Source organism: Caldimonas tepidiphila (genome assembly GCF_003569765.1).
Taxonomy (GTDB): domain Bacteria; phylum Pseudomonadota; class Gammaproteobacteria; order Burkholderiales; family Burkholderiaceae_C; genus Caldimonas; species Caldimonas tepidiphila.
In genome coordinates, this window is record NZ_KZ983964.1 from 234 (window position 1) to 49068 (window position 48835).

Annotated in this window: 38 protein-coding genes and 1 pseudogene; 12 read left to right on the top strand and 27 right to left on the bottom strand. The window is 73.0% G+C overall.

Going from position 1 to position 48835, the window contains the following annotated elements; translation table 11 throughout:
• Positions 1-242 precede the first annotated feature (242 nt).
• Positions 243-953, bottom strand: a complete 711-nt coding sequence (locus tag D3A59_RS02745; protein WP_119153402.1) for a Crp/Fnr family transcriptional regulator — start codon at positions 951-953, stop codon at positions 243-245.
• A gap of 56 nt (positions 954-1009) precedes the next feature.
• Between D3A59_RS02745 and D3A59_RS02750 the strand changes: the two genes are divergently transcribed.
• Positions 1010-2629, top strand: a complete 1620-nt coding sequence (locus tag D3A59_RS02750) for an adenylate/guanylate cyclase domain-containing protein (RefSeq protein ID WP_119153403.1) — start codon at positions 1010-1012, stop codon at positions 2627-2629.
• A 13-nt stretch (positions 2630-2642) separates the two neighbouring features.
• Here the strand turns inward: D3A59_RS02750 and D3A59_RS26620 are convergent, their stop codons facing one another.
• Positions 2643-3299 (bottom strand): TetR family transcriptional regulator, encoded by a 657-nt coding sequence (locus tag D3A59_RS26620; protein WP_157991374.1) that lies wholly within the window; start codon positions 3297-3299, stop codon positions 2643-2645.
• Positions 3300-3439: 140 nt separating this feature from the next.
• On the opposite strand from D3A59_RS26620, the gene D3A59_RS02760 reads away from it, so the two are divergent.
• The 7 genes from D3A59_RS02760 to D3A59_RS02790 all read left to right on the top strand — a co-directional run bounded on the left by D3A59_RS02760 (position 3440) and on the right by D3A59_RS02790 (position 13624).
• The gene (locus tag D3A59_RS02760; protein ID WP_119153405.1) at positions 3440-4732 is read left to right on the top strand and encodes an efflux RND transporter periplasmic adaptor subunit; all 1293 of its coding nucleotides are present in this window, start codon (positions 3440-3442) and stop codon (positions 4730-4732) included.
• Positions 4733-4751: 19 nt separating this feature from the next.
• Positions 4752-7904, top strand: coding sequence for an efflux RND transporter permease subunit (locus D3A59_RS02765; protein ID WP_119153406.1), 3153 nt, complete (start codon positions 4752-4754; stop codon positions 7902-7904).
• Positions 7904-9334 (top strand): efflux transporter outer membrane subunit, encoded by a 1431-nt coding sequence (locus D3A59_RS02770; protein ID WP_119153407.1) that lies wholly within the window; start codon positions 7904-7906, stop codon positions 9332-9334. The genes D3A59_RS02765 and D3A59_RS02770 overlap by 1 nt, the downstream gene beginning before the upstream one ends.
• 95 nt (positions 9335-9429) lie before the next feature.
• Complete coding sequence (locus D3A59_RS02775; RefSeq protein ID WP_119153408.1) at positions 9430-10137, top strand: methyltransferase family protein; 708 nt, start codon at positions 9430-9432, stop codon at positions 10135-10137.
• Positions 10138-10678: 541 nt separating this feature from the next.
• Positions 10679-11806, top strand: coding sequence for an ABC transporter substrate-binding protein (locus tag D3A59_RS02780; protein ID WP_240635909.1), 1128 nt, complete (start codon positions 10679-10681; stop codon positions 11804-11806).
• Positions 11807-11958: 152 nt separating this feature from the next.
• Positions 11959-12330, top strand: a complete 372-nt coding sequence (locus D3A59_RS02785) for a hypothetical protein (protein WP_157991375.1) — start codon at positions 11959-11961, stop codon at positions 12328-12330.
• 121 nt (positions 12331-12451) lie between these two features.
• On the top strand, positions 12452-13624 hold the full coding sequence (locus D3A59_RS02790) for a GGDEF domain-containing protein (protein ID WP_119153411.1): 1173 nt from the start codon (positions 12452-12454) through the stop codon (positions 13622-13624).
• 34 nt (positions 13625-13658) lie between these two features.
• Here D3A59_RS02790 and D3A59_RS02795 read toward each other — a convergent pair whose 3' ends face one another.
• The 3 genes from D3A59_RS02795 to D3A59_RS02805 all read right to left on the bottom strand — a co-directional run bounded on the left by D3A59_RS02795 (position 13659) and on the right by D3A59_RS02805 (position 17652).
• The gene (locus D3A59_RS02795) at positions 13659-15875 is read right to left on the bottom strand and encodes a hypothetical protein (protein ID WP_119153412.1); all 2217 of its coding nucleotides are present in this window, start codon (positions 15873-15875) and stop codon (positions 13659-13661) included.
• Positions 15876-16000: 125 nt separating this feature from the next.
• Positions 16001-16837, bottom strand: coding sequence for an FRG domain-containing protein (locus tag D3A59_RS02800; RefSeq protein WP_240635912.1), 837 nt, complete (start codon positions 16835-16837; stop codon positions 16001-16003).
• A 104-nt stretch (positions 16838-16941) separates the two neighbouring features.
• Positions 16942-17652, bottom strand: coding sequence for a TetR/AcrR family transcriptional regulator (locus D3A59_RS02805; protein WP_119153414.1), 711 nt, complete (start codon positions 17650-17652; stop codon positions 16942-16944).
• A 130-nt stretch (positions 17653-17782) separates the two neighbouring features.
• Here D3A59_RS02805 and D3A59_RS02810 point away from each other — a divergent pair, with 130 nt between their 5' ends.
• From D3A59_RS02810 to D3A59_RS02820, 3 genes are all read left to right on the top strand, one after another.
• On the top strand, positions 17783-18772 hold the full coding sequence (locus D3A59_RS02810; RefSeq protein WP_157991376.1) for a Bug family tripartite tricarboxylate transporter substrate binding protein: 990 nt from the start codon (positions 17783-17785) through the stop codon (positions 18770-18772).
• A gap of 137 nt (positions 18773-18909) precedes the next feature.
• Positions 18910-19974, top strand: a complete 1065-nt coding sequence (locus D3A59_RS02815) for an amidohydrolase family protein (RefSeq protein WP_119153416.1) — start codon at positions 18910-18912, stop codon at positions 19972-19974.
• A 156-nt stretch (positions 19975-20130) separates the two neighbouring features.
• The gene (locus D3A59_RS02820; RefSeq protein ID WP_119153417.1) at positions 20131-21369 is read left to right on the top strand and encodes an MFS transporter; all 1239 of its coding nucleotides are present in this window, start codon (positions 20131-20133) and stop codon (positions 21367-21369) included.
• A gap of 32 nt (positions 21370-21401) precedes the next feature.
• Here the strand turns inward: D3A59_RS02820 and D3A59_RS02825 are convergent.
• A pseudogene (locus D3A59_RS02825) lies at positions 21402-22406 on the bottom strand (2-hydroxyacid dehydrogenase).
• 179 nt (positions 22407-22585) lie between these two features.
• On the opposite strand from D3A59_RS02825, the gene D3A59_RS02830 reads away from it, so the two are divergent.
• Complete coding sequence (locus tag D3A59_RS02830) at positions 22586-24211, top strand: 3-(methylthio)propionyl-CoA ligase (RefSeq protein ID WP_119153418.1); 1626 nt, start codon at positions 22586-22588, stop codon at positions 24209-24211.
• Positions 24212-24227: 16 nt separating this feature from the next.
• Here the strand turns inward: D3A59_RS02830 and D3A59_RS02835 are convergent, their stop codons facing one another.
• From D3A59_RS02835 to hpaI, 21 genes are all read right to left on the bottom strand, one after another.
• The gene (locus D3A59_RS02835; RefSeq protein ID WP_119153419.1) at positions 24228-24623 is read right to left on the bottom strand and encodes a ChaB family protein; all 396 of its coding nucleotides are present in this window, start codon (positions 24621-24623) and stop codon (positions 24228-24230) included.
• Between the two features lie 205 nt (positions 24624-24828).
• Positions 24829-26649 (bottom strand): phosphodiesterase, encoded by a 1821-nt coding sequence (locus D3A59_RS02840; protein ID WP_119153420.1) that lies wholly within the window; start codon positions 26647-26649, stop codon positions 24829-24831.
• Positions 26650-26827: 178 nt separating this feature from the next.
• Positions 26828-28747, bottom strand: coding sequence for a methyl-accepting chemotaxis protein (locus D3A59_RS02845; RefSeq protein ID WP_170162285.1), 1920 nt, complete (start codon positions 28745-28747; stop codon positions 26828-26830).
• Between the two features lie 440 nt (positions 28748-29187).
• Complete coding sequence (nanR, locus tag D3A59_RS02850) at positions 29188-29913, bottom strand: transcriptional regulator NanR (RefSeq protein ID WP_119153422.1); 726 nt, start codon at positions 29911-29913, stop codon at positions 29188-29190.
• 106 nt (positions 29914-30019) lie between these two features.
• Positions 30020-30805, bottom strand: a complete 786-nt coding sequence (otnI, locus tag D3A59_RS02855) for a 2-oxo-tetronate isomerase (RefSeq protein WP_119153423.1) — start codon at positions 30803-30805, stop codon at positions 30020-30022.
• A gap of 28 nt (positions 30806-30833) precedes the next feature.
• Complete coding sequence (gene otnC, locus D3A59_RS02860) at positions 30834-31520, bottom strand: 3-oxo-tetronate 4-phosphate decarboxylase (RefSeq protein ID WP_119153424.1); 687 nt, start codon at positions 31518-31520, stop codon at positions 30834-30836.
• Positions 31517-32836 carry a 3-oxo-tetronate kinase gene (gene otnK / locus D3A59_RS02865; protein ID WP_119153425.1) on the bottom strand — a complete coding sequence of 440 codons (1320 nt, stop codon included), beginning with the start codon at positions 32834-32836 and terminating at the stop codon, positions 31517-31519. The genes otnC and otnK overlap by 4 nt, the downstream gene beginning before the upstream one ends.
• A complete protein-coding gene (gene ltnD / locus D3A59_RS02870; protein WP_240635910.1) occupies positions 32833-33735 on the bottom strand; it encodes an L-threonate dehydrogenase in 903 nt (300 codons plus the stop codon). The genes otnK and ltnD overlap by 4 nt, the downstream gene beginning before the upstream one ends.
• Before the next feature lie 25 nt (positions 33736-33760).
• Positions 33761-35083, bottom strand: a complete 1323-nt coding sequence (locus D3A59_RS02875; RefSeq protein WP_119153426.1) for a TRAP transporter large permease — start codon at positions 35081-35083, stop codon at positions 33761-33763.
• A 31-nt stretch (positions 35084-35114) separates the two neighbouring features.
• Entirely contained in the window at positions 35115-35699 is a 585-nt protein-coding gene (locus D3A59_RS02880; protein WP_119153427.1) for a TRAP transporter small permease, read from the bottom strand.
• Between the two features lie 2 nt (positions 35700-35701).
• Entirely contained in the window at positions 35702-36679 is a 978-nt protein-coding gene (locus D3A59_RS02885) for a TRAP transporter substrate-binding protein (protein ID WP_119153428.1), read from the bottom strand.
• Between the two features lie 137 nt (positions 36680-36816).
• A complete protein-coding gene (locus D3A59_RS02890) occupies positions 36817-38643 on the bottom strand; it encodes an IlvD/Edd family dehydratase (protein WP_119153429.1) in 1827 nt (608 codons plus the stop codon).
• Between the two features lie 34 nt (positions 38644-38677).
• Positions 38678-39658 carry a D-erythronate dehydrogenase gene (gene denD, locus D3A59_RS02895; protein ID WP_119153430.1) on the bottom strand — a complete coding sequence of 327 codons (981 nt, stop codon included), beginning with the start codon at positions 39656-39658 and terminating at the stop codon, positions 38678-38680.
• Positions 39659-39704: 46 nt separating this feature from the next.
• Positions 39705-40595: an NAD(P)-dependent oxidoreductase gene (locus D3A59_RS02900; RefSeq protein WP_119153431.1), complete on the bottom strand. Its 891-nt coding sequence runs from the start codon at positions 40593-40595 to the stop codon at positions 39705-39707.
• Between the two features lie 48 nt (positions 40596-40643).
• Positions 40644-41459: a FadR/GntR family transcriptional regulator gene (locus D3A59_RS02905; protein WP_119153432.1), complete on the bottom strand. Its 816-nt coding sequence runs from the start codon at positions 41457-41459 to the stop codon at positions 40644-40646.
• Positions 41460-41514: 55 nt separating this feature from the next.
• Positions 41515-42927, bottom strand: coding sequence for a 3-oxo-isoapionate kinase OiaK (gene oiaK, locus D3A59_RS02910; RefSeq protein WP_119153433.1), 1413 nt, complete (start codon positions 42925-42927; stop codon positions 41515-41517).
• On the bottom strand, positions 42927-44168 hold the full coding sequence (locus D3A59_RS02915; protein WP_119153434.1) for a ribulose-bisphosphate carboxylase large subunit family protein: 1242 nt from the start codon (positions 44166-44168) through the stop codon (positions 42927-42929). Before D3A59_RS02915 ends, oiaK begins: the two co-directional genes overlap by 1 nt.
• Before the next feature lie 10 nt (positions 44169-44178).
• Positions 44179-44940, bottom strand: a complete 762-nt coding sequence (locus tag D3A59_RS02920; protein ID WP_119153435.1) for a glucose 1-dehydrogenase — start codon at positions 44938-44940, stop codon at positions 44179-44181.
• 48 nt (positions 44941-44988) lie between these two features.
• Positions 44989-46443, bottom strand: a complete 1455-nt coding sequence (locus D3A59_RS02925; protein ID WP_119153436.1) for an aldehyde dehydrogenase family protein — start codon at positions 46441-46443, stop codon at positions 44989-44991.
• 17 nt (positions 46444-46460) lie between these two features.
• Positions 46461-47291 carry a phosphogluconate dehydrogenase C-terminal domain-containing protein gene (locus tag D3A59_RS02930; protein ID WP_119153437.1) on the bottom strand — a complete coding sequence of 277 codons (831 nt, stop codon included), beginning with the start codon at positions 47289-47291 and terminating at the stop codon, positions 46461-46463.
• Positions 47292-47583: 292 nt separating this feature from the next.
• Positions 47584-48399 (bottom strand): 4-hydroxy-2-oxoheptanedioate aldolase, encoded by an 816-nt coding sequence (gene hpaI, locus D3A59_RS02935; protein ID WP_119153438.1) that lies wholly within the window; start codon positions 48397-48399, stop codon positions 47584-47586.
• Positions 48400-48835: the final 436 nt, after the last annotated feature.

Genomic DNA, 48835 nt, shown 5'->3' on the forward strand with positions numbered 1-48835 from the left:
CGCGGGCGGCGAATAGCGGGTCCTGGAGGAATGAGGAGCTCGGGGCGGCATGGCGGTCGGTCGAGTGAGGACGCGGGAACCCGTCACGGCGGCGACGGGGCGGACCGGCGCGAGGCGGCGCCGGGAACGTTTCGCAGTGTCCGGGGCGGGGAGGACGCCGTCAGTGCGTTTACGCACCGGCGCGGGCCGCCTCGCAAACGGCCTGGGCCGGCGCCTTCCTGCAAGGGCGGCTGCGGCCCGGTTCAGGCCTGGCTGCGCTGCGCCTCGACCGCGCGGGCGAGCCCGGCGACGTCGGTGACGAGCAGCGCGCGGCCGTCCCGGGCGAGCAGGCCCGAGCGCTGCAGGCGCGACAGCTCGCGCGAGACCTGCTCGCGGTAGGTGCTGATGCGGCTGGCGAGGTCGGCATGGCGCGGGGCCGGGTCGAGCCGCGCGCGGTTGTCCTGCACGCCGGCCTCGTGCGCGAGGCGCAGCAGCTCGGCCTGCAGGCGCGGCGCCACGCCGAGCGTGCTGAGCTCGATCACGCGCTCGGACAGGCTGCGCACCAGTCCCGCGAGCCGCTGCAGCACCTCGCGCGCGACGGCCGGCTCGCGCTCCAGCAGCTCGGCGAACACCTCGCGCGGCAGCACCGCGAGCTCGCTGTCGTCGAGCGCCTGCACGTCCGCCGAGCGCGGCAGGCCGTCGATCGCCGCGACCTCGCCGAACCAGTCGCCCGCGTTCACGTCGCGGAAGGTGACCTGGCGGCCGCCGGCGGAGTAGCTCGTCACGCGCACCCGGCCCGCGACGACGAGGTAGACGCCGCGGTCGCCGGACTGCCGGCTCACCACCTCCTCGCCCGCGGCGGCGCGCCGCCAGGCGCAGCGCTGCGCCAGCGCGTCGAGCCGCTCGTCGGTCAGGGCGGCGAGCAGCGCGATGCGGCGCAGTGCGGATGGCAGGGCTTCGGTCTTCGGCGTCATGGCAGGCGGGTCGGGAGGGCGCCTCGATTGTCCCCGCGCTCGGCGATGATTGCCGCATGCCGCTCACCCGACGCTCCCTCCGATGGACCACCGGCCTGGTGCTGCTGAGCTATGTCGGCACGCACCTGGCGAACCATGCGCTCGGGCTCGTGTCGCTGCCGGCGGCCGAGGCCGGACGCGAGGTCTTCCTCGCCGTCTGGCGCAGCCTGCCGGGCACGATCGCGTTCTACGGCGCGCTGCTGCTGCACCTGGGGCTGGCGATCGACGCGCTGCTCGGGCGCTTCACGCTGCGCATGCCCTTCACCGAGGCGGTGCGCCTGCTGCTCGGCTTCGCGGTGCCGCTGCTGCTCGCCAACCACTTCGTGTACACGCGCCTCGCGCACGAGTTGCATGCCTATCCCGATCCCTACGCCCGCATCGTCGCGGGGCTGTGGGCGCGCGACGGCGGCACGCGCCAGCTGCTGCTGATGGCGATCGCGTGGACCCACGGCTGCCTCGGGCTGCACCTGGCGCTGCGGCACCGCCCCGGCTACCGGCGCCGCTTCCACTGGGTGTTCTGCGCGATGCTGCTGCTGCCGCTGCTGGCCGCGCTCGGCTTCGTCTCGATGGCGCGCGAGCTGGAGGACCCGCGCACCGTGCATCCGGTGCTGCCGCCGCTGGCGGCCGGGCAGCGCCAGCGGCTCGACGCCACCACCGACGGCCTGCTGCTCGGCTTCGCGGCGCTCGGCGCGTCGGTGCTGCTCGTGCGCGGCGCGCACGGCTGGTGGCTGCGGGGCCGCGGCGCGCTGGTGCGCATCCGCTATCCGGATCGGGTGGTGACGGTGCCGCGCGGCTGGTCGGTGCTCGAGGCGAGCCGCGCGCACGGACTGCCGCACCTGTCGCTGTGCGGCGGCCGGGCGCGCTGCTCGACCTGCCGGGTGCAGGTGGACGCACCGCACCACGCTTGCAACCCGGTGTCGGACGAGGAGCGGCGCACGCTCGATCGCGTCGGCGCGGGGCCTGGCGTGCGCCTGGCCTGCCAGCTGCGCCCGGTGGCGGACATCGAGGTCACGCCGCTGTTGCCCGCGCGGGCCGCCGACGATCCGCTGCCGGCCCTGCAGACCGAGCAGGCGATCGCGATCCTGTTCATCGACCTGCGGCGCTGGACCGGCCTGGCCGAGCAGCATGCGCCGCACGACCTCGTGTACCTGCTCGACCGCTACTTCGACGCCGTGGGCGCGGCGGTGCGCGACAGCGGCGGCGTGGCCAACCAGTTCGTCGGCGACAGCGTGATGGCGATCTTCGGGCTGCGCAGCGGCCTGCCGGCGGCATGCCGCCAGGCGCTCGACGCGGCCGCGCGCATCGCGCGGCGGCTGGACGCGCTGGGCGAGCGCCTCGAGGGCGAGTTCGGCCACCGGCTCGACTTCGGCATCGGCATCCACTGCGGCAGCGCGGTGGTCGCCGAGGTGGGCTGGCGCGACACGCGCACGCTGTCGGCGGTCGGCGACGCGGTCAACACGGCGAGCCGGCTGCAGGAGCTGACCAAGCGCTTCGGCGTGCGCTTCGTCGTGTCGGCCGAGGCGGCGCGCCTCGCCGGGCTCGACACCGCAGGCGTGGCGGCCGAGCCGGTGCTGCTGCGCGGGCGCCGAACCCCGATCGAGGTGCTGCCGCTGCAGCGGCTCGGCGGTACGCCCTGAGCCGGGCGCAGCGCTACGGCCGCACGCGCCGGCCGTCCACGTGCACCTCGATCATCGCGTGCAGGTCCTCGAGCAGGTGCCGGTCGTGCAGCTGCAGCAGCGTCAGCCGCGCCAAGCCGCCGACGAAGCAGGCGGTCTCGAGCGCCGCGGCGCGCGGCGGCAGCCCCGCGCGCAACTCGCCGCGCTGCTGCGCCTCGCGGTGCACGCGCTCGAGCTTCTCGACCAGGCCCCGGTGCTTGGTGAGGTGCGCGGCGAGGTCCCCCGACATCGGGCCGACGTACTCGCACTTGAACACCATGATCTCCAGCACCTCGCGCAGCACCTCGCAGCCCGTCCAGGCCTCGACCAGCTGGGTCAGGAAGCGGTGCAGGCGGTCGAGCGGCGGCATCGACTGATCCTCGATCAGCAGGTCGTCAGAGCGCGCCATGTGCGGCAGCAGCGCGTCCTCGCGCATCGCCTTGAACAGCGCCCCCTTGTTCTCGAAGTGCCAGTAGATCGCGCCGCGCGTCACGCCGGCGGCATGCGCGATGTGCTCCAGGCTCGTGGCCGAAACGCCGCGCTCGTGGAAGGTGCGGCGGGCGGCCTCCAGGATCTGGCGGCGGGTCTGTTCGGCTTCTTCCTTGGTGCGGCGGGGCATGGCGGTGAAGGGCGTGTCATCGAAGCGACACACATACATTCGAGATTGTATGTATGATAGCCGGATTCTCCGGCGTGTCGACTTCGTGTTGTTACCGATGAAGTCGGGGGTCGCTTCCCCGTTCTCCGCCCGGCCCCGCTATTCCTCCCCTTCTTCTCCTGCAGGCGCTCCTCATGGTCCATGCACTCGATTCCGTTTCCGATCGGTCGCGCACCGCATCCCGCTTCCCCGGCACGCCGGGACTCCGCGCCGCGGGCGGGGCGATCGCCCTCGCCGCGCTGCTGGCGGTGGCGGCCTGCGGCCAGCAGCAGGATGCTGCCGCGCAGGGCGCCGCCGGGGGGCCGGGCGGTGCCGGCGGCCCGCCGCCGGCGATGCCGGTGGCCGTGCAGGAGGTGCGACAGCAGGCCGTGCCGGTGACGATCGAGGCAGTCGGCCAGGCCGAGGGCTCGAAGGAGGTCGAGGTGCGCGCGCGTGTCTCGGGCCTGATCGAGCGCCAGCTCTACCAGGAGGGCGAGCGGGTCAAGGCCGGCGCGCCGCTGTTCCAGATCGAGCGCGCCCCGTTCGAGATCGCGCTGGCGCAGGCGCGCGCGGCGCTCGCGCAGGAGACCGCGCGGGCCGAGCAGGCGCGGCGCGAGGCGCAGCGCCTGGCGCCGCTGGCCCAGGCGCAGGCGATCAGCCAGCGCGAGCACGACGAGGCGGTCGCAACGCAGCGCGCGCTCGAGGCCTCGCTGCAGGCGGCGCAGGCGCGGGTGCGGGAGGCGGAGCTGAACCTGTCCTACACGCTCGTGAACGCGCCGATCGCCGGCATCACCGGCCGTGCGCAGAAGTCGCAGGGCAGCCTCGTGAGCCCGGGCAGCGACTCGCTGCTGACCACCGTCTCCCAGACCGACCCGATCTGGGTGCGCTTCTCGTTCTCGACCGAGGAGCAGGAGCGGCTGCAGCGCATGGACGCCGCGCAGCGCCGCCAGGCCTCGGTGCGCCTGCTCGACGCGAACGGCCAGCCGATTCCAGACGCCGTGGGGCGGCTGAACTTCTCCGGCTCGACGGTCGACCCGCGCCTGGGCACGGTGGCGCTGCGCGCCGAGTTCCCGAACCCGCGACTTGAGATCCTGCCGGGCCAGTTCGTGCGCGCGCAGGTGGTGCTCGGCGCGCAGCCGGCGGTGCTCGTGCCGCAGGCGGCGGTGATGCAGGGCGAGCAGGGCCGCATGGTCTGGACCGTGCGCGACGGCAAGGCCACGCCGACGCCGGTGCAGGTCGGCGGCTGGGTCGGCCAGGACTGGGCGATCCGCGGCGGCCTGAAGGAGGGCGACCAGGTGATCGTCAACAACCTGATGAAGCTGCGCCCCGGCGCCCCGGTGGCGCCGCAGGCCGCGGGCGCTGCCGGCGCGCCGGCCGGCGCCGCCTCGGCTCCGGCCGCCGGGGCCTCCGCGCCCGCGCCGTCCACCACCGCCTCGGCCGCGCGCTGAGGCCAGGGAGTCCCCGCAGATGTTTTCCCGCTTCTTCATCGAGCGCCCGGTCTTCGCCGGGGTGCTGTCGATCATCATCGTGCTCGCGGGCCTGGTGGCGATGCGGATCCTGCCGATCGCGCAGTATCCCGAGATCGCGCCGCCCACCGTCACCGTCACCGCGGTCTATCCCGGGGCTTCCGCCGAGACGCTCGCGCGCACCGTGGCCGCGCCGATCGAGGAGCAGCTCTCGGGCGTCGAGGGCCTGCTCTACTTCAACTCGAGCGCCGCGTCCAACGGCCAGGTGACGATCACCGCCACCTTCGAGGTCGGCACCGACATCGACAAGGCCACCTTCAACATCAACAACCGGGTGCAGCTCGCCACGCCCCGCCTGCCCGACGAGGTGCGGCGCAACGGCGTGACGGTGGCCAAGCGCTCCAACAACATCCTGCTGGTGGTGGCGCTGAACTCGCCGCAGGGCACGCGCGACACGCTCTTCCTGTCGAACTACATCACGCAGAACGTGCTCGACGAGATGAAGCGCATCCCGGGCGTCGCCGACGCGACGATCTTCGGCGCGCGCGAGTACTCGATGCGGCTGTGGCTCAAGCCCGACCGCATGGCGCAGCTCGGCATCACGACGGGCGACATCGCTGCCGCGGTGGCGGGCCAGAACGCGCAGTTCGCCGCCGGCAAGATCGGCGCGGAGCCCGCGCCGGCGGGCCAGCAGCTCAACTACACGGTGACCGCGCGCGGACGCCTCGTGCAGCCGGAGGAGTTCGGCAACATCGTGCTGCGCGCCTCCGGCCCCGGCGGCACGCTGCGCCTGAAGGACGTGGCGCGCATCGAGCTCGGCGCGCAGAGCTACGACCAGACCAACAGCGTCAACGGCCAGCCCGCGATCGCGTTCGCGGTCTTCCTGCAGTCGGGCGCCAACGCGCTCGACGTGGCCGACGGCGTGAAGGCGCGCGTGGCCGAGCTCAAGCGCGACCAGTTCCCCTCCGACGTCGACTACCTGATCCCCTACGACACCACCACCTTCGTGTCGGCCTCGATCCACGAGGTGGTCAAGACCATCGTCGAGGCGGCGCTCATCGTCGTGCTGGTGGTGTTCGTGTTCCTGCAGACCTGGCGCGCGACGCTGATCCCGATGCTGGCGGTGCCGGTGTCGCTGCTCGGCACCTTCGCAGGTCTCTGGCTGTTCGGCTTCTCGATCAACACGCTCACCCTCTTCGCGATGGTGCTGGCGATCGGCATCGTCGTGGACGACGCGATCGTCGTGCTCGAGAACGTCGAGCGGCTGATGCGCGAGGAGCGCATGGCCCCCTTCCCGGCGGCGGTCGAGGCGATGCGCGAGGTCTCCGGTGCGGTCATCGGCATCGTGCTGGTGCTGTGCGCGGTGTTCATCCCGGTGGCCTTCATGGGCGGCATCGCCGGCCAGCTCTACCGCCAGTTCGCCATCACGGTCGCGATCTCGGTGGTGCTGTCGGGCGTGGTCGCGCTCACGCTCACGCCGGCGCTGTGCGCGCTGCTGCTGAAGGCGCACGACCACGGCCACGGGCCGCTCGCGCCGCTGTTCGACCGCTTCAACCGCGGCTTCGACTGGCTCACCGGCCGCTACCTGTGGGCGGTCAAGGGCGCGCTGCGCTGGCGTCTCGTCGCGCTGCTGGCCTTCGCCGGCATCCTCGCGCTCGCCGCGCTGCTGCTCGCGCGCGTTCCCGGCAGTTTCGTGCCGCAGGAGGACCAGGGCTTCGTGATCGCCGCGGTGCAGCTGCCCGATGGCGCGACGCTCGAGCGCACCAGCCGCACCACCGAGCAGCTGCGCCAGATGATGAAGGACAACCCGGCGATCCAGAACTTCTTCATCGTCAACGGCTTCGACCTGATCGGCGGCGGCGCCAAGAGCAGCTCGGCGACGATCTTCGTCGCGATGAAGCGCTGGGAGGAGCGGCAGCAGACCTCGGCGCAGCTCGCGCAGGAGATGAGCGGCAAGGGCTTCGCGCTCGCCGACGGCATCGCCTTCGCGTTCGTGCCGCCGTCGATCCAGGGCTTGGGCCAGGCCGGCGGCTTCGAGGTCTTCGTGCAGGGCCGCACCGATGCCGACCCGCAGCGCCTCGCGCAGGTGACCAACGAGTTCATGGGCGCCCTGCGCGAGCACCCGGTGCTCACCGGCATCAACACCTTCTACCGCGCGTCGGTGCCGCAGCTGCGCGTGGACGTGGACCGCGAGAAGGCGCTTGCGCTGGGCGTGCCGGTCAACGACGTGTTCGCGGCGCTGCAGGCGCAGATGGGCTCGCTCTACGTCAACGACTTCAACCTCGGCGGCCGCACCTACCGCGTGACGATGCAGGCCGACGCGCCCTACCGCGCGCGTCCCGAGGACCTGGGCGCGATCTACGTGCGCTCCGCAGGCAGCGGCCAGATGATCCCGCTCAAGGCGCTGATCCGCGTCGAGAGCATCGTCGGCCCCGAGCAGCTCGAGCGCTACAACGGCTCCATCGCCGCCAAGGTGATGGGCAGCGGCAAGCCCGGCTACAGCTCGGGCGACGCGATCGCGGCGGTCGAGGAGGTGGCCGCGCGCGTGCTGCCCGCCGGCTACGCGATCGAGTGGACCGGCCAGGCCTTCCAGGAGAAGCGCACCGGCAACGCCTCGGTGTTCGCCTTCGGCTTCGCGCTGGTGATGGTCTACCTGATCCTCGCGGCGCTGTACGAGCGCTGGGGCGTGCCGCTGGCGGTCGTGCTCGCGGTGCCCTTCGCGCTGACCGGCGCGCTGGTCGCGGTCGCCTTGCGCGGCATGGAGAACGACATCTACTTCCAGATCGGCCTGGTGGTGCTGATCGGCCTCGCGGCGAAGAACGCGATCCTGATCGCCGAGTTCGCGATGCAGGGCATGAGCGAGGGCAAGAGCGCGCTCGACGCGGCGGTGGAGGCGGCGCGCCTGCGCTTCCGCCCGATCGTGATGACCTCGCTCGCCTTCATCTTCGGCGTGATCCCGCTCGCGATCGCCTCCGGCGCGGGTGCGGCGGCGCGCCAGTCCATGGGCACCGGCGTCGTCGGCGGCATGCTCGTCGCCACCTTCGTCGCACCGATCTTCATCCCGCTGTTCTTCGCGCTGCTCACGCGCAAGCCGCGACCCAAGCACACCCACGGCCACGAGCTCAACGGCCCGGCCGCCGAGGAGGCCGTCTGATGCGTCCGAACTTCTTCCCGTCCCTGCGTGCGCCGGCGGCGCTCGCGGTCGCCGCGCTGCTGTCGGCCTGTGCCGCCGTCGGCCCCGACTACCGTCGCCCCGAGGCGCCGCTGCCTGCGGCCTTCCCCGGCGAGGCCGCAGCCGCCGTCGAGGCGCCGGCCGCCGCGGTGCCCGCCGACTGGTGGACGCTGCTGCGGGACCCGCAGCTCGACGCGCTCGTCGACGCGGCGCTCGCGCGCAACGCGGACCTGCTGCAGGCGGCCGCGCGCGTCGAGCAGGCCGACGCGCAGCTGCGCGAGGCCGGCAGCGCGCTGTTCCCGAGCGTCAACGGCAGCGCGAACGGCTCGCGTGCGCGGCGCTTCGTCAACGGCCAGGCCGTCACCGGCACGAACCTCGGCCTGAGCCTGTCGACCGCGTTCGAGCTCGACTTCTGGGGCCGGCTGCGCCGCGCCGACGAGGCGGCGCGCGCGCAGGCGCTGGCCTCGCGCCATGCGCGCGACACGGTGCGGCTGACGGTCGCGGCGCTGACCGCGCAGGCCTACCTGTCGCTGCGCTCGCTCGACGAGCAGATCGCGATCACGCGCGAGACGCTGCGCACCCGGGACGAGCAGCTGCGCGTGCTGCGCAGCCGCGTCGAGGCGGGCGTGAGCGGGCGGCTCGACCTGGACCAGTCGCAGGTGCTGCGCGCCGACGCCGCAGTGCAGCTGCGCGAGCTGCAGCGCCAGCGCGCGCTCGCCGCCTCGCAGCTCGGCCTGCTCGCGGGCGAGCCGGGCCTGCAGGTCGGCGAGGGCCGGCTCGGCCAGCCGGTGCCGGCCGCGCCGCCTGCGGGCCTGCCGTCCTCGCTGCTGCTGCGCCGCCCCGACGTGCAGCAGGCCGAGCAGCGGCTGGTGGCGGCCAACGCGCTGGTCGGCGTGGCGCGCGCGGCGATGTTCCCGTCGCTGTCGCTCACCGGCGCGCTCGGCGGCGAGAGCCCCGAGCTGTCCAACCTGCTCGACGCCGGCTCGCGCATCTGGTCGCTCGGCTTCGGGCTGACGGTGCCGCTGTTCAACGGCGGGCGGCTCGCTGCGCGCACCGACCAGGCCTGGGCGGTGCAGCGCGAGGCGGTCGCCGCCTACCAGGGCGCGGTGCAGTCCGCCTTCCAGGACACCGCCGACGCGCTCGCGACGCTGCGCGCCGCGCGCGAGTCCGAGGCGGACGTGCAGCAGCGCTGGCAGGCGAGCGCCAACGCGCTGAAGCTCGCGCAGATGCGCTACGACGCCGGCTACTCGGCCTATGTCGAGCTGCTCGACGCGCAGCGCACCGCCAACGCGGCGCGGCTCGAGGTGGTGCGCAACCGCGCCGCGCAGCTCGCCGGCACGGTGGCGCTGTGGCGCGCGCTCGGCGGCGGCTGGAGCGCCGACGCGGAGGACCGGGCGGCGGCAGCGCGCTGAGCGCGGGGCACCGGGCTGTCCCCGGCCCGGTATCGCGCTTGCTGGTCAGGCGGCACCCGTCGCGCGACGGGTGCCGAAAACCGGAGAAGCAGCCGATGCGCACCGCCCTGAAGATCGTCCTGGCCACCGCCGCCTTCGCCGCCGTGCACAGCGCCCTCGCGAGCCACGCCGCCAAGCGGGCGGCCGCGAACGTGCTCGGCGAGCGCCGCCAGCGCGCGCTCTACCGTCCCTTCTTCGTCGCGCAGGCGCTGCTGACCACGGCGGCGCTCGCGCGCTACGGCTCGCGCCTGCCCAAGCGCACGATCTACCGGCTGCACGGGCCCGCCGCATGGCTGTGCCGGGCGGGGCAGGCGGCGGCGCTGCTGCAGGTCTGGGCCGGCGCCCGCGAGGTGGGCGTGATGCGGCTCACCGGCCTCGACGGCCTCGCGGCGTGGCGGCGTGGCGGGGAGCCTCCGGAGCCGCCTGCGGCGCAGGGGCCCGAGCTGGACCCGGCGAGCGGGCGCCTCACCGACGGCGGTCCCTTCCGCCTCAGCCGCCATCCGCTGAACTTCGCCGGCGTGCCGCTGTTCTGGCTCACGCCGCACCTGACCACGCGCCGGCTCGCGTTCAACCTCGCCAGCACTGTCTACTTCCTCGCCGGCTCGGCGCACGAGGCGGCGCGGCTGCGCGCGGCCTACGGCACGCGCTACCGCGCCTACGAGGCCGGCGGCGTGCCCTTCTTCTTCCCGCGGCTGCGCGTCGCGCAGCCCGACCGGCCGCCGCTGCCGCCGGCGCGGAGCGCGGCAGGCCTCACGGCACCCTGACTGCGTTGCGCCCCTCCGCCTTGGCGCGGTAGAGCGCGGCGTCCGGCCGCCGCGCACCTCGCCGCCGTCCAGCGGACCGTGGACATGGGGCGGCGAGCAAGGCGACTTCGTGCTGCCTCTCGCGCAGGTGCTCTGCCAAGGGGTGGCGATTTGGTGCGAGAGCCGCGCCAGTGCCTCGCTGCATTTCTGACGCGCCGCTTTCATCCGGTTGGGGTGTTTACTCTATTCCCCGGAAATACCGCTTCGTTTCTATCCCCTGCGCCGATGTGCCGGTCCTGCCCGGCCTCGCGCGCCGCATTGCGGAATGCCTGGCGAATGCCTTCCGGAAGTGAAACCCCTTCTTGAAACGAGAGTGGAGGCTCCCCGAGGACCGGGAGGTTTGCGACGGGGAGGCCGCCAGAGGAGAGGCAGGAAAGCCGAAAACCCGGAGGCAGGCCCGAATAAGTGGAATCACGGATGCATTTGCGCCCGCAGGCTTGTTCGGCCGAATCGCTCCCGATAGCATCATTGTTTCCAGGTGTTTCAATAAAAAGGAGGGGTGATGGCAATGCGTATGTTTCGTCTGCTCGCCGCGGCGGCACTTTTCTGGGTGGCTTCCGCGTCCGGGGCCGGCGAGATCGTGATCGGGCAATCCGCCCCGCTCTCGGGCTCGCTTGCCAGCACCGGCAAGGAAATGGCCCTCGGCGCACGGATCTATTTCGACACGGTGAACGCGCAGGGCGGCATCGGCGGCCGCAAGATCCGCCACGTCGTGAAGGACGACGGCTACAAGACGGAAGAGACGGTGCGCCTGACGCAGGAGCTGATCGAGCAGGACAAGGCGGTGGGCCTGATCGGCTATGCCGGCACCGGCAACATCTCGGAGCTGCTCTCGCAGGGCGTGCTCGCCTCGCGCAACGTGCCGCTGGTGGCGCCCTACACCGGCGGCGAGCCCTTGCGCAGCCCCTACAACCCCTACATCTTCCACATCCGCGCCGGCTACGCCGACGAGATCGAGCGCATGGTCGAGCAGTTCACGAGCGTGGGCATGAACCGGATCGCGGTGTTCTACCAGAACGACGCCTTCGGGCTCGCCGGCGTCGCCGGCGCGGAGAAGGCGCTGGCCAAGCGCAAGCTCGCGCTGGTGGGCCGCGGCAGCTACGAGAAGGGCAGCGAGGACGTGACGGCCGCGGTCGAGGCGCTGGCCCGCACCTCGCCGCAGGCGGTGCTGATGGTGGCCGTGATGCGGCCCGCCGCCGCCTTCGTGCGCCAGTTCCGCAAGGTGAGCCCCGGCACCCAGATCTTCAGCATCTCGGTGATCAACGGCAAGGACCTGTACGCGCTCGCCGGCGGCGATGTCGCGCGCGGCGTCGGCATCACGCAGGTCGTACCCTCGCCGTTCAGCGGCGCGCAGAAGGTGGTGCAGGAGTACCGCGCGGCGCTCGCGCAGCACGCGCCCGACGCCGCGCCCTCGTACGCGAGCTTCGAGATGTTCCTCGGCGCCAAGGTGGTGGTCGAGGGGCTGCGCCGCGTGAAGGGCGAGTTCACGCCCGAGGCGCTGATGAAGGCGCTGGAGACTGTCGATGCCGACCTCGGCGGCTACGGCGTGCGCTTCGGCCCCGGCCACCGGCTCGGCTCCGGCTTCGTCGAGGTGACGCTGCTGCGCAGCGGCGGCGTGCTCGGCAAGTGAGCGCGCCCTCGATTCATGCGCAGGATTTAATGCTCTCCCGCGTTCGACGGCGCTGAGGGGGCGTCTCCCGCCGGACAATCGCGCCGCCGGGCGCCTGCCCGGCGCGGGCCGGCGTGCCGGGGCACGACCGGCCGGACCCGTGGAGAGATTCGATGAATGTCATGGACATGCCCGATGTCGAGGAGCTGAGGGCGATGGCGCGCGCGGCCTTCGAGACGCTGCGCAGCAACCCGCCGACGCTGACGCTGTCGCAGGCGGCGGGCACGCTGGTCTTCGTGCAGAACGAGCTGCGCCAGATCGGCAGCGAGCGCGTCTACCAGGAGGAGTGCCGCCGGCACGAGCTCCTCAAGCGCGGCTTCACGCCGCCCGACGATTTCGCGCAGGCGCTGCCGGCGGGCACGCAGCCCGAGGAGCTGAGCGACGCGCAGTGCGACGAGCTGCGCCGCTCGCCCGGCTCCTTCAACGACATGGTGCGCGCCATCTACCGCGCCGGCTGGAACGCGCGCGGGCAACTGGAGGAGTAGCGCCCACGGCGCCGCAAGTGTTACATTCCGTGACCAAGCGTGCGTCCGGCCGACAGGACTCGACCCGGGCTGTTCGAACGAGCCGTTCCCGCATCCCCTGCGGCCCCTTGCCTCCGAGGGCATGAATCTCGACATCCAGACCCTGTTCGTCATGATGCTGGCGAACGTGTTCACCGTTTCGCTGGCCCTGCCGGCCCTGATGGGCTGGCGGGTGAGCCGGGCCGCGCGCTTCGCGCAGGGCTCGGGCCTCGTGCAGGCGATCGGCTGGGCCTGCTTCCTGGTGGCCCGGGCGCTCAACGATCGCCTGTTCTCCACGCTGTGGATCGGCTGCCTGGGGCTGAGCTTCGTGCTGCTGTGGCGGGCGCTGGAGCTGTGGCTCGGGCCGCGGCCGGCGCGCGGCTGGCTGCTGCCGCTGGCGCTGCTGACGCCGCTCGGCTACGGCCTGGGCTTCGAGCACTACGCCTTCCGCGTCGGCTGGTCGAACTTCGGGCTGGCGCTGCTGATGATGCTCGTCTGCCTGGCGCTGGTGGCCCCGGCGCCCCAGGGGAGCTGGCGCTGGCGCGGGCTGATCCTCGCCAGCGTCGCGGCGCTCGCCGGCGTGACCGCGTGGCGCGGCGTGCTCGGCGCCTTCTTCACCGAGCTCTATCCCTATCTTCGCGCCCCCCACCCGGTGAACGTCGCCGCGGCGGTGCTCAACCATGTCGCGCTGACGATGACGACGATCGGCGCGCTGGCGGCATGGCGCGAGGAGGCCGAGCGCGAGCTGAAGTTCCAGGCCGAGACCGACGGCCTCACCGGGCTGATGAACCGCCCGGCCTTCCTGGCGCGTGCCGAGGACATGCTCGCGCTGGCGCGGCGTCACCGCGACAAGCTATCGCTGCTGCTGATCGACCTCGACCATTTCAAGCAGATCAACGACCGCGGCGGCCATGCCGCCGGCGACCGCGCGCTGCAGTTGTTCGCCCATGCGCTGCGCCTGAGCCTGCGCCGGGGCGACCTGGTCTGCCGCTACGGCGGCGAGGAGTTCTGCGTGCTGCTGGCGCGCTCCGAGCCGGGCGCCCGCGCGCTCTTCGATGCGCGCCTGAGGGCGGCGCTGCGGGAGCAGATCCGGAGGGAGGAGCCGCAGGCCCCCGACTTCAGCTTCAGCGCCGGGGGCGCGGTCTTCGACGCGCAGGACGACTCGCTCGACGCGCTGCTGCGGCGTGCCGACGCCGCGCTCTATCGCGCCAAGGAGGGGGGGCGGGGGCGCCTGGTCGAGGACGAAGGGGTGCCGCTGCTGGCCCGGGTGGCCTGAGCGGGGCGGGGGGCCGCGGCCGGCCGGCGGCGATTCACGGCCGCGGCGCAGCGGCCGCGCCGGGCGGCGCTGCCGCCGGGTCCGGGGAGGTCGGCCGCGGGAAGTCGAGCAGGCCGGCCTGCCAGGCGAGCCCCAGCGCCGCGATCACGAGACCGAGCGCGAGCGCCGCATAGAGCCCGCCGTGCCGCTCGGCGAAGGGGTCGCGCAGCCGCAGATCGGCCCCGCGCGGCAAGCGGGCCGTCTCCGACAGCGAGGCGCCGAGCGGGACGTTGATGCGCATGCGGCCGTTGATCGCCCAGCCGCTGGCGTCCAGCAGCGGCGCGAGGCTGCGCTGGCGCAGCTTCAGCCACGCGATCAGCATGCTCGGCCCCGAGATCGCGAGCACGATGCCGAGCACCGCCACCGGGATCCACCAGCCGAGCTCGACGAACTTGGCGAACACGCCCACCGCCACCGTGCTGAGGCTGCCGAGGGCGACCCCGAGCGCCGCGACGGTGCCCACGTCCACCCGCCGCGCCGCCCCGGCCGACGCCGCGGCCGCTGCAGGCGCCGCGGCAGCCCCGGCGGCCGGGGCTGCGGGTGCGGAGGCGGGCGCCACCCAGCGCGACGCCAGGCTGCTGAGCTTGCCCTGCGCCTCGGCGTCGCTCGCCGCCGCGCGCTTGGCCACCATCTCCTCCAGCATGCGCAGGAACTTCTTGTAGGGCGCGAGGAAGGCCTGCCGGATGCTGATCGGGTTCTCGATCACCTTGGTGATCGTCGCGTCCCAGTCGCGGCCCTTGCGGTCGTAGAAGACGCCGTTGCGCCCCACCATCAGGAAGTCCACGTCGCCGGCGGTGAAGGCCGCGGCGATAGACATCTTCTCGCCCTGGCGGCTGCAGTCGCAGTAGGCGAGGTAGGTGCGCGCGAGGCCCGCGAGCGCGGCATGGCGCCCGGCATCGTTCACCTGCACGGTGAGGTCGCAGCTGCGCGCGTCGAGGTAGAGCGTGCCGGCCTGGAAGATCGCGGTGCGGCGGTGGTAGAAGTCGGAGAAGGACACGAAGTTGTTCAGCAGCCGCACCAGGTCGCGCTGGAACAGCACCAGCCGCTCGAGCGCCTGGATCTGCGTCCACTGCGGCTCGACCTCGGCGTCCCGGCGGATCAGCGCGTCCACTGCCTCCCTGAGCGCGGGCTCCAGCAGCTCCTGCAGCCGTGCCGGCTCCAGCGCGGCCAGCAGCGTGCCGGGCTTCTCCGCCAGCCAGGCCTCGCAGGGCTGGAGCCGCTCGCGCAGCCGGCGCCAGTCCGCCTCGTGCAGTTCCGCGAGCGGCGCGCCGAGCAGCGGCTCGGCCGCATCGCGGCGCAGCGCCCCGATCGCGCCGACCCAGGCCGGGTTCAGGCCCTCGTGCAGCGGCAGCGCGCGTCCCGGCGCGACGGTCGCGAGCGGCAGCGCGGCGATGCTCTGCGAGTCCGCCCTCAGCGCCTCGGACGCCATCGCTTCGTAGTCCTCCTCGGACGGGTTCAGCGCGGCCGCGGCGCGCGCGTCGTAGGCGGCGACGCGGCAGCGAGCGAAGAAGTCCTCGACCTTGTCGCGCACGGCCGCCACCGCCTCCACCGCGGCACGCGTGCGCTCGGCCAGCGGCAGGATGCCCGGCACGCAATCCGTGCGGCGCTGCCATTCGGCAAGCGCGGCGGCCTGCGCGAAGAAGGCGTCGGCCCGCGCCTGGTCGATGCCCGGCCGGCCGCTGCGGTCCGTGATGCCGCCCTGGGTGTCGATGATCTCCTGCAGCACGCGGCGCAGCGCCTCGTCGTCGCTCGCCTCGACCGGCACGATGCCGTCGCCGTTGAAGGGGAGGGCGTCGAACTGGCGCATGCGTTCGCGCACGTCGTCGAGCCGGATCGTGTCGGCGTCGGCCTTGCCGAGCCAGGCCAGCGTGCGCCGCGCCTCCTCGACGAGCCGTTGGCCGTCCTCGGTCGCGTCGTTGATCGACTCGAGCGGCACCTCGTCGCCGCCGGCGAGCAGCGCGTCCGGGTCGCGGAAGTGCTCGCGCACCCAGCGCGAGGCCTCGATCAGCTCGGGCGGGCGGATGCGGCCGTCCTTGTCGCCGTCGAGCAGCTCGAGCGTGCGCGGGTCGAACTCGATGCCGTGCGTCGGGCAGGCGAGCGCCACCCAGAGCTTCTGGTCGAGCTGCTCGAGGTTGACGATGTCGGCGCCGCTGCGGATCACCACCTGTTCCACGCCGCCGGCGCGCACGAACTTCCACCGATGCTGCTCCATCCCCCCGCGTCCTCTGAATTCGTTACGCGCGCCATTGTGGTCAGCCGGGTTCGCGCAAGGGGCGCAGGGCCTCCAGTGCCCGCGTTCCACCCGGGCAAGGCGCCGGACCGCGGCGCGGTCGGGGCTCAGCCGGGGAAGGGCCCCTCGTCGTGCCGGTGCGGGACGGGGGCGCCCGGCTGGCGCTCGACGTACTCCTCGACGAGGCGCTCCCAGATCACCTCCAGCTCGTAGCCGAGCGAGCGCGCCATGCCCTCGAGGTCGGGGAAGAGCGTCGCGTAGGTGACGTTCATGCGGTAGAGCGCGCGCATCGCCGTCTCGCGCACGGACAGCGGCAGCACGAACTTGTACAGCAGCTCCTGCGGCGGGCCGTAGGCTTCCAGGAGCATGTCGATCGGGCGGTCGAGCATGCCCGGCACGACGAAGAGCCCCGACTGCGCCATCAGGCGGCTGTCCATCTCCGACGGCTCGCCGAACCACATCATCGGGCTGCGGTTGCCGATGAAGTAGCGCTCGAAGTTGCCCGGCACGCGCGGGTCGATCCGGTCGCGCGTCAGGCTCGGGTCGAAGCGCGGCGTGAGCGACCACAGCGCCGGCGTGTTGAGCGCGAACACCGCGACGTCGGTGTCGGCGTTCTCGAGCGCGAAGAAGGCCGCGACGAAGGGCGACTTCGTGAAGTCGAGCAGCCGCGTCGGCGCGCCGTGGTGCTGCATCAGCGCCAGGCAGCGCAGGTCGTTCTCGAGCGCGGTGCTGTTGCGCAGGTAGATGTGTGCCTTGCGGCGGAAGATGCGCATCGCGCGCTCCTCGCGCAGCGGCCACAGCCGCTGGTCAGGGCAGAAGAGCTGGAGCCGGCGCGTCAGCGAGCTGACGAGCGGCCAGTGCGCCGCCACCTGTCCGCGGAAGGCCCAGCCATCGAGCTCCTCGGTCCGCTCGACGAATTCCTTCCAGCTCGACAGCAGGATCACTTTCAAGGGCAGACCTCCTCGTTGTCTCCGCGGGGCGCGGCGCCTTGGAAGGCACGAGCAAGTGCCGGGCCTTCGCACCGGCACGCGCCTTCGCGGCCCGCCGATCAGCGGGCGCGGGGGGGCGGGCGGTTCAGCAACCCCCGCATGCACAGCTCGAGCAGCTCGTGCAGGCGCGCCAGGCCCTCGCCGGCCTGCGGCCGCTCGTCCTGCAGCCAGCGGCGCACCTCGATCAGGTAGATGCCGAGGAAGAGCGAGGCGGCGCGCTCGGGCGGCACGCCCGGATCCACCTCGCCCTGCCGCTGCGCGTCGCGCACCAGCGCGACGAGCTGCTCGTGGATCACCGCGCGGCGCGCATAGAAGCGGCGCGTCTCCTCGCCCTGCTCCCCGCCCTCGCGGCCGAGGAAGTCGAAGGTCTCGCGCACCGCGGGGCGCGACAGGCGCGGCTCGCTCGCCCAGTAGCGGTAGCGGAGCTCGAACAGCGCGCCCAGGCGCTCGAGCAGCGGCCCGGGGCTCTCGAGGACGGCCCGGCCCTCGGCGGTGATCGCGTCGAGCTCGTCGTTGACGATCGACAGCAGCAGGTCGCGCTTGTCCTTCGCATAGACGAACACCGTGCCGATCGAGACCTCGGCGCGCGTGGCGATCTCGCGGGTCGTAGCGGCCTCGTAGCCGTGCTCGACGAAGACCGCCTTCGCCGCGTCCATGATGCGCCGGCGCTTGTCGAGCTTGCTCTGCTCGCGCCGTCCGGGGCGCGCGGGAGGGGGACTGCGCTCGGGGGTCGGAAGTGCGGCGTCCTGGGACATGATCTTGGTGTGCATCGCGGGCGGAAATCATAGGCCCCGCGGACCGGGAACCCTTGTCTTGACATGTATTTTGAGCATGATTAATCTTGAGCGTGCTCAAAAATCAACGCGTCCCGCCCGATGGCCGGCACGCCAGGAGACAACCGTGTACGACTCCTTCGATTCCTCCCGGAACACGCGCCGCCTGCTGCTGAAGGCCGGCGCCCTGACCCTGCTCGGCGCTGCCGGCCTGGGTGCCCGCGCCGCGCAACCGGTGCGGATGGTCATTCCCTTCACCCCCGGCACGACGCCCGACCTGATCGCACGCCTGCTCGGCCCGAAGCTGCAGGCGAGCCTGGGGCAGCCCTTCGTCGCGGACAACAAGCCCGGCGCCTCCGGCATGCTCGGCATGGACGCGGTCGCGAAGGCGCCCGCCGACGGCAGCACGCTCCTGTTCGGCACCTCGACGGCGCTGACGCTGCCCTTCGTCTACCGGAAGGTGCCCTTCGACGTGCTGACCGCCTTCACGCCGATCACGATGATCGGCACCACCAACTTCGCGCTCGTCGTGCACCCCTCGGTGCCGGCGAAGAACGCGCGCGAGCTGGTGGCCTGGGTGAAGTCGCAGCCGGCGCCGGTCGACTACGCGTCGCCGGGCAAGGGCACCTTCCAGCACCTGACGATGGAGTGGATCGCCCACCTCGCCGGCATGGACCTGCGCCACGTGCCCTACCGCGGCTCGGCGCCGGCGGTGACCGACCTGCTCGGCGGCCACGTCAAGCTGCTGATCATGCCGCTGCACGTCGCCGCGCCGCTGGCCGCCGACAACAAGCTGCGCATCCTCGGCGCGACGCGCCGCACGCAGGACGCGGCCTATCCGACGGTGCCGCCGCTGCACCAGAGCGGCGTGCCGAACCTCGACGCCGACGCCTGGTACGCGGTGTGGGGTCCCAAGGGCATGTCGAGGGATCTCGTCGGCCGCTACAACACCGCGATCCGCGCCGTGCTGAACGAGCCCGACTCGAAGGCGACGCTGGAGAAGCAGGGCGTGTCGGTCCAGACCGGGACGCCCGAGGAGCTGGCGCGCATCGCGCAGGCCGAGCACGACAAGTGGGGCCGGCTGATCAAGGACATCAAGCTGCCGCAGGAGGAGTGAGCCGCCGGCGCGTCCCCGCACGCGCCGCGCCTGCTTCGCGCCGGTCCGCCTGAGGCGGCGGCCGCCCCTCCGATCCTTCCTTCCCGCGCGGGCGGGGCCGCCGTGCCCCGTCCCGGCGCATCACTTCCGAGACTCCGATGACCGAATCCCTTGCCCCCCAGAAGCCGAAGCCGGTGCCCTACAAGCGCATCGCCACCGAGGAAGCCTTCGCCCCCGCGGAGATGATGGCGATCTACCGCGAGATGATCGAGAAGAAGGTCGTCGACGACCCCGGCTTCAACACGATGTGGGGCTTCTACCTCGGCGGCACGAGCGAGCGCTCGCGCCACATCGAGGCCTGCATGTCCGACCTCGACGACCTGCGGCTGCGCCACATGGACGAGGCGGGCATCGACATGCAGATCCTCGCGCTGACCGCGCCCGGCGTGCAGATCATGGACCGCGACACCGGCACGAGCTTCGCGCGCTTCGCCAACGACCAGCTCGCGGCGGCGGTGAAGCGCCACCCGACGCGCTACGCGGGGCTGGCGGCGGTGGCGCCCCAGGACCCGGCTGCGGCGGCTGCCGAGATCCAGCGCGCCGTGACGCAGCTCGGCCTCAAGGGCGTGATCATCAACTCGCACACCCACGGCGAGTACCTGTCGGACACCAGGTTCTGGCCGATCTTCGAGGCCGCCGAGGCGCTCGACGTGCCGGTCTACCTGCACCCGAACAGCCCGCCGCGCGGCATGATCGGCCCGATGCTCGAGTGCGGCCTCGACGGCGCGATCTTCGGCTTCGGCGTCGAGACCGGCATGCATGCGCTGCGCATCATCACCTCGGGCGTGTTCGACCGCTTCCCGAAGCTGCAGCTCATCCTCGGCCACATGGGCGAGGCGCTGCCCTTCTGGCTGTACCGGCTCGAGTACATGCACAAGGCGACCGTCGCCTCGCAGCGCTACGAGGCGATCAAGCCGCTGCAGCGCCGCATCGGCGACTACATGCGCGAGAACATGCTGATCACCTGCAGCGGCATGGCCTGGGAGCCGGCGATCAAGTTCACGCAGTCGGTGGTCGGTGCCGACCGCGTGCTGTACGCGATGGACTACCCCTACCAGTACTCGCTCGACGAGGTCAACGCGCTCGACGCGATGCAGATGGACGACGCGACCAAGCACGCCTTCTTCGAGGGCAACGCGCGGCGCGTGTTCAAGCTCGGCTGAGCGCACGACGCCGCCTCCGCGCTGCCCGCCGCTGCGGGCGGCCCGCCCGGCGCCGGCGGGGAGGGCGCCTGCCGCCCCGCCTCCCGAACCCCGCTGCGCCCGCCCCGTGCCGCACCCCGCGGGCCGCGGCAGCACCCCCCACCCACCGGAGTCCCCTTGACGGCCGCCGCCTCCGCATCCGCCCCGCCCGCGCTCGCCCCCGTCCCGGCCCTGGCCATCCTCTGCCTGAGCCTCGCGGCCTTCGGCAGCGGCATCAACATGCGGCTCAACGACGCGCTGCTGCCGCAGCTGGCGACCGAGTTCTCGGTCGGGCTGGGGCAGGCGGCCGCGGTGACCAGCGTCTTCTCGATCGCCTACGGCATCGCGCAGCTCTTCGTTGGCTCGCTCGGCGAGCGCTTCGGCAAGTTCCGCCTCGTGGCCGGCGCCTGCCTCGGCTGCGCGCTCAGCGCGGCGCTGTGCGCGCTGGCGCCCGACTTCGGGCTGCTGCGCCTGCTGCGGGGGCTCGCCGGCATCATGGCCGCCGCCGTCATCCCGCTGTCGATGGCCTGGATCGGCGACGTGGTGGGCTACGAGCGGCGCCAGCCGGTGCTTGCGCGCTTCATGATCGGGCAGATCCTCGGCGTGTCCGCCGGCGTGTGGATGGGCGGCTTCGCCGCCGACCACCTCGACTGGCGCGCGCCCTACTTCGTGCTGGCCGCGCTGTTCGCCGCGGTCGGCGTGGCGCTGTTCCTGCTCCAGCGCCGGCTGCCGGCCCACGCGAGGGCGACGCGCGTCGAGCCCGGCTCGCCGCTGCAGCGCATCGCGTCGGACTTCCGGCAGGTGTTCGCCGGGCGCTGGGCGCGCGTGATCCTGGCCTGCGTCTTCCTCGAGGGGATGCTGCTGTACGGCCCCTTCGCCTTCATCGCCGCGCACCTGCACGTGACCTTCGCGCTGTCGCTGGCGATGGCGGGCACGCTGCTGATGCTGTTCGGCCTGGGCGGGCTCGGGTTCGCGCTCGCCTCGCGGCGGCTCGTCGCCGGGCTCGGCGAGGTGGGGCTGGCGCGCCAGGGCGGGGCGGTGGCGGCGGCCTCGCTGCTGCTGCTGGCCTACGCGCCGGCCTGGGGCTGGGTGGTGCCGGCCTGCCTCGGCGCCGGCGTCGGCTTCTACATGCTGCACAACACGCTGCAGGTCAACGCGACGCAGATGGTGCCCGAGCGGCGGGGGCCGGCCGTGTCGGCCTTCGCGGCCTGCTTCTTCCTCGGCCAGGCCGCGGGCGTGTCGCTGTCGGGCTGGCTGTCGGCGCGCATCGGCACCGCGCACGTGATCGCGCTCGGCGCGCTCGGCCTGCTGCTGGTCGCGTGGGCCTTCGGCACGTGGCGGGCGAGCAGGGACCGTTCCGCAGCGCCCGCGACCTGAGGGGAGAAGGGGCCGCAGCCCGGCTGCGTTCCTCAGGCGGGCGCTTGCGCCGTCACCGGATGCAGCGGCCGCCCGCCGTCCTCGAAGGCCGACAGGTTGCCGAGCGTCGTCGCGGCGATCGCCGCGAGCGCGTCCTCGGTGAAGAAGCCCTGGTGGCCGGTGACGATCACGTTCGGGAAGGTCAGCAGCCGCGCGAACACGTCGTCCTAGATCACCGTGTCCGACAGGTCGCGGAAGAACAGGCCGTCCTCCTCCTCGTAGACGTCGATGCCGAGGCCGCCGAGCGTGCCGGCCTTCAGCGCGCCGATCACGGCGCGCGTGTCGATCACCGCGCCGCGGCTGGTGTTGACGAGCAGCGCGCCGGGCTGCATCGCCGCGAGCGCCTGTGCGTCGATCAGGTGCCGCGTGCGCGGCGTGAGCGGGCAGTGCAGCGTCACGATGCGGCTGTCGCGCAGCAACTCGGGCAGCGCCACGTAGCGTGCTCCCGCGGCCGTGCAGGCCGGGTCGGGCTGCGGGTCGAAGGCGAGCACACGGCAGCCGAAGCCGGCGAGGATGCGGATCACCGCAGCGCCGATGCGGCCGGTGCCGACCACGCCGACGCTGCGGCCGTGCATGTCGAAGCCGAGCAGCCCCTCGAGCGCGAAGTTGCCCTCGCGCACGCGGGCGTGGGCGCGGTGGATCCTGCGGTTGAGCGCGAGCATCAGCGCGAGCGCGTGCTCGGCCACCGCGTGCGGCGAATACTCCGGCACCCGCGCCACCGCGATGCCGAGCGACTGCGCCGCCTCCAGGTCGACGTTGTTGAAGCCGGCGCAGCGCAGCGCCACGAGCCGCACGCCCAGGCGCGCGAGCCGCGCCAGCGCCTCGGCGTCGGCGCGGTCGTTGACGAAGATGCAGACCGCCTGCGCGCCCTCGGCTGCCGCCGCGGTGTCCGCGTCGAGCCGCGCCTCGAGGTAGGCGAGCGCGTGCCGGCCGCCGGCGTTGGCCGCGTCGAGGAAGCGGCGGTCGTAGGAACGGGTGCTGAAGACGGCGACGCGCATCGGAGGGCTCCTTCGCGGGCGATGCGGCGGACCCTAGCACAGCCCCGCCGCGGCCGGCCCATGAAGCGGCAGGGGACTATCCGGGCGCGCCGGTGCCCGGCACCGGGGACGACGCTGATGCGCGGGCACGGAATCCGGGCTAAAAAGCCGTCACAACAACCCTGATGAGGAGACACCCCATGCAAGGCCAGATGATGGACGTGCCGCTGCTCGTGTCGTCGCTGCTCGTCCATGCCGAGCGCCACCACGGCGAGCAGGAGATCGTTTCGCGGCGCGTCGAGGGCGACATCCACCGCTGCACCTACCGCGAGCTCGCCGCGCGAGCGCGCCGCGTCGCCAAGGCAATCGCCGCGCTCGGCGTGCAGCAGGGGCAGCGCGTCGGCACGCTGGCCTGGAACGGCTACCGCCACATGGAGCTCTACTACGGCGTCTCCGGCTCGGGCGCCGTGCTGCACACGCTCAACCCGCGGCTGCACCCGGACCAGATCGTCTACATCCTCGACCATGCCGAGGACCAGGTGCTGTTCTTCGACCTGACCTTCCTGCCGCTCGTCGAGGCGGTGGCGCCGCGCCTGGCCACCGTGAAGCACTTCGTCGCCATGGTCGACCGCGAGCGCATGCCCGCGGACAGCCGCATCCCGAACCTGCGCTGCTACGAGGAGCTCGTCGGCGCGCAGGACGACGACTACGCCTGGCCGGGGCTCGACGAGCGCGCCGCCTCGTCGCTGTGCTACACCTCCGGCACCACCGGGAACCCGAAGGGCGTGCTCTACAGCCACCGCTCGACGCTGCTGCACACGCTGGCCGCGGCGCTGCCCGACGCGCTCGACTGCTCGGCGGGCGACACGATCCTGCCGGTGGTGCCGATGTTCCACGTCAACGCCTGGGGGCTGCCCTACATCGCCTGCCTGGCCGGCTCCAAGCTCGTGTTCCCCGGTCCGGGGCTCGACGGCAAGTCGCTCTACGAGCTGTTCGAGGCCGAGGGCGTGACGCTGTCGGCCGGCGTGCCCACCGTCTGGCAGGGGCTGCTCGCCTACGTCGACGCCAACGACAAGCGCTTCTCGACGATGCGCCGCACCGTCATCGGCGGCTCGGCCTGCCCGCCGGCGATGCTGCGCGCCTTCCAGCAGCGCCACGGCGTGCAGGTGCTGCACGCCTGGGGCATGACCGAGATGAGCCCGCTCGGCACCGTCGCGGCGCCGAAGCGCAAGCACATGGAGCTCTCCGGCGAGGAGCGGCTGGCGATGCAGTCGACGCAGGGCCGGGTGGTGTTCGGCGTCGACATGCGCGTGGTGGACGGCAGCGGCCGCGAGCTGCCGCACGACGGCCAGTCCTCGGGCGAGCTGCAGGTGCGCGGGCCCTGGGTCGTGTCGCGCTACTTCAAGGAGGAGCGGGACCCGCGGGTCGACGGCTGGTTCCCGACCGGCGACGTGGCGAAGATCGATCCCGACGGCTACATGCAGATCACCGACCGCAGCAAGGACGTGATCAAGTCCGGCGGCGAGTGGATCGGCTCGATCGACCTCGAGAACATCGCGATGGCGCACCCGGCGGTCGCGATGGCCGCCTGCATCGCCGCGCGCCACCCGAAGTGGGACGAGCGCCCGCTGCTGGTGGTGATGAGGAAGCCCGGCGCGGAGCTCACGCGCGAGGAGCTGCTCGCCTTCTACAAGGGCAAGGTGGCCGACTGGTGGACGCCGGACGACGTGGTCTTCGTCGACAGCATCCCGATCGGCGCGACCGGCAAGATGCTGAAGAACCGGCTGCGCGAGCAGTTCAAGGACTACCGGCTGCCGACCGCCTGAGCGCGAGGGCGCGTCCTCAGCGCTGCTTCCTCGCGATCGCGCGCGCGAGCTCCTCCTTGTTCATCGTCGAGCGGCCGGCGATGTCGAGCGCCTTCGCGCGCTCGTAGAGCTCCTGGCGCGTGTGGCCGAGCGCGTCGACGCCGCCGGCGGTCTCGCGCCGGCCCTCGCGCGCCTCGCGCCCGGACCGCGCCGCCTGCGCGTCCGAGGGGCCCTTGTGCTCCTTCGGCTCCCAGTGGTCGCCGACCTTCTCGAAGCCGTGCTTCAGCGACGCATAGGCCGTGCGCGCGGCGCGCTCGCCGCTGCCGTAGGTCTTCTCCGCGCTCTTGAGCGTCTCAGCATAGGTGCGCTGCGCCTTCTCGGGCGAGCGTTCGAGCGTGCCCGGCAGGTCCACGCCGTACTTCTTCTTGGCCATGGGATCTCTCCTTTCCGGCGGGACGCTGCTGCCCGCTGAGCCCGCAGGTGCACCCTCCGGGCAAGAGGGAGCCGGCAAGCCGCGTTCCCTGCCGGCCCTCGGCGGCAGGTCCGGCCCGCTTCCCGCCGCGCCGGGGCGCCGTGCGGGCGGGGCGGGCCTTTCCTCCCGACGGCCAGGCGCCGCAGCGGTTCACGCAGCCCGCGCCTCAGGCGGTCTCCCTCGCGGCCGCGACCTGCGGGAGCGGTGGCACGGCGATGAGGTGCAGGCCGCTTCCCAGGGCCTTGCCGCTGCGCTTGGCCGCCGCCGCCGCGGTGGCCACCTCCTCGGCGTCGTGGAACATGCCGCCGCGCGCCTCGACCGCGCCGATCGACAGCGTCGTGCAGGGGAAGAAGCGCATCACGCCGTAGCGGTCCTCGGCATGGATGCCGCCGTCGGTGCGCGCCTGCGCGTCGTAGAGCTCGAGCGCCTTCTCGTTGAAGGACTGCAGCACCCGCTCGCAGCGCTCGCGCCAGTCGCGGCTCTGGAACAGGACCACGAAGTCGTCGCCGCCGACGTGGCCGAGGAAGTCGCGCTTGGGGTCGCAGTGCGTCAGGAAGGCGCGCGCCGCGAGCCGGATCATCTCGTCGCCACGCCAGTAGCCGTACTGGTCGTTGAAGGGCTTGAAGTGGTTCAGGTCGCCGTAGCAGGCGACGAAGTCGCTGCCGCTCGCGAGCAGCCGGTCGATGTGGTCGCTGATCGGGATGTTGCCGGGCAGGAAGGTCAGCGGGTTGGCGTGGCGCGCGGCCTCGATGCGCAGCTCGGTCACCACGCGCACCAGCTGCTCGCCGGTGCCCAGCCCCCGGTAGCGGCCCTGGTCGGTGATGACGAAGCCCTCGCGCAGGTAGCGCTGGTCCTCCGACGTCAGGATCGCCGTCAGCTCCTCCACCGAGGTGTAGAGCTCGATGCACAGCGGCGAGCGGTTCGACGACGCCACGCAGGGCTGGCGGCCGTAGAGCTCCTTGAAGTAGGGCTTGGTGTACTGGTCGAGCAGCTGCTGCCGGTTGAGCAGGCCGACCGGACGGCCGTTCTCGACCAGCGCCACCGCGGGCAGCCGCTCGTCCTGGTGGAAGAGCCGCAGCAGCTCGTCGTGGGTCGCCTGCGGCGGCACGTGCGGCGCGTTGACGATGAAGCGCTCGGCCGGGAAGCTGCGCCCGGCGATGCGGCGCAGCTCCGGGAACACCGCGATGTCGCGGCTCGTCAGCACCGCGGCGGCGTCCGGGTCCAGCGCCTGCGTGGGCCGCGGCCGGGGCATGCCGAGGAAATAGCCCTGCCCGAGCGCGATGCCCAGGTCGCGGATCACGCGCAGGTCCTCGGCCGTCTCGATGCCCTCGGCGACCATCTTGGTGCCGAAGATCTCGGCGATCTGCAGCAGCGCGCGCAGCGTCTGCAGCTTGTCGCCGTGCAGCGAGATCTCATGCGAGAAGTACTTGTCGATCTTCACGATCTGCGGCCGCAGCTCCGACCACAGCCGCAGGCTCGAGCGCCCGTCGCCGAAGTCGTCGAGCGCGAGCGCGATGCCGGAGGCCCGCAGGTGCGAGGCAGCGTGGACCAGGCGTTGCACGTCGCCCACATGCTCGTGCTCGGTCAGCTCCAGCACGATCGAGGACGGGGCGATGTCGAGCCGGTGCAGCACCGACAGCCAGGTCCGGCAGCTGTCGGAGAAGAAGCCCTGCACCAGCGCCCGCGCGCTCAGGTTGATGAAGATCTTTCCCGGGTGGCGCAGCCGGGCCCATTCGCGGATCGCGGCATGCAGGCAGGCGAACTCCAGCTCGGTCTCCAGCCCCGCCTCGCGCGCCGCGGCGAACAGCGCGTCCGGGCGCTCCAGCGCCGAGCCGGCGGGCCCGCGGATCAGCGCCTCGTGGGCGTGGATCTTCCCGGTCGCCAGTTCGACCAGCGGCTGGAAGCAGGGCTTCAACGCGCGGCGGGAAATCAGCGTCGAGATATCCGATGCCGGGCCGGCGGGTAAAGGGTCGAAGGCGTTCTTCACGGTCGTTCCAGCGGGGGGTGATGCTATTTCCCGATTGGATACCCCCCGGATGAAGGGAGTATGAAACCGGAGATTCGCAGACTCATCGGCCGGGCATGGCGCGCGTCGTCCGGTGGGAAGGAGGTGCGAATCGGCGCAGGCCGCGCGAGGGCCGCCGAATCCTTCCCGATTCCGGCGCTCAGGCCCGGGCGAGGCGGAACACCGCCGCCAGCCGGGACATGCCTTCGGCCTGCTCGCGCATCGTCTGCGCGGCCAGTGCCGATTCGCCGACCAGCGCAGCGTTCTGCCGCGTCACCCGGTCGAGTTCGGCGACCGCCGCATTGACCTGCGACATGCCGGCGGACTGCTGCTGCGCCGCCGCCGCGATGTCGCCGAGCGTGGCACGCACCTGCTCGACGCGCCCGACCAGCGACTCGATCGAGCGGCCGGCCCGCTCCGCCGTGCGGCCGCCGTGCTCGATGCGCTCGGTGGCGGCTTGCACCAGGTCGCGGATCTCGCGCGCCGACTGCGCGCTGCGCTGCGCGAGCGTGCGCACCTCGGCCGCCACCACCGCGAAGCCGCGGCCCTGCGGGCCGGCGCGCGCCGCCTCCACGGCGGCATTGAGCGCGAGCAGATTGGTCTGGAACGCGAGGCCGTCGATCACGCCGACGATCTCGCCGATGCGGGTCGAGGTGCCGTGGATGGCCTGCATGCTGCGCACCATCTCGGAGACCGCCGCGCCGCCGTCCTGCGCCGTGCGGGCCGCCGCCTCGGCGAGCGCGTGGGCCTCGCGGGCACCGTCCGCCGACTGGCCCACGGCCACCGCCATGCGCTCGACCGCGCTGGCGGCCTCCTGCAGGCGCGACGCCGCCTGCGCGGTGCGCTCGCTCAGGTGCTGGTTGCCGCTGGCGATGTCGGCGGCGATGGCCCGGACCCCGGTGGCGGACGCCTGAATCTGCGCCACGACGCCGTGCAGCTGGCTTTGCATGCGCTCCAGACCGCCGAGGATGCGGCCCATCTCGTCGTTGCGGCCTTTCGCGATGTTCCCGGAGAGGTCGCCGGCCGCGATCCGCTCGGTGGTCTCCAGCACGCTGAGGGTGGGGCCGAGGATGGCGCGCAAGGTGTTCCACAGCATCGCGGCGACGAAGACCCACAGCAGCCCGAGCCCGGCCACGAGGGCAAGGCGGCGCGCGGCGAGCCGCTCCTCGCGGAGTGCCAGTTCGGTGTCGAGGATCTGCAGCACCTCGCCGCTGACACCGGCATGCGTGGCCATCGCGCCGGTGAGCGAGCGGACCATCTCGTCGAGCGGGAAGTTCACGTCCAGCATCGCTGCCTGCACGGTCTCGGCAACGCTGCGCTGCTGGGCCTCGATCTGCTGCAGCACCGGGGCATGGCGCGCGGCGAGGCCGGGCTCCGCCCGGGAGGCGAGCGTCAGCAGCTGCGCGAGCTCCCGGACTTGGCCTTCGTAGCGGGCGAACGCCGCCGAGATCCCGCCCACGTCGTCGATGCGTGCCGCGACGGCGATCGCGACCATCTCGGACAGCGCATCGCCCACGCGCGGCGCCTTCTGGAGCCCGGCAGCGATGCCGAGGTGGGTCGCCGCGTCGCGCTCGAACAGCAGCCCGGTGGCGGCCATGCCCGCGGTCTGCAGCGCCAGGATGCGGTCAGCGAGCGCGCGGTGCCGCTCCATCAGCGTGCCGAACTCGGTCCCGGGGCTGGCGCTCGCGCCCACCAGTTCCCGGGCGTCCCCCTCAATCGCCTGGATTTCCGCGGAAAGCGGCGAGCCCAGGGCCGGATTGGCGGCGATGGCGTTCGCGGCCGCCTCCACGCCGAGAAGGAGCTGCTGTCCGCTTTCCTGCTGCCGCGCGCGGCCGGCCTCCTGCCGGGACGGGACGAGCGCGGTGGCGCTGCGGTGCTCTCCCAGCGCCGCCACCGAGTGCTGCACCGCGCGGGCGAGCGGCAGGGCTTCCCGCTGCCGCTCGAGCAGCCGCGATTCCTGCCGGTCCTGCGCCACCAGCAGTCCGGTCGGCACGGCCGCCGCCAGCAGGCACAGCAGCCCGACGCCGAGAAGCCGCGTCCGCATCGCCAGCGCCGGGGATCGGGATTCCTTGTTTTTCATCTGCCTGTCATTTTTATCGGCTTGCTTGTTCATTATTCGAGACCGGTCGGGGAAAATCGGTTCTTCGGCAGATGTTCAGCGTCAATTGAGCGGTATATTTGATTTTTCTTCGCGCGTTTTTCATCAGGATTTCATCGAATCCGCAGTCCGTGCTCGATGAGAAAGGCAGGCGGGGGGATAAGCTCGCGGAGCGGTTCCGGTATTCCGGCGCGGGAATCTCTCGAACGGATTCCTGCCGGAGTGGAACGGGGCTTCCGGCGACATCGGCTGCCGGATCCGGCAGGCGCGAACTGCACCCGGCAACCGTCTCGCTGGAGCGGTCGAATCGGGGACTTCAAGGGCAGGCGCGGCCCGCAAGGCCGGTCGGACGCCCCGCGCGGCCCGTTTCCGCCCCCCGGTCGACCGCGGCGCGGTGCCTGCCGGACCGGGAGGCAGCCGGGTCAGCCCGGATCGGTGGAGCCGGGGGCGAGCTGGCGGTAGAGCTGGTTGGCGCGAGTCAGGTGCTCGCGCATCGCGTCCTCGGCCGCTTGCGGGTCGCGCGCGGCGATCGCGTCGACGATGCGCTCGTGCTCGGCGAGCGTGAGGCGCTCGGCGCCGGGCGCGCGCACCAGCTTCTGGTAGTACTCGCCGGCCCAGCCGAACAGCGCCTCGACGATGGCCGGGTAGATCGGGTTGCCGCTGATCGCGGCGATCTCGCGGTGGAAGGCCATGTCGCGCGCGAGGAAGTGCTGCAGGTCGTCCATCGCGGCGCGGTGCTCTTCGAGTCGCCGGCGCAGCCGCGCGACGTCGGCCTCGCCGGCCTGCTGCGCCGCGAGCCGCGCCATGCCGGTCTCGAGGAAGATGCGCGCGTCCTTCAGGTGCGCGAGCGTTCCGGGCTGGATGCGCAGCAGGTGGCGCGCGCCGCCGGCGAGCTGCGCGATCAGATCCTGCGCGGTGGGCACCGCGACGCGGGCGCGCTCGCCCTGCGCGATCTCGACGATGTTCGAGCGCTCGAGCGACTGCAGCGCTTCGCGCACCGCCGGGCGGCCGACGCCGTAGTGCTCCATCAGCTCGCGCTCGGACGGCAGCGCGTCGCCGGGCGCGAACTCGCCGCCGCGGATGCGCGCGAGCAGCTGCTCGCACAGCTGCTCGGAGAGCTTGCGTTTGTGCAGCGGTTCGGCGGTCATCTCGGAGGCGTCGGGCGGGCAGGGGCGGTTCGCACGATCGGCATTGTCCTTCAGCCGCGCGCCGGCCCCCGCTACGGCAGCGGCCGCAGCGCTGCGGGCAGGGCCTTCAGCGGAGATGCGGCCGCAGCCAGCCCAGCCCCTCGGAGGTGCCGGCGCGCGGCCGGTACTCGCAGCCGACATGGCCCTCGTAGCCCAGCGCGTCGATCAGCGCGAAGAGGTAGGGGTAGTTCAGCTCGCCGGTGTCGGGCTCGTGGCGCTCCGGCACGCCGGCGATCTGCAGGTGCGCGACGCGGCCCGTGGGCAGCCAGCGGCGCAGCTTGGTGGCGAGGTCGCCCTCGACGATCTGGCAGTGGTAGAGGTCCATCTGCACCTTCAGGTTCGCCGCCCCGAGCTCCTCGACGATCGCATGCGCCTCGTCCTGGCGGTTCAGGAAGTAGCCGGGGATGTCGCGGGTGTTGATCGGCTCGATCAGCACCTCCACGCCGGCGGGCGCCGCCTGCGCGGCGGCCCATGCGAGGTTGTCCAGATAGGTGGCGCGCAGCGCGGCGCGCGCCGCGCCGGCGGGCGCGAGCCCGGCCATCACGTGCAGCCGCGGGCAGCCGAGCGCATGCGCGTAGTCGAGCGCGCGCGTAATGCCGGCGCGGAACTCGGCTGTGCGGCCTGGCAGGCAGGCCAGCCCGCGCTCGCCGGCGTCCCAGTCGCCCGGCGGCGCGTTGAACAGCACCTGGCTCAGGCCGTGCTCGCGCAGCCGCGCGGCGAGCGCCTCGGCGGGGTGGGCGTAGGGGAACAGGTACTCGACGGCACGGAAGCCGTCGCGCGCGGCGGCGGCGAAGCGGTCGAGGAAGTCGTGCTCCCCGTACATCAGGCTCAGGTTGGCGGCGAAGCGGGGCATGTCGGTCTCCGGGTCCTTGTCGTGGGGCTCACCAGGCGGCGCCGAAGTGCTCGCGCAGCTCGGCGATCTGTTCGGGCGTGAGCGGCGCGGGCTTCGGGGACGGCGCCAGCAGCCACAGCCGCGCGGTCTCCTCCAGCTCCTCGAGCGTCGCCATCGCCGAGGCGGGGTCGCGGTGCCAGACGTTGGGGCCGAGCCGCTCGAGCATCACCGCGCGGATCGGCGTGCCGCGCGCGCGCATCGCCTCGATGCGCTCGGCCACCCGCTCGCCGACCGCCGGGTCGCCGGGGCGGTGGTAGGGGATGAGCGGCACGTGGCCGACCTTCATCACGAAGTAGGGCGTGAGCGGCGGCAGCAGCTCCTCGGCGCTCCACGCGCCGGCGAGCGTCAGCGCGACGAGGTGCGTGCTGTGGGTGTGGATCACGCAGCGCGCCTCGGGGTCGGCGGCGTAGATGCGGCGGTGCAGCGCCAGCGTCTTCGACGCGCGCTCGCCACCGAGCTGGCGGCCGTCGCGGTCCACCCGCGCGAGCGCCGCCGGGTCGAGCCGCCCGAGGCAGGCGTCGGTGGGCGTGATCAGGAAGCCGCCGTCCTCCAGGCGCACGCTGATGTTGCCGGCGCTCGCGTGCACGTAGCCGCGCGCGTAGAGCGAGGCGCCGACGCGGCAGACCTCGTCGCGCAGCGCCGCCTCCTGCAGCGTGCCGGGGGGCAGGGCGCTCATCGCGCCGCCTCCTCGAGCAGCCGCGCGAAGGCCTTGTCGAAGAAGTCGGTCGTGCCGAAGTTGCCGGACTTGAGCGCGAGGTGCAGCGTGTCCTGCGGGCACAGCGGCGAGCGCACCGCGGTCCACGGCACGCCGGGATCGATCTGCGGGCCGATCGCCATCTGCGCGATGCCGAGCGCCTGCACCACCGCGCCGGAGGTCTCGCCGCCGGCGACGACGAGCTGGCGCACGCCGCGCGCGATCAGGCCGTGCGCGAGCGCCGCCATCGCCTGCTCGACCAGCGCGCCGGCGCGCTCGACGCCGAGCTCGGCCTGCACCGCGCGCACCGCGTCGGGCTCGGCGGTGGCGTGGATCAGCAGCGGCCCGAGCTCGTCCTGGCGCGCGAGCTGGCGCTGCGCCCAGGCCAGCGCCTCGTCGAGGCCCTGCGCGCCGCTCGCGAGCGCGAGCGGGTCGAGCGCGAAGCAGGGCCGGCCGGCGGCGCGGAAGTGGCGCACCTGCGCGTTGGTCGCCGCCGAGCAACTGCCGGACAGCACCGCCTGCAGCCCGACAGGCTGCGGCAGCCGGTCGGCCTTCCCGCTCGGGCGCAGGCTGCCGTCGTCGCGCCAGTTCTGCGGCAGCCCGATCGCGACGCCGGAGCCGGCGGTCACCAGCGGCAGCCCGGCCAGCGCCGGGCCGAGCCGCAGCAGGTCCTCGTTGGAGATCGCGTCGACGATGGCGATGCCGACGCCCTCGGCGCGCAGCGCCGCGAAGCGCGCACGGATCGCGTCGGGGCCGCGCGCCACCACGTCGTAGGGCACGAGGCCGACCTTGCGGCGCGTCTGGCGCTGCAGCACGCGCACCAGGTTGGGGTCGGTCATCGGCGTGAGCGGGTGGTGCTGCATGCCGCTCTCGCTGAGCAGCGCGTCGCCGGCGAACAGGTGGCCGCGGAAGACGGTGCGGCCGTTCTCCGGGAGGGCCGGGCAGGCGATCGTGAAGCCGTCGCCGTCCGGGTGCAGCGCGTCGAGCAGCGCGTCGGCGACCGGGCCGATGTTGCCGCGCTCGGTCGAGTCGAAGGTCGAGCAGTACTTGAAGTAGACCTGGCGCACGCCCTGCGCCTGCAGCCAGCGCAGCGCCCCGAGCGACTGCGCCACCGCCTCCTGCGGCGGCAGCGTGCGCGACTTCAGCGCCACCACCACCGCGTCGGCAGCGATGTCGAGCGCCTGCCCGGGCACGCCGATGGTCTGCACCGCGCGCATGCCGGCGCGCACCAGGTTGTTGGCGAGGTCGGTGGCGCCGGTGAAGTCGTCGGCGATGCAGCCGAGCAGCGGCCGGCTCACCGCCCGCTCCCCGCGGCGGGCAGCCCGATGCCGGGGAAGATCTTGATCACCGCGGCGTCGTCCTCGCGGCCGTGGCCGGCGCTCGAGGCCTGCATGAACATCTGGTGCGCGGTGGCCGACAGCGGCAGCGGGAACTTGCTCGCGCGCGCGGTGTCGAGCACCAGCCCGAGGTCCTTGACGAAGATGTCCACCGCCGACAGCGGCGTGTAGTCGCCGGCGAGCACGTGCGGGATGCGGTTCTCGAACATCCAGCTGTTGCCGGCGCTGTTCGTGATCACCTCGTAGAGCGCGTGCGGATCGACCCCCTCGCGCAGCCCGAGTGCCATCGCCTCGGCGGCGGCGGCGATGTGCACGCCGGCGAGGAGCTGGTTGACGATCTTGACCTTGCTGCCGGCGCCGGCGGCGTCGCCGAGCCGGTAGACCTTGGCGGCCATCGCGTCGAGCACGGCGCCCGCCTTCGCGTAGGCCTCGGGCCGGCCCGAGGTCATCATCGTCAGCTGCCCGGCGGCGGCCTTCGCGGCGCCGCCCGAGATCGGCGCGTCGAGGTAGAGCACGCCCTGCGCGGCGAGGCGCTGCTCCAGCGCGATCGACCAGTTCGGGTCGACCGTCGAGCACATCACGAACACGCTGCCGGGGCGCAGCGCCGCGCCGGCGCCCTGCTCGCCCCACAGCACCGCCTCGGTCTGCGCGGCGTTGACCACCACGCTGACCACCACGTCGCAGTGCGCCGCGACCTCGGCCGGGCTCGCGCAGGCCACGCCGCCCTCGGCGGCGAAGGCCTGCGCCGCGTCGGCGCGCACGTCGCACACGTGCACATGGTGGCCGGCGCGGCGCAGCGAGCGCGCCATGCCCAGGCCCATGGCGCCGAGGCCGATCAGTCCGATGTTGCCAGTCGTCATCTTGCTTGTCCGGAAGGGGTGGGGGTCACTGCGGGCCGATGGCCGGGCCGATCGACGGCGCGACGGCCGGCGCCGCGTAGACCAGATCGCGCAGCGCGAGGCTGATCCAGGGCAGGTAGGTGATCAGCATCAGGCAGCCGATGATCACCAGCACGAAGGGCACCAGGTAGCGGATGATCTGGTCGAGCGAGATCCGGGCCACCGTGCAGGCGGCGAACAGGTTGACGCCAAAGGGCGGGGTGATCATGCCCAGCGCCAGGTTCACGACCATGATGATGCCGAAGTGCACCGGGTCGACCCCGAAGTGGCGCGCCACCGGCACCAGGATCGGCGCGAGCACGATGATCGCGGCCGAGGTCTCGATGAACATGCCGATCACGAACAGCGCAACGTTGACGCCGAGCAGGAACCACAGCGGCGACTTGAGGATCTCGGTGAGCCACGCGCCGATTGCCTCGGGGATGCCCGCGCGCGTGATCAGGAAGGCGAACAGGCCCGCGTTGGCGATGATGAACATGATCACCGCGCTCGAGATCACCGACTTGCGCAGCACCTGCAGCAGGTCCTTCGGCGCCAGCTCGCGGTGGATGAACAGGCCCACCGTCAGCGCGTAGAACACCGCCACCACCGAGGCCTCGGTCGGCGTGAAGATGCCGCCGTAGATGCCGCCGAGGATGATCACCGGCATCAGCAGCGCCCAGGCGGCGTTGCCGGTGGCGCGCGTCACCGACAGGCGGCCCTCGCCGTCCTGCTTGCCCCAGCCCTTGAGGCGGCAGTACAGGTGCACGAACAGCATCAGCGCGCCGCCGATCAGCAGGCCCGGGCCGAAGCCGGCGATGAACAGCTCGCCGATCGAGACCTCGGCCGCGACGCCGAACAGGATCAGCGGGATCGACGGCGGGATGATCACGCCGAGCTCGGCCGAGGTCGCCTGCAGCGCCGCGGCGTAGTTGCGCGGGTAGCCGTGGTGGATCAGCGCCGGGATCAGCACCGAGCCGATCGCGAAGGTGGTGGCCACCGAGGAGCCCGACACCGCGGCGAAGATCATGCAGGTCAGCACGCAGGTCATCGGCAGGCCGCCCTGCACGCCGCCGACCAGCGACTTGGCGAAGTCGACCAGGCGGCGCGAGATGCCGCCGGTCTCCATCAGGTTGCCGGCGAGGATGAAGAAGGGGATCGCCGCGAGCGGGAACTTGTCGAGCGCCGAGAACATTTCCTTCGGCGCCAGCACCAGCTTGTCGGCGTCGAAGAGCGCCAGGCCCAGCATGGCCGAGCCGCCGATCGAGACCGCGATCGAGACGCTGAACGCGAAGCCCAGCATCATGGTGAGCAAGAGAACGGACGACATGTCGGGTCCTTCGTGAAGCCTGGCGCGCGTCTTACTGCGCGTTGTCCAGTTCCTCGTTGACGGGGTCGAGGTGGTGCGCGAGCACCGCGACGATGCACAGCGCGGCGCCGACCGGCAGCGCGGCATAGGCCCAGGCCATCGACAGCTCCAGCGATGCGAAGGTCTGGAAGCGCACGCGCCGGGTCAGGTCGATGCCGAACCACAGCAGCACGCCGAGGTAGGCCAGCGCGGTGCCGGTGATGAAGTGGCGCACGACGCGCCGCCACATCCCGCGCGAGGTGCGCAGCATCAGGTCCACCGACACCAGCGCACCGCGGCGGAAGGCCACCACGGTGCCGAGCACCACGCACCACACCAGCAGCCGGCGCATCAGCTCCTCGGTCCAGCTGCTCGGCTGCGACAGCACGAAGCGTGCGATCACCTGCCACAGCCCGAGCGCGGAGATCACCGCAAGCAGCGCGCAGGCGACGTGCAGCGCGAGCGCGGTGAGGCGGCGGTCGACGGCGAGCACGAGCGCCGTCAGCGGGCCGGGCTCGCCGCGGGCGGTCCCCGGCACGGCGGCGGCGGCCGCCGCCACCGTGCCGGGGACCGCGCCTTCGATGTGCGGCGCGGCCATGGTCAGCGCACCGCCTGGATCGCCGCGATGCGGTCGGCGCCGAACTCCTTCGCGAACTCGGCATAGGCCGGCCCGACCGCCTTGCGGAAGCTGTCGCCGTCGACCTTCTCGATCACCTGCATGCCGTCCTTCTTCAGCTGCGCGAGGCCGCTCGCCTCGTCGTCGTTGACGCGCTTGCGCTGCACCTCGGCGCTCTTCTTCGCCGCGGCCTGGAAGACCTGCTTGTCGGCGTCGGACAGCTTGCCCCAGGCGGACTGCGACATCAGCAGCAGCGCCGGCGAGTAGACGTGGCCGGTCAGCGACAGGTGCTTCTGCACCTGCGAGAACTTGGCCGACAGGATCACGGGGATCGGGTTCTCCTGGCCGTCCACGGTGCCCTGCTGCAGCGCGGTGAAGACCTCGGTCATCGACATCGGCGTCGGCAGGATGCCGAAGGTCTTGTAGGCCGCCATGTGGACCTTGTTCTCCATCGTGCGCAGCTTCAGGCCGCTGGCGTCGCTCGCGCTCTGGATCGCGCGCTTGTTGTTGGTCATGTGGCGGAAGCCGTTCTCGCTCCACGCCAGCGCCACCATGCCCTTCGACGGGAACTTGGTCAGCAGCTCCTGGCCGATCTTGCCGTCGAGCACCTTGCGCGCATGCTCGTAGTCGCGGAACAGGAAGGGGATGTCGAGCACCTTGATCTCGGGCACGAAGTTGCCGACCGGGCCGGTGGAGGTCAGCACGACGTCCTGCGTGCCGAGCTGCACCGCCTCGACCATCTCGCGCTCGCCGCCGAGCGCGCCCGACGGGAACTGCTGGCACTTGTAGCGCCCCTGCGTGCCGCGCTCGACCTCGTCGCAGAATGCGGTCGCCCCCGCGCCGTAGTGCGACTCCTTGGGCACCGTGTAGCCGATCTTCAGCACGGTCTGCGCCGAGGCGGCGCTGCCGAGTCCGAACACCGCGACGGCGGCCAGGGCGATGCGGGTGAAACGACGGTTCATGGGCTTGTCTCCTTGGGTGGGGGAAGGAAGAGGCGGTCGTGCCGCCTTCGAGGGAGCCGGGACGTCAGGAAATCGTATGGTCATCATATGAGTCACCTTGACGCCCGTCATTCGGGTAGACCCGCGCCGGCGGGCGCCTAGTGGTTGTCGCGCGGGTAGGCGATGTGCGCGACGTCGCGGTACTTGGTCGCGTTGCGCAGCACCGCGCCCTCCGACATCTCGCTGACGAGGCTGCGCTGGATCTCCTGCCACGGCGTCTGGCTCGGCGGCACGTAGGGCAGGCCGCCGGCGGCGAGCTGCGCCTGCAGCTCGGCGCGGCGCCGCGCCAGCTCCTCGTCGCCGACCAGCATGTTCGCGCTGCGCTTCCTTAGGTCGATGCGCACCCGGTCGCCGGTGCGCAGCAGCGCCAGCCCGCCGCCGGTGGCGGCCTCGGGCGAGGCGTTGAGGATCGACGGCGAGCCCGAGGTGCCGGACTGGCGGCCGTCGCCGATGCAGGGCAGCGCGGTGATGCCGATCTGCAGCAGCGCCTTGGGCGGGTCCATGTTGACCACCTCGGCCGCGCCGGGATGGCCGACCGGGCCGGCGCCGCGCATGAACAGCAGCGTGTGCTCGTCGATCTCGAGCGCGGGGTCGTTGATGCGGCGGTGGTAGTCCTCGCGGCCGTCGAACACCACCGCGCGGCCCTCGAAGGCGTCGGGGTCGTCCGGGTTGGACAGGTAGCGCGCGCGGAAGTCGGCCGAGATCGCGCAGGTCTTCATGATCGCGCTGTCGAACAGGTTGCCCTTGAGGTTCAGGAAGCCCGCGGACTCGACGAGCGGCGCGTCCCAGGCGCGGATCACCTCGCGATCCTCGCTGAAGCGGCCCTCGCAGTTGGCGGCGATGCTGCGGCCGTTCACGGTCAGCGCCTGCGGATGCGGCAGCCGCCCGGCCTGGAGCAGCTCGGCCACCACCGCCGGCACGCCGCCGGCACGGAAGTAGTCCTCGCCGAGGAAGCGGCCGGTCGGCTGCATGTCCACCAGCAGCGGGATCGGGTGGCCGATGCGCTCCCAGTCGTCGTTGTCGAGCGGCACGCCGAGGTGCGCGGCGATCGCGTTGAGGTGGATCGGCGCGTTGGTCGAGCCGCCGATCGCCGAACACACCGCAATCGCGTTCTCGAATGCGGCGCGCGTCATCACCTGCGAGGGCTTGAGGTCCTCCCACACCATCCCGACGATGCGCTTGCCGGTGAGGTAGGCGACCTGGCCGCGCCCCTTGTGCGGCGCCGGGATCACCGCCGAGCCCGGCAGCATCATGCCCAGCGCCTCGGCGAGCGAGTTCATCGTCGTCGCGGTGCCCATCGTGTTGCAGAAGCCGGGCGAGGGCGCGGCCGACGCGACCAGCTCCATGTACTCGGCCTCGCCGATCTCGCCGGTGCTCAGCAGCTTCTTCGCATGCCACTTGATCGTGCCGGCGCCGGTGCGCTGGCCCTTGTGCCAGCCGTTGAGCATCGGGCCGACCGACAGCGCGATCGCCGGGATGTTGACGGTGGCCGCCGCCATCAGCAGCGCCGGCGTGGTCTTGTCGCAGCCGGTGGTCAGCACCACGCCGTCGAGCGGGTAGCCGTGCAGCGTCTCGACCAGGCCGAGGTAGGCGAGGTTGCGGTCCAGGCCCGCGGTCGGGCGCTTGCCGGTCTCCTGGATCGGGTGCACCGGGAACTCGAAGGCGATGCCGCCGGCCTCGCGGATGCCCTCGCGCACCCGCTGCGCCAGCTCCAGGTGCTGCCGGTTGCAGGGCGAGAGGTCCGAGCCGGTCTGCGCGATGCCGATGATCGGCTTGCCCGACTGCAGCTCCTCGCGCGTCAGGCCCCAGTTCATGTAGCGCTCCAGGTAAAGCGCGGTCATGTCCGGGTCCTCGGGGTTGTCGAACCAGATCTGCGAACGCAGTTTCAGGCGGGTCGGGCGGCCGGGTTTGGCTTCGAAGCTCATGGGGGGATCCTTGGTGGTTGGCGGGGGCAGGGGCTCAGGCCGGCTGCAGCTCGTCCTCGATGTAGGCGCGCACGATCTCGTCGAAGGACGCGTCGCCCTCCAGGCCGAGCGCCTCGGCGCGCCGCGTGTCCCAGGCGGCCGGCCAGCTCGCCACGATGCGCTCGACCAGCGGGTCGGACGACCAGCGGACGTGGCGCAGCGGTGCCGGGCCGGCAACGCGCTCGAGCGCGGCCAGCATCTCGGCCACCGAGACCGAGATGCCGGGCATGTTGATGTTGCGGCTGGCGCCGAGCGCGGCGGCGTCGAGCTCGTGGCCGTCGATCAGGCAGCGGATCGCGCGGCGCGGCGACAGCAGCCACAGGCGCGTGTCGGGCCCGACCGGGCAGACGCTCTCCACGCCGTTGAGCGGCTCGCGGATGATGCCGCTGGCGAAGGAGGACGCGGCCTTGTTCGGCTTGCCGGGGCGCACGCTGATGGTCGGCAGGCGCATGCAGCGCCCGTCGACGAAGCCGCGGCGGCTGTAGTCAGCGAGCAGCAGCTCGGCGATCGCCTTCTGCGTGCCGTAGGAGGTCTGCGGCGCGAGCGTGGTGTCGTCCCGCACCGCGCCCGACGCGGCGCTGCCGTACACCGCGACCGAGCTGGTGAAGACCACGCGCGGGCGGGTGCCGAGCGCGCGGCAGCGCTCGAGCAGCAGCCGCGAGGCGTCGAGGTTGATGCGCATGCCGAGCTCGAAGTCGGCCTCGGCGTGGCCGCTGACGATCGCCGCGAGGTGGAACACCGAGCCGGTGTCGGCGTCGATCGCGTCGGCGAGCACCGCCGGGTCGGCGACGTCGCCGGTGAGGACGCGCAGCCGCGGATCGTCGGGCAGGCCCTCGGCGGCGACCACGTCGACCAGCACGATGCGCTCGATCGTGCGCGGGCGGCCGTCCGGGCCGCCGAGCGTGCCGCGCCCGAGCAGTTCGAGCGCCAGGCGCTTGCCGAGGAAACCGGCGCCGCCGGTGATGACAACGTTCATGGCTGGGACACTCCGCAGGATGGGATCGGGGGAAGGGAGGCGGCGCTCAGGCCGGGTTGCGGTGCTCGAGCTCGAGCAGCAGCGCGGCATGGTCGATCTCGCCCTCGCGCGCCAGCAGCGCGCGGAACAGCTCGGCGGTGCGCGCGGTCAGCGGCAGCTCGCGCAGCCCGTCGCGGCTCGCGGCGTCGAGCGCGTTGTCGAGGTCCTTGAGCTGCATCGTCGCGCGCCCGCGCGTCTCGAAGTCGCGCCGGATCATGCGCTCGCCGTGCAGCTCGAGGATGCGGCTCTCGGCGAAGCCGCCGCGCAGCGCATCGCGCACCTTCCCGGGGTCGGCGCCGCCGCGCTGCGCGATCAGCAGCGCCTCGGAGACCGCGGCGATCGTCACGCCGACGATCACCTGGTTGGCGAGCTTGGCGAGCTGGCCCGCGCCGTGCGGGCCGACATGCGTCGGCCGGCCCATCGCGGCCAGCAGCGGCTCGACGCGGGCGAAGACCGCCGCGTCGCCGCCGGCCATGATCGCGAGCGTGCCCTGCTCGGCGCCGGCGGTGCCGCCGGAGACCGGCGCGTCGAGGTGGTGGACGCCCGTCTCCATGAGGCGCCGCGCATGCTCGCGCGCCTGCCCGGGCTTGATCGAGCTCATGTCGACGATGACGGCGCCGGGCCGCAGCGCGCGCGCCACGCCCTGCTCGAACAGCACGTCCGCCACCACCGGGCCGTTCTCCAGCATCGTGAACACGATGTCGGCCCCGGCGGCGGCCTGCGCCGCGCTTTCCGCCACCGCGGCGCCGGCGCGCTCCAGTGCCAGCGTCTTGTCGCGCGAGCGGTTCCAGACCGTCGGCGCATGGCCGGCCTGCAGCAGCCGCATCGCCTGGCGTGAGCCCATCAGCCCGGTGCCGAGAAAGGCCACGCGGGGCCGCGGCGGGGTGTCGGTGTCCAAGTTCGTCTCCTCCTGTGCCTCGTCGGGCTGCGCCTCTTGCCGGGCGGCTTACTTCTTCTTCGCGCGGCCGCCGCGCGCGGGCGGCCGCGCCTCGGGCGGCGCGACGGCCAGCGGCGGGCTCTCGTAGACGCCGCCGAGGCGCAGGCGCTGCTGGCCGGAGGCGATGTGCCCGGTGGCGCAGCGGCGCGCCGCCTCGGCGTCGCCGGCGGCGATCGCGTCGACGATCGCGTGGTGCTCGCTGCGCACCGCCTCCATGAAGGCGGCGTAGCGCGCCTCGTTGCCGCGCGTCACGCGCATCGCCTCGCGCAGGTACTGCTCCAGGTGCTCGAGCAGGCGGGCGAACTGCGGGTTGCCGGTCACGTCGCCGATCGCGCGGTGGAAGGCGAGGTCCTCGGCGACGCCGTCGCGGCCGGCGTCGACCGCCGCGTCGATCGCGTCGAGCTTGCCGCGCAGCATCTCGACCTGCGCGCGGGTGGCGCGCTCGGCGGCCAGCGCGGCGATCTCGCCTTCGAGCACGCGGCGCAGTTCGACCACCTGAAGCACCGCCTCGAAGGAGTCCAGCACCGTGGCGTCGAAGGTCAGCGGCTTGTGCACCGCGGCCTGCGCAACGAACACGCCGGCGCCCTGCTTGGACAGCAGCAGCCCCTGCGAACGCAGCTGGTGCACCGCCTCGCGCACCACGGTGCGCGACACGCCGTGCGCCTCGGCCAGCTGCGGCTCGGTCGGCAGCCGGTCGCCGGGGGACAGCTCGCCGCTCTCGATCTGCTGTCTCAACCGCGCCGCGAGCCGGTCGGACAGGCGGTCCGTGACCAGACGCGGGGATCCGCCCGCGCCCGGAACAGGAGGATGAATTTGTGTGTTCATAAGGTCATCATATGAATTCGATCCATCCCCGCCCTCGGGACTAACCCCAGCGCCGCTAGAGCGGGCGCGGCGGCGCGGCGGCCGGTGCCGGGTCGACCCGACCGGCGCGCACCTCGCCGAAGAAGGCGGCGCCGCCCATCTGCCCGCCCTTGAGCACGATCTCGAGCCCGTCGCGCGCCGGGTCCTCGGACCAGGCGCGGCACAGCGGCGCGCCCGGCGCAAGGCCGGCGAGCACGCTCAGCGCGGCGATGTCGAGCCGGCTCGCCACCTCGCCCGAGCTGTCGCCGCCTGCGACCACGACGCGGCGCAGCGGCACGCGGTCGAGCAGCCGCCGCATCAGCTCGGCAAGCCCGCGGCCGACCTGCTGCATCGCGTCCTCGCGCGACAGCCCGGCCTCGCGCGCGGTGGCGTCGAAGCCCGTCACCGCAGGATCGTCTGGGCCGAGCGCCGAGTACACCAGTGCGCTGCGGCCCTGCGCCAGCGCGGCGGCGGCGGCGTCGAGCGCGCGCCCGATCTCGGCCTCGCGGCCCGCCGCGTCGAACAGCGGCGCGAGCCGCAGCCGCTCGGCGTGGAAGCCGTTGTCCTGCGCCCAGCGGATCTGCGCCGCGGTGACCGGCGAGCAGCTGCCGCTGACGGCGGCGATCGCCTCCACCGGCGCGGCGCACGGCAGAGAGGGCTCGGCCGGCAGCAGGCCGATGCGGCGCCAGTGCGCCGCGAGCGCGTACTGCAGCCCCGAGGACGAGGCGCTGAAGAGGCCGGAGCCGCGCAGCTCCCACACGAGGCGCCCCGCCTCGGCGAGCGTCTCCTCGTCGAGCACGTCGATCAGCGTCACCGGCACGTCGTCGCCGGCGAGCGCCTGCACGCGCGCGTCGGCGCCGGCGCGCAGCTGCACCAGGTCGATCAGCTCGGTGCGGCGCGCGGTCTGCGCGCGCAGGTGCAGGCGCAGGTCCGCCTCGCGCATCGGCGTGGCCGGGTGGCGCGACATGGTCGGGTGGCGGTCGAGCCGGTGGCAGACGCCGTCGACCGCGGCGAACAGGTTGCCGAAGGCCTGGTAGCGCTTCAGGCGCGGCACGCCGACCAGCATCGGCGACCAGCGCCCCGGCATCAGCGGCACGCCCAGCTCGATCGCCTGCCCGATCGAGCCGATCTCGGGCGAGGAGTCGAAGGTCGAGCAGACCTTGTACTGCAGCAGCGGCGCGCCGAGCCGCGCCAGGCTCGCCAGCGCCGCCGGCAGCTCGCGGCGCATCCACTCGGGGCTGCGGCCGCGCGACTGGCCGGCGAGGCCGACGCAGCGCACGCCGGGGAAGCGCTGCAGCCAGTGCGGCTGCGGCGGGCGCAGGAACAGCACCGTCGGCACGCCGGCCGCGGTGAAGGCCTCCATCACGTCGGTGGAGCCGGTGAAGTCGTCGCCGTAGTAGCTCAGCAGCAGCCCGTCGGGCCAGCGCGCGCCTGCGGCCGCGGCCGCCATCACCACACCTCCAGCGCCGCCTGCAGCGCCGGGTGCGAGCGCGCGTGCTCGGCGATCGGCACGCCCTGCATCGCCGCGCGCCAGGCCTCGCGCATCGCGGCGACGCCGGCGGCGATGCCGCCCGGGTGGCCGAAGATGCCGCCGCCGGCAGCGTGGATCAGGTCGGCGCGGCCGAGCGCGGCCCAGGTGCCGGCGGCCTGCAGTCCGGTCTGGCCGGAGCTGAACACCGGCATCGCCGCCATCGGCGCCTCGTCCCACAGCGGCCGCAGCACGGAACGCGCCGCCGCGATCACGCTGTCGTCGGGCTCGCTGAACTTGTTGCGCAGGCCGTTGACGTGCAGGTGGTCGGCGCCGGCGAGGCGCCAGATCTGCTGCCACGGCGCGTAGTCCCAGCCGAGCGCCGGGCTGCGGCTCAGGTAGCCCCAGCCGTTGCGGTGCGCGTGGATCGGCAGCGCCGCGTGGCGGCGCAGCTCGAGCAGGCCGACGAGGCCGATCGAGTTCAGGCTCGCCATCACGCAGGTGCCGCCGAGCGACAGCACCAGGTCGTGGCGGCGCTTCATCTGGTCGAGCTCGCCGGTCAGGTTGAAGGCGACCATCACTTTGCGGCCGTGGCGCTGCGCGGCGTCGTCGACGACGCGCATGACCGCGCGCACGCGCTCCTCGAAGGGGCAGTGCGGGCCGTCGGCCTGCAGCTCGTCGTCCTTGATGAAGTCGATGCCGCCGTCGATCAGCTGGCGCACCTGCGCGGCGGTCTCCTGCGCGTCGAGCCCGACGCTCGGCTTGATGATGGTGCCGATCAGCGGGCCCTCGTGCACGCCGGCGAGCGCGCGCGTGCCTTCGATGCCGAAGGCCGGGCCGGGGTAGGCGGCGGCGAAGGCGGGCGGCAGCTTCAGCTCGAGCAGCCGCAGGCCCGAGACCTGGCGCAGCTCGAACAGGTTGCCGGCGACGGTGGCCATCAGGTTCGGCAGCGAGGGGCCGAGGTTCTCGATCGGCCACGACAGCGTCAGGTGGCAGCGCGTGTAGAAGGGCGCGCTCATGCCCCCGGGCAGGCTGGGCTGCGCGACGCGCTCGAGCAGCTCGAGCGACTCGACGCGCGCGCCGGCGCGCGCCTTGAGCTCCGGCGTCTCGCCGGCGAGCGCGACGAAGGTGCCGCTGGACTGCTCGCCGGCGATGGCCTCGGCGGCGCGCCGCGGGTCGTCGCCGGTCTCGAGCCAGTAGCGGGCGTAGATGCGTTCCGACATCGTCCGCTCCTCAGACGCAGCGCCCGCCGTCCACCTCCAGCGCGACGCCGGTGATGAAGTCGGCCTCGTCGCTGGCCAGGAAGGCTGCGGCCTTGGCCATGTCCAGCGGGCGGCTCAGGCGCCCGAGCGGGATGGTGGCGATGATCTTGGCGCGCGTGGCCTCGTTGTCCTCGCCGGGCAGGAAGTCGCCGATCAGGCCGGTCTCGCCCATCACCGGGTTGATCGCGACGACGCGGATGCGGTCGGGCGCGAGCTCGGCGGCCATCGACTTCGTCAGCACGATCGCCGCGCCCTTGCTGCCGTTGTACCAGGTCAGCCCTGGGCGCGGGCGCACGCCGGCGGTGGAGGCGATGTTGATGATCACGCCGCCGCCCTGGCGGCGCAGCACCGGCACGACGTGCAGCGCGCTCAGGTAGATGCTCTTGACGTTGGTGGCGTAGACGCGGTCGAAGGTGGCCTCGTCGACGTTGAGCATCGGCTGGTTCTTGTGCGTGGTGCCGGCGTTGTTGACCAGCACGTCGATGCGGCCGTAGCGCTCGAGCGTCGCCTGCGCCAGCGCGGCCCAGTCCTCGTTGCGCGTCACGTCGGCATGCAGCGCGAGCGCCTGGCCGCCGGCGGCGGTGATCCCGGCCGCGACGCGCTGCGCCGCGTCGCCGCGCAGGTCGGCCACCACCACCTTGGCGCCGAGCTCGGCGTAGTGCCTCGCGATGCCCTCGCCGAAGCCGCCGCCGGCGCCGGTCACGATCGCCACGCGGTCCTGAAGCTTGCCCATGGATGTCTCCTCGAAGTGCCTGGGGGCGCGGGCGCGCGCCCCGCGGGTTCAGCCATGCCGGATGGCGATGGTCTTGATGGTGGTGAAGCCGCGCAGGCCCTCGAAGGCCTTCTCGCGGCCGTGGCCCGAATGCTTCATGCCGCCGAAGGGCAGCTCGATGCCGCCGCCGGCGCCGTAGTTGTTGACGAAGACCTGGCCGGCCTCGATGCGGTGCGCCATGCGCAGCTGGCGCGCGCCGTCGCGCGTCCACACGCCGGCGGTCAGCCCGTAGGGCGTGCCGTTGGCGAGCGCCGCCGCCTCGTCCTCGCCGTCGAAGGCGAAGGCGGCGAGCACCGGGCCGAACACCTCCTGCTGCGCGATGTCGTGCGCGGGCGGCACCTGCGCGAGCAGCAGCGGCGGGAAGTAGTGGCCGCCGCTCGCGGCCTCGTCCATCAGCCGCGCGCGCGCCGCGACCCGCACCCCGTCGGCGCAGGCGGCCTCGACCATCGCGCCGACGCGCTCGAGCTGGCGGCGGCTGATCAGCGGGCCGCAGTCCGGGTCGAGCCGGCCCGGGCCGCAGCGCAGCGCCTCGAAGCGCGCGGCGAGCCGCTCCATCACCTCCTCGTGGATCGCGCGCTCGATCAGCACGCGGCTGCCGGCGGCGCAGGTCTGGCCGGCGTTCTGCACGATCGCCTGCACCACCACCGGCAGCGCCGCGTCGAGGTCGGCGTCGGCGAACAGCAGCTGCGGCGACTTGCCGCCGAGCTCCAGCGTCACCGGCACGTGGTTGACGGCGGCGGCCTGCGCCACCGCGGTGCCGGTCTGCGGCGAGCCGGTGAAGGAGATGTGGTCGATGCCCGGATGCGCCGCGAGCGCCGCGCCCGCCTCCGCGCCGAGCCCGCAGACGAGGTTCAGCGCGCCCGGAGGCAGCCCGGCTTCGAGCGCCAGCGCGGCGAGCCGCAGCGGCGTCAGGCAGGCGTCCTCGGCGGGCTTGACGACGCAGGCGTTGCCGGCCGCGAGCGCGGCGCCGACCGAGCGGCCGAAGATCTGCGCCGGGTAGTTCCACGGGATGATGTGGCCGGTCACGCCGTGCGGCACGCGCAGCGCCATCACGGTGCTGCCGGCGGCGTAGGGGATGGTCTCGCCGTGCAGCTTGTCGGCGGCGCCGGCGTAGTACTCGAAGTAGCGCGCGCAGGCGCCGATGTCGGCGCGCGCCTGGCTGATCGGCTTGCCGGTGTCGCGGCATTCCAGCGCGGCGAGCTCCTCGTGGTGCTGCGCGACCAGCGCCGACCAGCGCATCAGCACGCGGCCGCGCTCGGTGGCGGTCGCGCGCCCCCAGGCGCCGCGGCAGGCGCGCCGCGCCGCGTCGACGGCGGCGTCGACGTCGCGCGCGTCGCCGCGCGGCAGCGTCGCGAAGCGCTCGCCGGTGGACGGGTCGGCGACGTCGAGCGTGCGCCCCGACGCGGCCTCGCGCGGCTCGCCGTCGATCAGGTGGAGCCAGCGGGCGGTCTCGTTGCTCGGCATGGCGGGCGCTCCCCGGCTCAGGTGATGCGGCGGATGCTGTCGGCGATCTCGGCGCGGTCGAAGACCTGCTTCCAGTCCTCGCGCATCAGCCGCGGCTTGCCGAAGGCGATGGCCTTGTTGCAGGCGTCGGAGAACTGGCCCGGGATCTCCTTGAAGATCACCGCGCCGAGGATGGTCATGTGGCCGAGCAGGAAGTCGCGCGCCGCGACCTCGGGCACGCCGCGCGCGACCACCTCGTCCATCGCCTCGCGCATCACGTCGAGCAGCGTCGCGCAGACCGTCTCGGACAGCCCCGGCTCGAGCAGCGCCATCTGCTCGACGGTGAGGCGGTGCGAGCGCAGGATCGGCGCGTAGATCACCTTCGCGATCTCCTCGCCGAGGTCGAAGGCCGACTCCGGCCCCTGCATCAGCGCGCTGACGATGGACTGGCGCGCATGCGCGCCGCCGAAGAAGTCGCGCCGCGCGGCCGGCTCGCTCTCGTCGTTGAAGATCGGCGGGTGGCAGGGGTGGGCGACGAAGTAGACCAGGTCGGGGCGGTCGGGCAGGTGGCCGGCGAAGGGCGCGGCGGCGTCGAGCGTCATCACCATCGTGCCGGGCTGCAGCATCGGGGAGATCTCGGCGGCGAGCCGCCCGATGAGCGTGTCGGGCACCGCGAGGATCACCACCTCGGCGCCGTCGAGCGCGGCGGCGGTCGGCACGCACTCGACGCCGAGCTCGGCCTTCAGCCGCTCCTGCCCCGCGGGGCTCACCTCGACATGCCTCACGCGGTAGGCCGAACCCTGCAGGTTGCGGCTCAGCCGCAGACCCATCTTTCCACCGGCGCCGAACAGCGCGATCGTCGTACTCATGAGGTGCTCCGAAGTAAGGGGGCGGCGCTGCGGCGGGAAGCAGCTCGGGGGCCGGCGCCTGGTCTAATCATATGATGATTAGACGAGATTCCTTGCTCATGGCTAACCCTGAGAACCTGCTTGCGAGGGGAGCGCCGCACGGTGCACGCCGGCTCGCCGCCTGTGGGAACGGGGCGCCTGCATTGGCAGAAGCCGGCGGGAAGAGGCCCGGGGCGGGTGCCGGGAGGAAGGTGCGGCCGTCCCCACGACACCGGCGCAGGCGAGCGCGGGCGGGCGCCTGCGGCGGGCCGGTTCAGTAGGCGGCCGACGGAGCCGGCGCCCCAGGCGCGCCCTGCTCCCGGCAGTGCGCCGACAGCGAGCGTGCCGCGTTGGCCAGCAGCAGCACGTCCACGCCCACCGCGACGAAGGTCGCGCCGAGTTCCAGGTAGCGGCGTGCTGGCGCCGGGCCGGAGACCAGGATGCCGGCGGCCTTGCCGCTGGCGACGATGGTGGCGATGGCCGACTCGATCGCGTCCTGCACCTCCGGGTGTTCCGGGTGGCCCCGGTGGCCCATCGAGGCCGCGAGGTCTGCCGGGCCGATGAACACGCCGTCCACACCGTCCACCGCGCAGATCGCGGGCAGGTTGCGCATCGCCGTCACGGTCTCGGCCTGCACCAGCAGGCAGACCTCGTCGTCGGCGACGTCGAGGTAGTCGCCGCGGGCGTTCCAGCGCGAGGCGCGGGCGATCGCGCTGCCCACCCCGCGGATGCCGCGCGGCGGGTAGCGCACCGCCGAGACCATCTGCCGTGCCTGCTCCGGGGTGTCGACCATCGGCACCAGCAGCGTCTGCGCGCCCAGGTCGAGGACCTGCTTGATCAGCGGCACCTCGCCCGCCACCACCCGCACCACCGGGTGCGCCGGATAGGGGGCGAGCGCCTGCAGCTGCGGCAGCACGCTGCGCACGTCGTTCGGCGCATGCTCGCCGTCGATCAGCAGCCAGTCGAAGCCGGCGGTGGCGCAGACCTCGGCCGAATAGGCATCGGCCAGCGACAGCCACAGGCCGATCCGGGCGCGGCGCTCGATCAGGGCTTGCTTGAAGGGATTGGGGCAGGGGGTCGAAGGGGTCATGGGCGCGTGCGTCGGGAAGGGGCACCGTGCGGTGCGGGACGTTCGGTCATGTGATCGTATGACGAGTTCCTGCCCGCGCTCCCTAGCGTCAACCCTTGGCGCGGGCGGGGGCGGAGGGCCGTTCGCCGACCGGGACGTGACCCGGACGATCGGGGCGCTGAAGGCGCGGTCTGGCTGTTCAACAAGCGCCTCGTGCAGGGCGGGCTCGGCGCTCTGACGAACCTCGACGCGGTGCGGCAGCAACCGAAGGCGCAGGGCTGCATCCCGAGAGGGGACGGATCGCAGGCGCCGCCATCGTGCGCATGCCCGTCCCCCACCTCGACGACAGGAGAAGACCCTCGTCCAGCAGGGCGCGAGGCCCCGCCGTGCGGCGGGCGGGCTCAGCCGGCGCCGCGGGCGGCGAGCAGCTGGGAGATGGAGCGGGCGGCGTCGAGCA

What these genes read in the sequence shown, in the direction of transcription:
- D3A59_RS02745 (WP_119153402.1), bottom strand. Translation starts at nt 953, where the DNA reads ATGACGCCGAAGACCGAAGCCCTGCCATCCGCACTGCGCCGCATCGCG.
- D3A59_RS02750 (WP_119153403.1), top strand. Translation starts at nt 1,010, where the DNA reads ATGCCGCTCACCCGACGCTCCCTCCGATGGACCACCGGCCTGGTGCTG.
- D3A59_RS02760 (WP_119153405.1), top strand. Translation starts at nt 3,440, where the DNA reads ATGGTCCATGCACTCGATTCCGTTTCCGATCGGTCGCGCACCGCATCC.
- D3A59_RS02765 (WP_119153406.1), top strand. Translation starts at nt 4,752, where the DNA reads ATGTTTTCCCGCTTCTTCATCGAGCGCCCGGTCTTCGCCGGGGTGCTG.
- D3A59_RS02770 (WP_119153407.1), top strand. Translation starts at nt 7,904, where the DNA reads ATGCGTCCGAACTTCTTCCCGTCCCTGCGTGCGCCGGCGGCGCTCGCG.
- D3A59_RS02775 (WP_119153408.1), top strand. Translation starts at nt 9,430, where the DNA reads ATGCGCACCGCCCTGAAGATCGTCCTGGCCACCGCCGCCTTCGCCGCC.
- D3A59_RS02780 (WP_240635909.1), top strand. Translation starts at nt 10,679, where the DNA reads ATGGCAATGCGTATGTTTCGTCTGCTCGCCGCGGCGGCACTTTTCTGG.
- D3A59_RS02785 (WP_157991375.1), top strand. Translation starts at nt 11,959, where the DNA reads ATGAATGTCATGGACATGCCCGATGTCGAGGAGCTGAGGGCGATGGCG.
- D3A59_RS02790 (WP_119153411.1), top strand. Translation starts at nt 12,452, where the DNA reads ATGAATCTCGACATCCAGACCCTGTTCGTCATGATGCTGGCGAACGTG.
- D3A59_RS02795 (WP_119153412.1), bottom strand. Translation starts at nt 15,875, where the DNA reads ATGGAGCAGCATCGGTGGAAGTTCGTGCGCGCCGGCGGCGTGGAACAG.
- D3A59_RS02805 (WP_119153414.1), bottom strand. Translation starts at nt 17,652, where the DNA reads ATGCACACCAAGATCATGTCCCAGGACGCCGCACTTCCGACCCCCGAG.
- D3A59_RS02815 (WP_119153416.1), top strand. Translation starts at nt 18,910, where the DNA reads ATGACCGAATCCCTTGCCCCCCAGAAGCCGAAGCCGGTGCCCTACAAG.
- D3A59_RS02830 (WP_119153418.1), top strand. Translation starts at nt 22,586, where the DNA reads ATGCAAGGCCAGATGATGGACGTGCCGCTGCTCGTGTCGTCGCTGCTC.
- D3A59_RS02835 (WP_119153419.1), bottom strand. Translation starts at nt 24,623, where the DNA reads ATGGCCAAGAAGAAGTACGGCGTGGACCTGCCGGGCACGCTCGAACGC.
- D3A59_RS02845 (WP_170162285.1), bottom strand. Translation starts at nt 28,747, where the DNA reads ATGAAAAACAAGGAATCCCGATCCCCGGCGCTGGCGATGCGGACGCGG.
- nanR (WP_119153422.1), bottom strand. Translation starts at nt 29,913, where the DNA reads ATGACCGCCGAACCGCTGCACAAACGCAAGCTCTCCGAGCAGCTGTGC.
- otnI (WP_119153423.1), bottom strand. Translation starts at nt 30,805, where the DNA reads ATGCCCCGCTTCGCCGCCAACCTGAGCCTGATGTACGGGGAGCACGAC.
- otnC (WP_119153424.1), bottom strand. Translation starts at nt 31,520, where the DNA reads ATGAGCGCCCTGCCCCCCGGCACGCTGCAGGAGGCGGCGCTGCGCGAC.
- ltnD (WP_240635910.1), bottom strand. Translation starts at nt 33,735, where the DNA reads ATGACGACTGGCAACATCGGACTGATCGGCCTCGGCGCCATGGGCCTG.
- D3A59_RS02875 (WP_119153426.1), bottom strand. Translation starts at nt 35,083, where the DNA reads ATGTCGTCCGTTCTCTTGCTCACCATGATGCTGGGCTTCGCGTTCAGC.
- D3A59_RS02880 (WP_119153427.1), bottom strand. Translation starts at nt 35,699, where the DNA reads ATGGCCGCGCCGCACATCGAAGGCGCGGTCCCCGGCACGGTGGCGGCG.
- D3A59_RS02885 (WP_119153428.1), bottom strand. Translation starts at nt 36,679, where the DNA reads ATGAACCGTCGTTTCACCCGCATCGCCCTGGCCGCCGTCGCGGTGTTC.
- D3A59_RS02890 (WP_119153429.1), bottom strand. Translation starts at nt 38,643, where the DNA reads ATGAGCTTCGAAGCCAAACCCGGCCGCCCGACCCGCCTGAAACTGCGT.
- denD (WP_119153430.1), bottom strand. Translation starts at nt 39,658, where the DNA reads ATGAACGTTGTCATCACCGGCGGCGCCGGTTTCCTCGGCAAGCGCCTG.
- D3A59_RS02905 (WP_119153432.1), bottom strand. Translation starts at nt 41,459, where the DNA reads ATGAACACACAAATTCATCCTCCTGTTCCGGGCGCGGGCGGATCCCCG.
- oiaK (WP_119153433.1), bottom strand. Translation starts at nt 42,927, where the DNA reads ATGGCGGCCGCGGCCGCAGGCGCGCGCTGGCCCGACGGGCTGCTGCTG.
- D3A59_RS02915 (WP_119153434.1), bottom strand. Translation starts at nt 44,168, where the DNA reads ATGTCGGAACGCATCTACGCCCGCTACTGGCTCGAGACCGGCGACGAC.
- D3A59_RS02920 (WP_119153435.1), bottom strand. Translation starts at nt 44,940, where the DNA reads ATGGGCAAGCTTCAGGACCGCGTGGCGATCGTGACCGGCGCCGGCGGC.
- D3A59_RS02925 (WP_119153436.1), bottom strand. Translation starts at nt 46,443, where the DNA reads ATGCCGAGCAACGAGACCGCCCGCTGGCTCCACCTGATCGACGGCGAG.
- D3A59_RS02930 (WP_119153437.1), bottom strand. Translation starts at nt 47,291, where the DNA reads ATGAGTACGACGATCGCGCTGTTCGGCGCCGGTGGAAAGATGGGTCTG.
- hpaI (WP_119153438.1), bottom strand. Translation starts at nt 48,399, where the DNA reads ATGACCCCTTCGACCCCCTGCCCCAATCCCTTCAAGCAAGCCCTGATC.